The organism is Marinobacter sp. RI1 (genome assembly GCF_041155085.1).
Taxonomy (GTDB): domain Bacteria; phylum Pseudomonadota; class Gammaproteobacteria; order Pseudomonadales; family Oleiphilaceae; genus Marinobacter; species Marinobacter nauticus.
Genome location: NZ_AP031605.1, coordinates 401,289 through 456,967, shown reverse-complemented (window position 1 = coordinate 456,967; position 55,679 = coordinate 401,289). Strand labels below are relative to the sequence as shown.

General features: G+C 57.9%; 55 protein-coding genes and 1 tRNA gene (2 of these 56 cut by a window edge). 35 read left to right on the top strand and 21 right to left on the bottom strand.

What is annotated here, in order from left to right; genetic code table 11:
• Window positions 1-416 carry the 3' portion of a 7-cyano-7-deazaguanine synthase QueC gene (gene queC, locus ACAM27_RS02060; protein ID WP_022991829.1) on the top strand. It extends 250 nt beyond the left edge of the window, so only the last 416 of its 666 coding nucleotides appear in the window; its start codon lies beyond the left edge, outside the window; it ends in the stop codon at window positions 414-416.
• Window positions 416-1,072: a 7-carboxy-7-deazaguanine synthase gene (gene queE / locus ACAM27_RS02055; protein WP_011783687.1), complete on the top strand. Its 657-nt coding sequence runs from the start codon at window positions 416-418 to the stop codon at window positions 1,070-1,072. The genes queC and queE overlap by 1 nt, the downstream gene beginning before the upstream one ends.
• Window position 1,073: 1 nt before the next feature.
• Here the strand turns inward: queE and ACAM27_RS02050 are convergent, their stop codons facing one another.
• The 4 genes from ACAM27_RS02050 to ACAM27_RS02035 form a co-directional block, all read right to left on the bottom strand.
• A complete protein-coding gene (locus ACAM27_RS02050) occupies window positions 1,074-2,117 on the bottom strand; it encodes an AraC family transcriptional regulator (protein ID WP_022991831.1) in 1,044 nt (347 codons plus the stop codon).
• Between the two features lie 124 nt (window positions 2,118-2,241).
• Complete coding sequence (locus tag ACAM27_RS02045) at window positions 2,242-3,132, bottom strand: alpha/beta fold hydrolase (protein ID WP_011783689.1); 891 nt, start codon at window positions 3,130-3,132, stop codon at window positions 2,242-2,244.
• Window positions 3,133-3,228: 96 nt separating this feature from the next.
• A complete protein-coding gene (locus tag ACAM27_RS02040) occupies window positions 3,229-4,989 on the bottom strand; it encodes an ExeM/NucH family extracellular endonuclease (protein WP_369612459.1) in 1,761 nt (586 codons plus the stop codon).
• Between the two features lie 9 nt (window positions 4,990-4,998).
• Window positions 4,999-5,901 carry a YafY family protein gene (locus ACAM27_RS02035; protein ID WP_121208072.1) on the bottom strand — a complete coding sequence of 301 codons (903 nt, stop codon included), beginning with the start codon at window positions 5,899-5,901 and terminating at the stop codon, window positions 4,999-5,001.
• A gap of 245 nt (window positions 5,902-6,146) precedes the next feature.
• On the opposite strand from ACAM27_RS02035, the gene ACAM27_RS02030 reads away from it, so the two are divergent.
• From ACAM27_RS02030 to ACAM27_RS01995, 8 genes are all read left to right on the top strand, one after another.
• Window positions 6,147-7,430 (top strand): MFS transporter, encoded by a 1,284-nt coding sequence (locus tag ACAM27_RS02030; RefSeq protein WP_023008081.1) that lies wholly within the window; start codon window positions 6,147-6,149, stop codon window positions 7,428-7,430.
• Window positions 7,431-7,592: 162 nt separating this feature from the next.
• On the top strand, window positions 7,593-8,018 hold the full coding sequence (locus ACAM27_RS02025) for a MarR family transcriptional regulator (protein ID WP_011783693.1): 426 nt from the start codon (window positions 7,593-7,595) through the stop codon (window positions 8,016-8,018).
• 3 nt (window positions 8,019-8,021) lie between these two features.
• On the top strand, window positions 8,022-9,413 hold the full coding sequence (locus tag ACAM27_RS02020) for a DHA2 family efflux MFS transporter permease subunit (protein ID WP_369612458.1): 1,392 nt from the start codon (window positions 8,022-8,024) through the stop codon (window positions 9,411-9,413).
• Between the two features lie 230 nt (window positions 9,414-9,643).
• Window positions 9,644-10,213, top strand: coding sequence for a TMEM165/GDT1 family protein (locus tag ACAM27_RS02015; RefSeq protein WP_011783695.1), 570 nt, complete (start codon window positions 9,644-9,646; stop codon window positions 10,211-10,213).
• Window positions 10,214-10,265: 52 nt separating this feature from the next.
• Window positions 10,266-11,315, top strand: a complete 1,050-nt coding sequence (locus ACAM27_RS02010) for a L,D-transpeptidase family protein (protein ID WP_369612457.1) — start codon at window positions 10,266-10,268, stop codon at window positions 11,313-11,315.
• Between the two features lie 24 nt (window positions 11,316-11,339).
• Window positions 11,340-12,092: an SDR family oxidoreductase gene (locus ACAM27_RS02005; RefSeq protein WP_041654424.1), complete on the top strand. Its 753-nt coding sequence runs from the start codon at window positions 11,340-11,342 to the stop codon at window positions 12,090-12,092.
• Between the two features lie 21 nt (window positions 12,093-12,113).
• The gene (locus ACAM27_RS02000) at window positions 12,114-13,580 is read left to right on the top strand and encodes a nodulation protein NfeD (protein ID WP_369612456.1); all 1,467 of its coding nucleotides are present in this window, start codon (window positions 12,114-12,116) and stop codon (window positions 13,578-13,580) included.
• A 27-nt stretch (window positions 13,581-13,607) separates the two neighbouring features.
• Window positions 13,608-14,399 (top strand): slipin family protein, encoded by a 792-nt coding sequence (locus ACAM27_RS01995; RefSeq protein WP_014420098.1) that lies wholly within the window; start codon window positions 13,608-13,610, stop codon window positions 14,397-14,399.
• Between the two features lie 66 nt (window positions 14,400-14,465).
• Here ACAM27_RS01995 and ACAM27_RS01990 read toward each other — a convergent pair whose 3' ends face one another.
• The 3 genes from ACAM27_RS01990 to ACAM27_RS01980 form a co-directional block, all read right to left on the bottom strand.
• Window positions 14,466-14,747 (bottom strand): Lpp/OprI family alanine-zipper lipoprotein, encoded by a 282-nt coding sequence (locus tag ACAM27_RS01990; protein WP_011783700.1) that lies wholly within the window; start codon window positions 14,745-14,747, stop codon window positions 14,466-14,468.
• Window positions 14,748-14,959: 212 nt separating this feature from the next.
• Entirely contained in the window at window positions 14,960-15,517 is a 558-nt protein-coding gene (locus ACAM27_RS01985; RefSeq protein ID WP_022991840.1) for a murein L,D-transpeptidase family protein, read from the bottom strand.
• 119 nt (window positions 15,518-15,636) lie between these two features.
• Window positions 15,637-17,349, bottom strand: a complete 1,713-nt coding sequence (locus ACAM27_RS01980; protein ID WP_011783702.1) for a potassium/proton antiporter — start codon at window positions 17,347-17,349, stop codon at window positions 15,637-15,639.
• A gap of 72 nt (window positions 17,350-17,421) precedes the next feature.
• On the opposite strand from ACAM27_RS01980, the gene ACAM27_RS01975 reads away from it, so the two are divergent.
• Window positions 17,422-17,495: transfer RNA gene (locus ACAM27_RS01975), tRNA-Gly, on the top strand.
• 30 nt (window positions 17,496-17,525) lie between these two features.
• Here ACAM27_RS01975 and ACAM27_RS01970 read toward each other — a convergent pair.
• Together ACAM27_RS01970 and ACAM27_RS01965 are read right to left on the bottom strand one after the other, a co-directional pair.
• Window positions 17,526-18,854, bottom strand: a complete 1,329-nt coding sequence (locus ACAM27_RS01970) for an ATP-binding protein (protein ID WP_369612455.1) — start codon at window positions 18,852-18,854, stop codon at window positions 17,526-17,528.
• Window positions 18,841-19,506, bottom strand: coding sequence for a response regulator transcription factor (locus ACAM27_RS01965; protein ID WP_011783704.1), 666 nt, complete (start codon window positions 19,504-19,506; stop codon window positions 18,841-18,843). The genes ACAM27_RS01970 and ACAM27_RS01965 overlap by 14 nt, the downstream gene beginning before the upstream one ends.
• 199 nt (window positions 19,507-19,705) lie before the next feature.
• On the opposite strand from ACAM27_RS01965, the gene ACAM27_RS01960 reads away from it, so the two are divergent.
• The 7 genes from ACAM27_RS01960 (at window position 19,706) to ACAM27_RS01930 (ending at window position 27,259) form a co-directional block, all read left to right on the top strand.
• Window positions 19,706-20,239, top strand: coding sequence for a cupredoxin domain-containing protein (locus tag ACAM27_RS01960; protein WP_011783705.1), 534 nt, complete (start codon window positions 19,706-19,708; stop codon window positions 20,237-20,239).
• Window positions 20,240-20,325: 86 nt separating this feature from the next.
• On the top strand, window positions 20,326-22,035 hold the full coding sequence (locus ACAM27_RS01955) for a copper resistance system multicopper oxidase (RefSeq protein WP_369612454.1): 1,710 nt from the start codon (window positions 20,326-20,328) through the stop codon (window positions 22,033-22,035).
• A complete protein-coding gene (locus tag ACAM27_RS01950; protein ID WP_369612453.1) occupies window positions 22,032-22,781 on the top strand; it encodes a copper resistance protein B in 750 nt (249 codons plus the stop codon). Before ACAM27_RS01955 ends, ACAM27_RS01950 begins: the two co-directional genes overlap by 4 nt.
• A 149-nt stretch (window positions 22,782-22,930) precedes the next feature.
• Window positions 22,931-23,284, top strand: coding sequence for a hypothetical protein (locus tag ACAM27_RS01945; RefSeq protein WP_222198208.1), 354 nt, complete (start codon window positions 22,931-22,933; stop codon window positions 23,282-23,284).
• Window positions 23,285-23,295: 11 nt separating this feature from the next.
• Complete coding sequence (locus ACAM27_RS01940; protein WP_222198209.1) at window positions 23,296-24,651, top strand: APC family permease; 1,356 nt, start codon at window positions 23,296-23,298, stop codon at window positions 24,649-24,651.
• 27 nt (window positions 24,652-24,678) lie between these two features.
• Complete coding sequence (locus ACAM27_RS01935; protein WP_011783710.1) at window positions 24,679-24,906, top strand: hypothetical protein; 228 nt, start codon at window positions 24,679-24,681, stop codon at window positions 24,904-24,906.
• Window positions 24,899-27,259 (top strand): heavy metal translocating P-type ATPase, encoded by a 2,361-nt coding sequence (locus ACAM27_RS01930; RefSeq protein ID WP_222198210.1) that lies wholly within the window; start codon window positions 24,899-24,901, stop codon window positions 27,257-27,259. Before ACAM27_RS01935 ends, ACAM27_RS01930 begins: the two co-directional genes overlap by 8 nt.
• A 50-nt stretch (window positions 27,260-27,309) precedes the next feature.
• On the opposite strand, the gene ACAM27_RS01925 is transcribed toward ACAM27_RS01930, so the two are convergent.
• Together ACAM27_RS01925 and ACAM27_RS01920 are read right to left on the bottom strand one after the other, a co-directional pair.
• Window positions 27,310-27,642 carry a hypothetical protein gene (locus ACAM27_RS01925; protein ID WP_222198211.1) on the bottom strand — a complete coding sequence of 111 codons (333 nt, stop codon included), beginning with the start codon at window positions 27,640-27,642 and terminating at the stop codon, window positions 27,310-27,312.
• A gap of 147 nt (window positions 27,643-27,789) precedes the next feature.
• Window positions 27,790-28,074, bottom strand: a complete 285-nt coding sequence (locus tag ACAM27_RS01920; RefSeq protein WP_222198212.1) for a hypothetical protein — start codon at window positions 28,072-28,074, stop codon at window positions 27,790-27,792.
• A gap of 209 nt (window positions 28,075-28,283) precedes the next feature.
• Here ACAM27_RS01920 and ACAM27_RS01915 point away from each other — a divergent pair, with 209 nt between their 5' ends.
• The 3 genes from ACAM27_RS01915 to ACAM27_RS01905 are packed head-to-tail and all read left to right on the top strand — an operon-like array spanning window position 28,284 to window position 34,098.
• Complete coding sequence (locus ACAM27_RS01915) at window positions 28,284-29,603, top strand: TolC family protein (protein WP_222447460.1); 1,320 nt, start codon at window positions 28,284-28,286, stop codon at window positions 29,601-29,603.
• Between the two features lie 5 nt (window positions 29,604-29,608).
• Window positions 29,609-30,976 (top strand): efflux RND transporter periplasmic adaptor subunit, encoded by a 1,368-nt coding sequence (locus tag ACAM27_RS01910; protein WP_369612452.1) that lies wholly within the window; start codon window positions 29,609-29,611, stop codon window positions 30,974-30,976.
• Window positions 30,976-34,098 (top strand): efflux RND transporter permease subunit, encoded by a 3,123-nt coding sequence (locus ACAM27_RS01905; RefSeq protein ID WP_369612451.1) that lies wholly within the window; start codon window positions 30,976-30,978, stop codon window positions 34,096-34,098. Before ACAM27_RS01910 ends, ACAM27_RS01905 begins: the two co-directional genes overlap by 1 nt.
• A gap of 24 nt (window positions 34,099-34,122) precedes the next feature.
• Here the strand turns inward: ACAM27_RS01905 and ACAM27_RS01900 are convergent, their stop codons facing one another.
• Window positions 34,123-35,031: a LysR family transcriptional regulator gene (locus ACAM27_RS01900; RefSeq protein ID WP_369612450.1), complete on the bottom strand. Its 909-nt coding sequence runs from the start codon at window positions 35,029-35,031 to the stop codon at window positions 34,123-34,125.
• Between the two features lie 165 nt (window positions 35,032-35,196).
• On the opposite strand from ACAM27_RS01900, the gene ACAM27_RS01895 reads away from it, so the two are divergent.
• Together ACAM27_RS01895 and ACAM27_RS01890 are read left to right on the top strand one after the other, a co-directional pair.
• On the top strand, window positions 35,197-35,640 hold the full coding sequence (locus ACAM27_RS01895; protein WP_222180458.1) for a DoxX family protein: 444 nt from the start codon (window positions 35,197-35,199) through the stop codon (window positions 35,638-35,640).
• Between the two features lie 17 nt (window positions 35,641-35,657).
• Window positions 35,658-36,458: a class III extradiol ring-cleavage dioxygenase gene (locus ACAM27_RS01890; protein ID WP_369612449.1), complete on the top strand. Its 801-nt coding sequence runs from the start codon at window positions 35,658-35,660 to the stop codon at window positions 36,456-36,458.
• A gap of 1 nt (window position 36,459) precedes the next feature.
• Here ACAM27_RS01890 and ACAM27_RS01885 read toward each other — a convergent pair whose 3' ends face one another.
• Window positions 36,460-37,770, bottom strand: a complete 1,311-nt coding sequence (locus ACAM27_RS01885) for an NAD(P)/FAD-dependent oxidoreductase (RefSeq protein WP_114434381.1) — start codon at window positions 37,768-37,770, stop codon at window positions 36,460-36,462.
• Between the two features lie 248 nt (window positions 37,771-38,018).
• Here ACAM27_RS01885 and ACAM27_RS01880 point away from each other — a divergent pair, with 248 nt between their 5' ends.
• From ACAM27_RS01880 to ACAM27_RS01870, 3 genes are all read left to right on the top strand, one after another.
• A complete protein-coding gene (locus ACAM27_RS01880; RefSeq protein ID WP_121208084.1) occupies window positions 38,019-38,645 on the top strand; it encodes a YbhB/YbcL family Raf kinase inhibitor-like protein in 627 nt (208 codons plus the stop codon).
• 133 nt (window positions 38,646-38,778) lie between these two features.
• Window positions 38,779-39,630 (top strand): UDP-2,3-diacylglucosamine diphosphatase, encoded by an 852-nt coding sequence (locus ACAM27_RS01875; protein WP_369612448.1) that lies wholly within the window; start codon window positions 38,779-38,781, stop codon window positions 39,628-39,630.
• Window positions 39,631-39,708: 78 nt separating this feature from the next.
• Window positions 39,709-40,158 carry a DUF302 domain-containing protein gene (locus ACAM27_RS01870; RefSeq protein WP_023007844.1) on the top strand — a complete coding sequence of 150 codons (450 nt, stop codon included), beginning with the start codon at window positions 39,709-39,711 and terminating at the stop codon, window positions 40,156-40,158.
• A gap of 3 nt (window positions 40,159-40,161) precedes the next feature.
• Here ACAM27_RS01870 and ACAM27_RS01865 read toward each other — a convergent pair whose 3' ends face one another.
• On the bottom strand, window positions 40,162-40,767 hold the full coding sequence (locus ACAM27_RS01865; RefSeq protein ID WP_031209637.1) for a TetR/AcrR family transcriptional regulator: 606 nt from the start codon (window positions 40,765-40,767) through the stop codon (window positions 40,162-40,164).
• Between the two features lie 118 nt (window positions 40,768-40,885).
• On the opposite strand from ACAM27_RS01865, the gene ACAM27_RS01860 reads away from it, so the two are divergent.
• The gene (locus tag ACAM27_RS01860; RefSeq protein WP_014420122.1) at window positions 40,886-41,440 is read left to right on the top strand and encodes a carboxymuconolactone decarboxylase family protein; all 555 of its coding nucleotides are present in this window, start codon (window positions 40,886-40,888) and stop codon (window positions 41,438-41,440) included.
• 12 nt (window positions 41,441-41,452) lie between these two features.
• On the opposite strand, the gene ACAM27_RS01855 is transcribed toward ACAM27_RS01860, so the two are convergent.
• From ACAM27_RS01855 to ACAM27_RS01845, 3 genes are read right to left on the bottom strand one after another with little or no spacing between them, the layout of a single operon-like run.
• The gene (locus tag ACAM27_RS01855; RefSeq protein ID WP_369612447.1) at window positions 41,453-42,154 is read right to left on the bottom strand and encodes an HAD-IA family hydrolase; all 702 of its coding nucleotides are present in this window, start codon (window positions 42,152-42,154) and stop codon (window positions 41,453-41,455) included.
• A gap of 12 nt (window positions 42,155-42,166) precedes the next feature.
• A complete protein-coding gene (locus ACAM27_RS01850; RefSeq protein ID WP_014420124.1) occupies window positions 42,167-42,427 on the bottom strand; it encodes a zf-HC2 domain-containing protein in 261 nt (86 codons plus the stop codon).
• Complete coding sequence (locus ACAM27_RS01845) at window positions 42,421-43,038, bottom strand: RNA polymerase sigma factor (RefSeq protein ID WP_041654439.1); 618 nt, start codon at window positions 43,036-43,038, stop codon at window positions 42,421-42,423. Before ACAM27_RS01845 ends, ACAM27_RS01850 begins: the two co-directional genes overlap by 7 nt.
• Window positions 43,039-43,287: 249 nt before the next feature.
• Here ACAM27_RS01845 and ACAM27_RS01840 point away from each other — a divergent pair, with 249 nt between their 5' ends.
• The 8 genes from ACAM27_RS01840 (at window position 43,288) to ACAM27_RS01805 (ending at window position 53,712) form a co-directional block, all read left to right on the top strand.
• Entirely contained in the window at window positions 43,288-45,498 is a 2,211-nt protein-coding gene (locus ACAM27_RS01840) for an FAD-dependent oxidoreductase (protein ID WP_222447468.1), read from the top strand.
• Window positions 45,464-46,435 carry a radical SAM protein gene (locus ACAM27_RS01835; RefSeq protein ID WP_222447469.1) on the top strand — a complete coding sequence of 324 codons (972 nt, stop codon included), beginning with the start codon at window positions 45,464-45,466 and terminating at the stop codon, window positions 46,433-46,435. Before ACAM27_RS01840 ends, ACAM27_RS01835 begins: the two co-directional genes overlap by 35 nt.
• A 31-nt stretch (window positions 46,436-46,466) precedes the next feature.
• Window positions 46,467-47,870, top strand: coding sequence for a sodium:solute symporter (locus ACAM27_RS01830; RefSeq protein ID WP_023007839.1), 1,404 nt, complete (start codon window positions 46,467-46,469; stop codon window positions 47,868-47,870).
• A gap of 21 nt (window positions 47,871-47,891) precedes the next feature.
• Window positions 47,892-48,848 carry a metallophosphoesterase family protein gene (locus tag ACAM27_RS01825; protein WP_023011980.1) on the top strand — a complete coding sequence of 319 codons (957 nt, stop codon included), beginning with the start codon at window positions 47,892-47,894 and terminating at the stop codon, window positions 48,846-48,848.
• A 149-nt stretch (window positions 48,849-48,997) separates the two neighbouring features.
• Window positions 48,998-49,513 (top strand): diaminobutyrate acetyltransferase, encoded by a 516-nt coding sequence (gene ectA, locus ACAM27_RS01820; RefSeq protein WP_011783727.1) that lies wholly within the window; start codon window positions 48,998-49,000, stop codon window positions 49,511-49,513.
• A gap of 181 nt (window positions 49,514-49,694) precedes the next feature.
• Entirely contained in the window at window positions 49,695-50,963 is a 1,269-nt protein-coding gene (ectB, locus tag ACAM27_RS01815; RefSeq protein WP_014420132.1) for a diaminobutyrate--2-oxoglutarate transaminase, read from the top strand.
• A 50-nt stretch (window positions 50,964-51,013) separates the two neighbouring features.
• Window positions 51,014-52,471 (top strand): aspartate kinase, encoded by a 1,458-nt coding sequence (locus ACAM27_RS01810; protein ID WP_011783729.1) that lies wholly within the window; start codon window positions 51,014-51,016, stop codon window positions 52,469-52,471.
• A gap of 248 nt (window positions 52,472-52,719) precedes the next feature.
• Window positions 52,720-53,712, top strand: coding sequence for an RNA polymerase sigma factor RpoD/SigA (locus tag ACAM27_RS01805; protein WP_011783730.1), 993 nt, complete (start codon window positions 52,720-52,722; stop codon window positions 53,710-53,712).
• A gap of 1 nt (window position 53,713) precedes the next feature.
• Here the strand turns inward: ACAM27_RS01805 and ACAM27_RS01800 are convergent, their stop codons facing one another.
• The 4 genes in view from ACAM27_RS01800 to ACAM27_RS01785 are tightly spaced (at most 57 nt apart) and all read right to left on the bottom strand, a layout consistent with a single transcriptional unit that may run on beyond the window.
• A complete protein-coding gene (locus tag ACAM27_RS01800) occupies window positions 53,714-54,169 on the bottom strand; it encodes a DUF3429 domain-containing protein (protein ID WP_369612446.1) in 456 nt (151 codons plus the stop codon).
• Window positions 54,166-54,471 (bottom strand): DUF6482 family protein, encoded by a 306-nt coding sequence (locus ACAM27_RS01795; protein ID WP_011783732.1) that lies wholly within the window; start codon window positions 54,469-54,471, stop codon window positions 54,166-54,168. The genes ACAM27_RS01800 and ACAM27_RS01795 overlap by 4 nt, the downstream gene beginning before the upstream one ends.
• A gap of 57 nt (window positions 54,472-54,528) precedes the next feature.
• The gene (locus ACAM27_RS01790) at window positions 54,529-55,113 is read right to left on the bottom strand and encodes a DNA-3-methyladenine glycosylase I (RefSeq protein WP_011783733.1); all 585 of its coding nucleotides are present in this window, start codon (window positions 55,111-55,113) and stop codon (window positions 54,529-54,531) included.
• 10 nt (window positions 55,114-55,123) lie between these two features.
• Window positions 55,124-55,679, bottom strand: partial view of a 4'-phosphopantetheinyl transferase superfamily protein gene (locus ACAM27_RS01785; RefSeq protein WP_369612445.1) — the 3' portion only. It continues 209 nt past the right edge of the window; only the last 556 of its 765 coding nucleotides appear in the window; its start codon lies beyond the right edge, outside the window; the stop codon is at window positions 55,124-55,126.

The window sequence follows — 55,679 nt, the reverse complement described above, 5'->3', positions numbered from 1 at the left end:
GCCATTATGAAGAAGACACCATGAAAGCCACGGTGGTGCCCAACCGCAACATGATCCTGTTATCGCTGGCGACCGGGTATGCGGTGACCACCGGAGCGGGCGCGGTCTGGTATGGAGCCCATGGCGGGGACCACGCCATTTACCCGGATTGCCGGCCGGAGTTTGTTGAAAAAATGGATGCTGTGTGCCGGGTGGCCAACTACGAGCCCGTGGGCATTGAGGCACCCTTTATGGCCATGGACAAGGGCCAGATCCTGGCTGAAGGGCTCAAGCTGGGCCTCGATTACAGCCAGACCTGGACCTGCTACAACGGCCGCGACAAGGCGTGCGGACGTTGTGGTTCCTGCGTCGAGCGGCTGGAGGCCTTTGCCGCCAACGGCGTCACCGATCCACTGACCTACGAGCGTCTTGCCTGATGTACCGCGTCAAGGAAGCCTTTTACACTCTCCAGGGTGAGGGCGCCCAGGCTGGACGCGCGGCGGTGTTCTGCCGGTTCAGCAAATGCAATCTCTGGACGGGGCGTGAGAAAGACCGGGCGAATGCGGTGTGCAATTTCTGCGACACAGATTTTGTCGGTACCGATGGCCAGAATGGCGGCCGCTTCGACACCCCGGAGGCCCTGGCCGCCCATATCCGGTCACTGTGGCCGGATGCTCCTGGCCGGCCCTATGTGGTCTGTACCGGCGGTGAGCCTCTGCTGCAACTGGATGAGCCTTTGATCAGGGCCTTTCACCGGGCCGGGTTTGAGGTTGGGGTGGAAACCAATGGCACATTGCCTGCGCCCGAAGGTATCGACTGGCTGTGTGTCAGCCCGAAAGCCGATGCCGAAGTGGTCATTGCCGAGTGTGATGAGCTGAAGCTGGTCTACCCGCAGCCGCTGGCGCCACCGGAGCGATTTCTGCACATCCGGGCGAGGCATTACTTCCTGTCACCCATGGCCTCACCGTCTGTGCCGGAGGGTGGGCCGGATGCCATCAAGCAAAGCAATACCCGCAAAGCCACGGACTACTGCCTGGCGCATCCGCAATGGCGGTTAACCTTGCAGATGCACAAGATTCTGGGTATCGACTGAGTCAGGCGGTTTCAGCGGTCTGCAGTTCCCGGTTGCGAAAGTGGCTGGGGCTCAGCCCCGTCCAGCGTTTGAACGCCCGGGTAAAATTGGCGGCGTCGGCATAGCCCAGGCTGTCGGCAATCTGGCTCAGATTCATGGTGGTGCTGGCCAGCAGATCCCGTGCGCGCTCCAGGCGGACCTGGTCCACAAGGGCCTGGAAGCTGGCTTCTTCTTCCTGCAGCCGGCGTTTGAGGGTGCGCTCTGAAACATACAGGGTAGAGGCCACCCGGGCCAGTTTTGGCGGAAACGGGTGGCTGGTTTCGATCACCCGTCGAACACGGCAGGCAAACCCGGCATCTTCTTTTAGTTGTTTCAGTGCCGTTTCGCATTGTTCCCGTGAACTGACCGCCAACTGATCGTTACTGAACTGCACAGGCAGATTGAGCTGGCTGGCAGGAATCACCAGGGCATCTTCACTGGCGCCGTAGTCCACCGGCACCCCGATGGAGCGTCGGAACCGGTGAAAGTGATTGGGTTCCGGGCCCCGGCGCAAAACCTGTGTCCCGGGCACCGGGCTGCCAGTGAGTTGTGCCCCCATGGAAACGCAGCCGAACAGCACGGCATCCAGAACGAATCCCTGCAACGGGCCCAGCTCGATATCGCATTTGACCGCGTACCAGACATTGCTGCCTGCGACTCGCTTCTCTACCTTCAGATGCGGTGCCCGCAAGGTGAGATAACGGGTCATCAGCTCCAAAGCCTCGGCCAGCGTGCGGCTGCTCATGACAGCGGTACCCAGTGCACCGTGCAGGGGCAGCTTGAGTTCCCTTGCCAGCAGGATACCAAGTCCAGGTTCACCACTTTCAATGATGGCCCGGGTCACAAACTCGCTGGCCTGGGCCTGGCTGACCCGAAGTTCGGTGGAATTGAGCCGGGTGGGATCCAGCCCGACTCTCAGAATCAGATCCCGCTCATCAACACCAATGGTATGAAGCAGCTCAGCCAGGGTATGCAGGTAGATGGCCGGCATGCCCAGATCCTGAGAATTGGAAACAGAGGCGCGCATGATGTTCCTCGTCAGCGTGTGTTGTTGTTATGTAAGGGAGCTCGTTGGAACCGATTATGGCGCTTTGCACGGTTGAGCCCCATGACTTCGCTGACGGGTCAATGGGCCAGAGAGGCCAATTGCTTTATCTCGCCTGTCGTTGAACAAACTCCTGCAACACCCTGGCGGATTGGCCCGGGCGTTCCAGCATGGGCAGGTGGCCGACACCCGGGAACACGTGAACTTCCGCATTGGGTGTGGCGGTACGAAACCAGTCAACGCAACGGGTTGGTGTGATCACGTCGCGATCACCCCATTGCACTTGCAGTGGTGGAGTGTCCGGGCCAAGAAATCGCGCGGGGGCCAGGGCATCGGCCAGCATATCGTTGAAAATATGCCGCAGCGACGCTTGCCGTTTGAGCAGGTCAGGCCCCAGGAGGCCGGTCATGGCCAGTCCGGGCACCGTGGGCTTGCCATTCCCGACGCTGTTGAACATGCGGTAAACGCCGGCCCAGTCGCCAGGAATAAGAATGGCATCGCGATCAGACTTGAAGGGCGCGTTGATATCCACATCCGGGTGTTCCGGAATGCCGGCGCTATTGAGCAGTGTGACCGAGCGGGGTGGCTGGTTCAGCTTATGGGCGAGGATCGCGGCAATGGCACCGCCCATGGAGCTGCCAGCCAGATGCAGGTTGTCGCCCGGGTATTCAGACAGCCAGTCCCTCAGACGCTCTGCCTGGCGTTCGTAGCGATAGCTGGCCGCCGGCTGATACTGGCTTTCGCCCAGCCCCGGCAGGTCCGGAATCAGCAGATGCCAGTCCGAAGGCAGCTTCTGCATCCAGAGCGCCCAGTTCTCCTTCATGGAGGCAAAGCCATGGATAAGCACCAGGGTCGGACGCCCCGGCCCGGGCCGGCCGCGTTCCAGAAAAATCATGCGATGACCGTCCACACCGGCTTCCCGGCGTTTGGCTCTGAGCAGCCAGCGTTGTCCGGTTCGGGCCATGGGCCAGAGATCGGGTACAGGGATCGATGCCACGGGCACACCTCATTACTGTGAATGCCTTGTCAGTTTAACGCGGCACGGGCCGTGCGCTATTGCCCGGCTGCCGGACTCCGGAGGCGGTGCAGCAAGTCAGCGGGTGGGGGTGAGGTTCAGATCGGTCAGCACGGGATTGTGGTCAGACGATCGCCACGGGCCCGACTGATCCGGGGTCTGATGGTAGCTCAGCGCCCGGGGCTCATCAGCGTTGATGTTCCAGGTTTGCGCCCGCTCAACCCAAGGCATCAGTGCCGGGCTGGCAAGCGCGTAATCAAGGGTACCTTTCTGGCCCTGGTACCGGTAGGTATAGTGCTCGCACTGCATTGGCAGGCAAGGGTGATACTGGTGTACCAGGCTGGTGAAACCGGCTTCCTGGAACTGTTCGACCGGCGCCTCGCGGGCATAGCTGTTGAGATCGCCAGTGATCAGTACGGGTGTGGTTTCGGGATCGCCGGCCAGTGCCTGGAGCCAGATCACGATAGCGTTGGCGCTGAGGGTCCGCTGCCGGTTGTAGCAGCCCTGCCCGTCGCCCTGATCCTGTTCTCGGGCCGCTGCATGCCGGCAGGATTTTGATTTCAGATGTGGTACCACCACCCAGAACGTCAGCTCGCTTCCCCGGGCACGGAATGCCTGGGCGAGTGGCGGGCGGGACGCGCCTGGAAGTTCGCCTGGTCCGGGCCTGTAAGCCGGGCCAGTGGGGCGGACCCGGGATTCCCGATACAGCAAGGCAGTGCGGATGGCATCGTTGCCGTCCCTGCCCGGCGTCTGTACGACTGCCCAATCAGCGCCGAGCGTCCGGGCCAGGCCAGCCGCCGCACTGTCTGGGCCGTAGCCGTCATTTTCCAGTTCGGTCACGGCAAGGATGTCGGGGTGCGCGTCCTGGATGGTTCGGGCGAGTTTACGGTTCTGGGTCTGAAACTGCTCGAGCGATGATGCGCCCCGTGGCGTGGGAAAGCCCTTGCCCTGCCCGTCGCCATTGAAGTAGTTCTGCAGGTTCAGGGTCATGATCCGGATACTGTCCGTTGATTTGGTCGGCGCTTGTGGCCTGGGGTTCCGGGCCTGGAAACGTGGTACAGCGCCCGGTTGAACCCGCCACTGGCCAAAGCGGTAATCCAGTACGCCCTCCAGTTCTGACACGATATCGCCGGCCCGAACGGTATCGCGTTCTGATAGCCAGGGCACCGGCGTCGGGTTTTGCTTGCCCAGGCCGTCGTCCAGGGTTATTCGTTGCGCCAGGTTTTGCTGTTCCAGTGTGCGGGCAGCCGGACCTGGCGCTAACTGTTCTGTGGCAATCACCTGATCGCTGGCCGCCAATGCCAGCTCGCCGTACCTGGCCAGGTTGTAATTATCGATGACCGTCAGGGGCTCGTCGAAACGCACCCGCATGTTTTCCAGGCTTTCGGGCGGTTGCGACCAGGGTAGCGATACGTTGATCGGCGTTGGCAGGGGTGCCTGGCCGCAGACTGAAAGGCTGTGCACCGGTGCCAGTTCGGTCAGGCCGTGAAACTCTTTGACGGTGCCGGTAACCCGCACCCGCTGGCCTACGGTGCCACCGGCTTTGCGGGTATAGACAAACAGTGCTTCGGAGGTGGCTGGATTGTCATCGGTCTGGTGATCGGCCTGCTGCAGATAGAAGCCGGAAAAGCCGCCAGGTTTTCGGGCATCCAGTACAAGGATGCCTTCGACGGTCACGGTTTGGCCGATCAGTGGGGATTGGTTGCCGGTGCCCTGTACCTGATGGATGGGCGTGGCGGAAGCTCCACAGCGGTTATCGGCATGCGCCTGGAGTGGCGTCGCCGATAAGACAAGCCCCAGGCAAAAAAGGGCAGTAAAGGTCTGGAGCGGTCTGGTCACGGGGCCAGTCTAGCAGAGACCGGCCACCGCCTTGAGTGCCCGTTCGCGTTTGCTGCCAAAACCGAGCTGGTCCGGGTTGGCCAGTTCGAGCTGCTGAACCAATGGGTCTGGATGGCTGTTTTCGTAGGTGATGCCCAGTCGGGACAGCACATAGGGCGCCAGGGCGGCTCGGGTTTCGATGTGCAGCAGGCCATTGGTCATGCCGTAGTCGCGGGCGATGATCTTCTGCTGGGCTTCGGTCAGACGCTGGTCCGGGGTGATCTCCAGTGTCACCTGCCGCTGCCAGTCGTCATCCTGCTGGGCGTTGTGCCGGGCTTTCTGGCGCAGGGCCTCAATACGGCCGTGGAAGCGGCTCAGGGCGAAATCCCGGAATTCCCGGTTGGCGCTGCACCAGGCCCGAATGTGCCAGCTGTTGCCGGCACAGACCAGAGCGTGGGGTTCCAGCACACTCTCGGCGGCTTCCGGGCGGCTCAGTGATACGTAGCTCGCCTTCAGCTGGCGATGATAACGGGTGGCGGTAACCACGGCCCGCATAACTTCCGGGTCTATATGCCGGGCCGCCTCCGGGATGACGGCGTTGCCGGGCAGGCCCAGTTCAAGATCGGAGAAGGTATCACTCAGATTCTGCTGGCGGGCCAGAAGATCCTGATACTCGGATACGGCGCCCCGGGTGACCACCGGCTTGAAATTGGCAGAGGGGACATAGCCTTTCAGGTGCCGGTCGTAGACCAGATTGCCGGGAGCCAGTTCACGAAGATAAGTATTGATGTCCTTGGAAGCCTGCTGTCGACCGATACCAAAGCTGTGACAGATATGGTTGGTGGTCAGTCGACCCTCCCACAGGGCGATAATCTCGATCAGGCGATAGCGAAGCAGTAAATCCCAACGAATGGGCCAGTCCGTTTTCTTCATAACCAGGCGCTCACGGTCCAGTAGATTGCATGGCAAATATGTTACCTGCTCCCGCCAATCGGGTCTGTTACGACCCATTAATGTAAAACATTGTCAAATGGCCTGCCAGTGCGGGCTCGGGGTCTCGGCAACTCCCTAGTGGCGCGGCTATAAAGAGGTTGGTTAAATGCTCGCCAGCAGACAATCTATAATGTTGCTATCTTTTCTTTTTGTTACCCACTGTAATCGCGACAGGCAGAATTCCGATGACCCGAATGGTTGCGTCTTTATCAGCGCTGATACTCAGTATTGTCCTTCTGGTCAGTGGCAACGCCTTTCTGATGACTCTGTTGGGCATTCGCCTGAGTATTGAAGAGATTTCGCCAGATGTGATCGGCTGGGTGCTGGTGTGTTACTCCATCGGTTTTGTGCTTGGCACCTTGTATGTGCACAAGATTATTGGCCGGGTGGGTCACATCCGTGCCTTTGCGGTGTTCGCAGCCATGGCGGCGGTCACCGCACTGATGTATCCGATGGCTATTTCCATGGTGTTCTGGGCCGTGCTGCGGGTGCTGTCCGGGTTCAGTATTGCCGGGGTGCTGGTGGTCATTGAGAGCTGGTTTTCCAGTCGGGCCACCAACGCCAATCGCGGCGCACTCTTCGCGGTCTATCAGATTGTCTTCTATCTTTCGGCCGCCGGCGGCCAGTTGATCGTCAATGTCGGTGACCCGGCCAACTTCCTGCCGTTCTCGCTGGCGGCCATGTTGTTGACGCTGGCATTGATTCCGTTGTCTTTGACCCGGATGGAGGCGCCGGTTATTGAACAGGCCAGTCGCATGTCGGTGTTCAAGCTGGCGCGGGAGTCGTTTTCGGGCGTTGCCGGGGCGCTGATCTGTGGGGTGATGATCGGTGGCTTCTATGCCCTTGGGCCGGTTTACGCCACGCTGGTTGGCCTGGATGTGGCGCGCACCTCTACCTTTATGGCCAGCGCGATTGTGGCGGCCATGCTTCTGGCCTGGCCGCTGGGACGGCTGTGCGACCGCTTTGATCGGCGCAGGGTCATGTTCTGGGTGGCGATGGCCGCCTCGGCTTCCGCGGGCGGTGTCGCGGTGTTCGGTGCGAGCAACCTGGCGTTGTTGACCTTGTTGGTAGGGTTGTTTACCGGCCTTTCGGCCACCATCTATCCAATCGCAGTGGCGATCACCAACGACCGTATGGACAGCAACCGGATAGTCTCCGCCAGTGCGACCTTGCTGCTGAGCTATGGTATTGGCAGTGTCATCGGCCCTATTGCCATGGCCAAGCTGATCAGCCTGTTGGGTCCGGCCGGTCTGTTCTATGGCAATGCCGGTTTCCTGCTGGTATTGGCGGTGATTACCAGCTACCGCATCAGCCACACCGAAGATGTTCCGGTGGACGAGCAGGAGCATTTCGTTCCGGCCATGCCGGAAACCTCACCGGTGCTGACCGAGATGGATCCCCGGAACACCGAGTTTCACGAATCACCGGAAGTGGAAGAAATGCAGGAGGAGCTGCGTCAGGCCGGTTGACGCAGCTTTCGGTTTTCCCCAATTATATTTTTGTCTTCACATCTGTTTTTATTTCAATGGTTAGCTTACTATTGGTGAATTTCCAATAAGGTAAGTCTTTTGTCGGTTTTCGGGGTGGCGTTTGCTTGTCCCATGCCGGATCACCATCAGGAGTAATGAACCATGAGAGATCAGTTTCCGTTTGCTGTTGCCCGGGTAACCCGCCGCTGGCGCAAAATGCTCGATGAACGCCTGAAAGATCTGGGTGTTACCCAGGCGCGTTGGAGCACCATGGTGTATCTGCAGCAAGGTGGTGAAGGCCTGACCCAGCGCGAACTGGCCAGCCTGATGGCCATTGAAAACCCGACCCTGGTACGTTTGCTGGACAGTCTCGAGCAACAGGGGCTGATTGAGCGCCGCCCATGCCCCAACGATCGTCGCGCCCGTCGCCTTCACCTGACCAAGGCCGGTGTCGAGTTCATGGATGAGTTGTCCGAGCGCGCGGCCACGCTCCGAGAGGAGATGCTTGACGGCATTTCCGACAAAGACATTGAGGCATCGCTCAAGGTTTTCCACAAGATCATGGAAAACGCCGAGAAGCAGAAGTGAGTCTTGGCTGATCAATCCGTAGAGGGCCTGCGGGCCCGATATGGTGACCGCTGGCGCTGGCTGGCGGTGCTTACCGTGGTGCTCGGCACCATGGCCACGGTGCTCAGTGCCACGGTGGTCAACGTTGCCCTGCACGATATCATGGTGGAGTTCGGTATCCGCCAGGGCCAGGTTCACTGGCTGGCGACCGGTTTCATTGCCGCCATGACCACCACCATGCTGGCTTCGGCGTGGTTGCTGGACCGCTTCGGTGTCCGCAAGACCCTCAGTGCCGCCATGGCCATGTTCACGCTGATTTCCCTCGCCGGTGGCTTGGCGCCCACGCCAGAATTGTTGATTGCCGCCCGGATTGGGCAAGGGGCCATGGCCGGGTTGATGCAGCCCATGGGCATGTATCTGGTGTTCCGGATTTTTCCGGCGGACCAGCGCGGCCGCGCCATGGGCATCTATGGCATGGGTGTGATTCTCGCGCCGGCTCTGGGCCCGGTCCTCGGTGGTTTTCTGGTGGATCAGTTCCACTGGCGCTGGGTGATGTTTGCCCCGGCTCCGGTCACCCTGCTGGGTGTGTGGATGGCCTTGCGCTTTCTGCCGTCACCACGGTCCCGTCCGGCTCCCTACATGTTCGATCTGTCCGGTATGGTTCTGCTGGGGGCCGCGGTTGCGGTCGCCCTGGAAACGCTTAACCGTCTGCAGGACTGGCCCGGAGACTCTGTGCGTATTGCCTGGCAGGGCGCGTTGGCTGCGATTCTGATTATTGGATTTATCGTACGTGAACGTCGTGCCGCCCATCCGCTTGTCCGATTGGCGTTACTGCGAGAGCCGGTGTTTCTGTACGCAACCCTGGGCGCGATGGCACTGGGTCTGGCGCTGTTCGGCTCTACCTATCTGATCCCGTTATTTGTGCAGACTTCGCTGGGCTTCTCGGCCACAGAAGCGGGCTTGCTGATGTTACCCGCAGGCGTCGTACTGGGCATGGTGTTCCCCGTCGCCGGCCGGCTTGCCGACAAACGCAGTGCCCGTGGGCTGGTGTTGTTTGGCATTGCCATGTTTGCCTGTTCGGCGGTGTTGTTTGCCGCTACCGGGGCGCTGGTCGGGTTTGTCTGGCTGGCATTGTGGGCAGTTGTGGGCCGAATCGGTATAGGCTTTATGTTGCCGGCGCTGTCGACGGGAGCTCTGAACCCGCTCGCGCCGGAACAGCTGGGTGCAGGTTCCAGTACGATCAATTTCGCCCGTCAGCTGGGTGGTGCGCTCGGAGTGAATATCGTTGCCCTCACCATCGAGTTCGGCGAACACGAAGGCGGGCTGCCAACCGTTTCAGCCTTTGCCTCGGCCTGGTGGCTGGTTGCGGTATGCGTGGCGCTGGCGGCGGTGCCGATCTGGAAAATGCGGGCCTGAGGCCGGGAGTTGCCTTGTTTGCCGCTATTCATTACTATGGCCGCACCTTCGGGGGAGTAGCCTCTGCACCGGTGATCCGGGGCAGACGGTGGTCAACATACTTGCAGCTCAATCTGCATGGCCATCGTGTTCCTGAACAGGAACTGGCAAGACCTGAGGCAGATCACCTCCAATGGGCGGAAGGTGGGCTGTCTCATGTCTGAATTGTCTCCGCCCTGAGGTTCTGCTGAATGGATGCTTTTCTCGCTTCGACGCTTGCCGTTGCCATCGCTGAAATTGGCGATAAAACCCAGCTGTTGTCTCTCTTTCTGGTTGCCAGATACGCCAAACGTACCCCTATCATCCTCGGGATTCTGATTGCTACCGTGCTTAACCATGCCCTGTCCGCCTGGCTGGGCGCCTGGGTTGCGCAATGGATTCCGGAGGCCTGGCTGCCCTGGATCCTGGCCGTCAGCTTTGTTGCCATTGCCCTGTGGCTGTTGATTCCAGACAAGGATGATTCGGAGGACTCGAAATTCCTGGGTATGGGTGCCTTCATGGCCACGACCATCATGTTCTTCCTGGCGGAAATTGGTGATAAAACCCAGATTGCCACTGTGGTCCTGGCCGCACGGTATACCGACACGTTCTGGGTTATCATGGGTACAACGGTGGGTATGCTGTTGGCCAATGTGCCGGTTATCATGGCGGGTCGCTGGCTGATGGAACGCCTGCCGCTGGCCATGGCGCGAATCAGTGCGAGTATTCTGTTTGTGGCCCTGGCCGTGGTGACGGTCTGGGCCACGGTAATGAACTCCTGAGCCGGACGCCGGTCATTGAGTGTGAGAAATGTTGTTACGGGAACCCAATCTTATGCGGTGGAAAAGCTGGTTGCTTGTTGTCATTGGTGTCAGTCTGCTGTGGCCGTTTTCCTCAGTGCAGGCCGCCCGGGACACAAACGGGCCGGAGGCATCAGAACGGGTGCCGGACCGCTCCCCGCGGGTTCCTACCTTTCAGCCCGACGGTGACCTGGCGGGAGAGCTGCAGGTGTTCAATACCGTATATGAGGACACCTTTGCCGGCATTGGTAACAAGTTGGCCCTGGGGTACCTGGAGTTGGTGAAGGCCAATCCCGGTATTGATCCCTGGCTGCCGGGCGAAGGCACCATGATCACTCTGCCCCGCATGTATGTGTTGCCCGATGTTGAGCGCGAGGGCATCGTGATTAATCTGGCTGAATACCGGCTGTATTACTTCACACCGGATGGCGGGGTGCAGGTGTACCCGGTTGGTGTGGGCACTGAGGAAAACCCGTCGCCGCTGACCAATGCCAAAGTAACCATGCCACTGGAGTCCCCGGCCTGGTACCCGCCAGCGAGCATTCGTGCCGAATATGAGGCGTCGGGAGACTATCTGCCGAAAATGATCCCACCAGGCCCGGGCAATCCCCTGGGTACCCATGCCCTCATGCTGAGTGAGAAAGGCTACCTCATTCACGGCACCAACAAACAGTTCGGTGTCGGTATGCCGGTCAGTCACGGCTGTTTCCGCATGTACAACGAAGATATTTCACGGTTTGTCTATCAGGTGGAGAAAGGCACGCCGGTTCAGGTGATTCGTGAGCCGGTCAAGATCGGTATGGCCGGTGGTGAGGTGTGGCTGGAAGTGCATCGGCCCCATGAGGACTATTCGGCCCGCGACCGGGAGCGCCTGTGGGCTCAGGTATTTGAAAAAGTAGAGAGCTTCCGCCAGCAGCATCCGGATGTGGATCTTCGCCGCCGTTCCATTGAGCTGGCGGTGGATCAGGCCGATGGTCTGCCCACAATGATCGGCGAGAAGCTGACCCGGATGGCATCCGAGGATTCGGTTGAATCGGCAGAATCCGAGAAACAGGGCAAGCCGGAACAGACCCTGTATTTCTAGTCCCCCTGGTAAAGGAAAACCGCAATGAGCAGGAGCATTCTGATCACCGGCGCCAGTTCTGGCCTTGGCGAGGGCATGGCCCGAGAGTTTGCCGCCCGCGGAGATAACCTGGCGCTCTGCGCCCGAAGAACTGAGCGGCTCGAGGTGCTGAAAGCGGAGCTTGAACAGCAGTATCCGGGTATCCGGATTCAGGTGATGGCACTCGACGTGAATGATCATGTTCAGGTGCAGGAGGTGTTCCGGGCTTTTCAGGCGCACTTTGGAGCACTGGACCGGATTATTGTGAATGCCGGTATCGGTAAGGGCCAGCCACTCGGAACCGGGCGCTTTGATGCTAACCGGCAGACCGCAGAAACCAACTTTGTCGCCGCCCTCGCCCAGATTGAAGCGGCGATGGAAATTTTCAGGGAACAGAACCGGGGCCACCTGGTGGCCGTATCATCGGTAACGGCAGTGCGCGGTATGCCGGGCAACGTTACCACCTATGCCGCCACCAAGGCCGGGTTGGCAGCACTCTGTGAAGGACTGCGCATCGAGTTGAAAAAACGCCGGTCCCCGATCCGTGTGACTACCCTGTATCCGGGCTATATTCGCACTGAAATCAATGAGAAGGTGAAAAACACACCGTTCATCGTCGACGCACAAACCGGCTGTCGTGCTATGGTGAAAGCCATAGAGGCCGGAAAAGCCGAGCATTTTGTGCCCGCCTGGCCCTGGGCCCCGATCGGTTTTGTGCTAAGGCGGTTACCGGAGTCGGTTCTGGCAAAGCTGTTCTGATCACTCCCGTGGGAGGTTGAGATGCGTGCAAGCCACTTCAGGACATCGACACTCACCCCCAGAGTAAAGCTCTGGGCGCTGGTGTTTGTAGCCGGAGCCTTGCTGGCCCTGTTCAGTCTTTCCCTGAAAGTCTTTGCGCAACAGGAATCGCCCCGTCAGGCCCTGGTGCTTTCGGTTGAAGGTGCGATTGGCCCGGCCACCATGGATTATGTGACCCGCGGTATTCGCCGGGCGGAGCGGGAAAGCGCCGGCCTGGTGGTGATTGAAATGGACACCCCGGGCGGTTTGATGGATTCCATGCGGGAAATCATCAAGACCATTCTCGCTTCCGATGTGCCGGTGGCGACCTACGTTTCACCCCAGGGTGCCCGGGCGGCCAGTGCCGGTACCTATATCCTCTACGGCAGCCACATTGCCGCCATGGCTCCGGCCACCAACCTTGGCTCAGCCACACCCGTGCAAATGGGTGGCCTGCCCGGCTCCACAGAACCTGAGTCCCCTTCTGAATCTGCCCCTGAAGAATCTTCGGAGGACACCGACCAGAGCGAATCGGCCGACAAACGTCGTGGCAACACTGCTATGGAGCGCAAGGTGCTGGAAGATGCCGTGAGCTACATCCGCGGCCTGGCAGAGCGCCACGGTCGTAATGCCGACTGGGCGGAAGAGGCGGTTCGGGAGGCGGTCAATCTCGGGGCTACCGAAGCCCTTGAGCGTAACGTGGTGGACGTGGTGGTACCAAACCTCCGGGCGTTGTTAAGCGAGATTGATGGTCGCACTGTGCGCTTGGCCGCCGGTGATCGGGTGCTGGAAACCTCGCAACTGGAATTGGTGCGGGCCGAGCCGGACTGGCGCACCAAACTGCTGTCGGTGATTACTGACCCGAATGTGGCCTATTTCCTGATGATCATCGGTTTTTACGGCATTCTTTTCGAACTGGCCAATCCTGGCGCGGTGGTGCCGGGTGTCATTGGCGCCATCAGCCTGATTCTGGCCTTGTTCGCCTTCCAGGTCTTGTCGGTGAACTACGCGGGCCTGGCGCTGATCCTGTTGGGGCTGGCCTTCATTGTCGGCGAGGCGTTTGTGCCCAGTTTCGGCATCCTCGGCATCGGTGGCATCGTGGCGTTTGTCACTGGCTCCGTCATCCTGATGGACGGTAGCCATCAGGACATTTCGCTGCCCACGATTGGTGGCACGGCGGTGGTGGCTGGGGGCTTTATTCTCTGGACCGTTACCCGGTTCATCGGTCTTCGGCGGCGCCACCCGGTCTCGGGTAGTGAGCAGCTGGTCCACGAGCACGGTATGGCACTGGATGATTTTGTCCCCACGTATGATGCCTACGCGGGCCATGTACGGGTCAGCGGCGAACGCTGGAACGCCCGGAGTCAGGTGGCCATTGCCGCCCGATCGCAAGTGCGGGTAAATGGTATGGACGGCCTGACTCTGCTGGTGGAGCCCGGCAACGACGAACCGGCAGAGCGCACAGATTAAACATCAACGGCAAATCAAGGAGGCCGTATGAATCTCGGTGACATTATTCCCTATATTGCACCGACGGTGGTGCTGCTGCTGATCCTGGGGTCAGCAATCAAGATCCTGCCGGAATACGAGCGTGGCGTGGTCTTCTTTCTGGGTCGGTTCCAGGGCGTGAAAGGCCCGGGACTGATCATCGTCATTCCCGGTATCCAGCAGATAGTGCGAGTTGACCTTCGGGTGATCACCCTGGATGTCCCCAGCCAGGACGTGATCTCCAAAGACAACGTTACCGTGCGGGTAAATGCGGTGCTGTACTTCCGGGTGGTGGATCCGGAAAAAGCCATCATCCGGGTTGAAGATTATGGTGCCGCTACCAGCCAGTTGGCCCAGACGACACTGCGATCTGTACTGGGCAAGCACGACCTGGACGAGATGTTATCCGAACGGGACAAGCTGAACGCCGACATTCAGGAGATCATTGATGCCCAGACCGAAGAATGGGGTATCAAGGTGGCGAATGTGGAAATCAAGCATGTGGATCTGAACGAATCCATGATCCGCGCCATCGCCCGTCAGGCGGAAGCCGAGCGGGAGCGCCGGGCCAAGGTTATCCACGCTGAAGGCGAGCTTCAGGCGTCGAAGAAACTGGTGGAAGCGGCTGAGGTGATGTCTGTGAACTCCGGTGCCATGCAATTGCGTTATCTGCAAACGCTGGCGGACATGAGCAACAACAACTCCTCGACCATTGTGTTCCCGTTGCCGATGGATCTGGTCAAGACCTTCATTCAGAACCAGGGGCCGGACAAGGCTGGGCAGGAAGAGCCGAAACCCTAATACCAAAGGGTTCTGCAGACATAAAAAAAGGCCGGATTAACCGGCCTTTTTTGCTAGCTGACAGCCTTACTTCTGGCTGGCACGCTCGAGCATACGCTTGGCGCGCTCGTTTGCTTCGTCAGCAGCTTTCTGGGCAGCACGGGCTGCAGCCAGAGCTTCTTCAGCAGTCTGCTGGGCAGTGCGTGCACTGCTGGCGGCGCTGTTAGCAGTGTTCAGGGCGTTGTTGGCAGTCTGCTCAGCGGAGCTGGCAGTTGCATTTGCTTCGTCGATAGCAGCTTGTTCAGTAGTGGCACAACCTGCAGTCAGAGCAGTAGCCAGTGCAAACCCGGCGATCGTCAGTTTACGCATTGTAAATCCCCTTATTGGTCGTTTTATTTCCTGTGATCCGGAAGCCGGTCAGACAGCTCCCTTCTGCTAGGCCCGATAGGCAGTGACTACCGGAGTCGTTAAACAGTGTAAAACACTCAGAGACAAAATGTTAACTAAGGATACGTAAATTTTCTTAGCTTATGACAACAACTTAATCCGGCTTTCATGGCGTTGTCACCAAGCAGAAAGAATCACGGAACGATGCGGATGGGGGTTCCGTTCTGGACCAGTTGCCAGATTTCATCCATGGCTTCGTTACTCACTGCAATGCAGCCATTGGTCCAGTCCAGCCCGGTGTAGGCAAAGGCCATGTCGCCGGCATTGTTGGGCAGGCCATGAATCATGATGCTGCCGCCGGGATCAAGACCCCAGGCTTCTGCCAGTTCCCGGTCGCGGGGGCTGGGGTAGGAAATGTGGATGGATTTGTAGAAGTCGCTGCTGGCATTGCGCCAGTCCAGTACATAGTCACCCTCGGGTGTGCGTTCATCCCCCTCATACAGCTTGTGGCCGACGGGATTGTCACCGAGGGAGATGCGGTACTGGCGTACGGTTTCATCACCGCTGAGCAGGTAAAGGCGACGTTCTCCTTTGTTGACCAGTACCTGGGTAATTTCCAGCAGGCCTTCCATTAACGCCGGTTCCGGTGGGCTCGGCATCATGCGGGTGTCGGCCCGGGCCAGAAGCTCAGAGGCTGACGCCAGCAGAGGAGAGGCAATCAGGGCGATGGTCAGTAGAACTCGAACAATCATGAAACTCGCACAAATTGGTAAATGGTTAAACTTTGTTCATGCTGTTTATACCATAGCCTGGTAACGGGGTGATAAGGGGTTCTGTTACAGAGTTTGGCTTTTCTTGACCAGGATCCCATTCAGGAATCCATTTTCATGCCTACTTTGGTCACTCGGTCAGCGTCGGTGGCCCTGGCGACCAGGGTAACGGGCCCGAGCACAACCTTGTCACCAACCACCGGGTGGCCCTTGGTGCGCCTGGCAAAACACTCAGCCAGGGAGAGTTCGGGCGGCAGCTCGTCAAATTCGATGCCGTACACCTGTTCAACATCCCCCAGCAGGGCATCGCCATTGAGCACAAAATCCCCGAAGAATGCCCGTTCTGCCAGATGCTTTGGCGCCTGCCGGCCGCTGAGGGCCTTGCCAAGATCCGGCAGCAAGGCCGGCGTGGCAAACATGGCCACCACATCGCCTGAGGCAACTTCCAGTTCCCGGGTCGGTTGCAGGCATTTGCGATCCCGGAAGATACCGGCAACGGCGGTATTGTCGGGTAGCCTGAGCTGGCCGAGGGCCCGGGGGCTTTCCCAATTCTTGCCGCGCAGCGGAAACAGCATCAGTTCGTGATCACCTGCGGCAGGCACATCCAGAGGTAGCCTGCGGTACGGATCTTCCCCTGCAGGCACCTCCAGTTTCAGTTTGCGCGCCAATGGTGCCATGGTGGTGCCCTGTACCAGCAGTGATACCAGCACAATAAAGAAGGCGGCATGGAACACCAGTTGGGCATCCGGGAGGTCTGCAATAATCGGAAACAGGGCGAGCACGATCGGCACTGCGCCACGCAGGCCCACCCAACTGATGAATCCCAGCTCCCGCCGATTGAACGCGAAAGGCCAAAGCGTGAGTAGCACGGTGGCCGGCCGGATCACGAAAATCAGCGCCAGTGCCAGAATCAGACCGCCACCGGCCAGCGGCACCAGATCCGATGGATTAACCAGCAGGCCCAGCATCAGGAACAGGCAAAGCTGTGCCAGCCAGGCCAGGCCATCATGCACCTGAAGAATCATCGGCATCATCCGAACATGCCGGTTACCAATCACCACCCCGGTGAGGTAAATCGCCAGAAAGCCGCTGCCGCCGATGGCGTTGGTTGCGGAGAACACGGCGATGCCGGCAGCGGCTACCAGCAGCGGGTAAAGCGACGGGGTCAGTCGTATCCGGTTGACCAGCTGGACCACGGCAAAGCCACCAAGGAGGCCGGCCACCGTGCCGATGCCGAACTGCTGTACCAGCATCATCAGGCCTTTGGCCAATGCCCCCTCTTCGTAACTGCCAATCAGGGTAACCAGCAGCAGAGTCAGGAAAATGGCCATGGGGTCGTTACTGCCGGATTCGATTTCCAGCGTGGCGCTGACCCGCTCGTTCAGATGCAGGCCCCGGCCCTGGAGCAGCGAGAAGACGGCGGCGGCATCGGTGGAGGAAATAATGGCGCCGACCAGCAACGCCATCAGCCAGTGCAGGTCGAACACCCACCAGGCAACCAGTGCGGCGCCACCGGCGGTCAGGCCAACGCCAAGGGTGGCCAGTACCAGTGCCGGCCGCAGCCCCACCCGGAACGTTTCCACCCGGGTACGCATGCCGCCATCCAGCAGAATCACACCCAGCGCCAGATTGGCGATCAGGAAGGCCAGCTCGAAGTTGTCGAATTCGATACCACCCGGGCCGTCTTCCCCCATCATCATGCCCACGACCAGGAAGATCAGCAGCACGGGCATGCCAACGCGGCTGGAAAGCGGGCTGAGAACGATGCTGATCACCAGCATCAAGGCGCCAATCAGGGTAAGTGTGGGATCCATCAGACTCCAGACCAAAGGGGCTTGCCCGAACGCAGGGCCCGGGCTTATATTGCTGTGGCAATCATTATGCAGGCGGGCGTAGCTCAATGGTAGAGCAGAGGCTTCCCAAGCCTACGACGTGGGTTCGATTCCCATCGCCCGCTCCAGACCAATACCCGCACACAGGCGAGTGTCCCTTAAAACTCGATGGTTACGCGCAAGCCGCTGCCGGGCCCCGTCGAAAAGTTTATGTTGCCCTCATAGCGAGCGACGATCTCCCGGACAATCGCGAGGCCCAGACCGTGGCCAGGGGTCTGCTCGTCAAGTCGCAGCCCTCGTTGACCCAGACTGGACAAGTCGTCGCCATTGACTCCAGGACCATCATCAGAAACAACGATCTGTCTGCTGTTGTTGTCTTGTTTCAGCGAGAGTTCTACGCACCGCGACGACCATTTGCCGGCATTATCGAGCAGGTTGCCTAGCACTTCATTCAAGTCATGCTCCTCTATCGGCCAGCGGGTGTCTTCCGGCAGTGAGCTTGATAGTTCGAAGGATTTTTCCGGATACAGCCGCCCCAGCATCCACAAAAGATCCCGCGCCTGTTTGACGGGATAAGCGCTTTTCCCGACCTGGGGCCCGGCAAAGCGACTGCGGCGCATTTCCGCTTCCAATTGTCTGTCGATGTCACTGAGACGGGCGGCCATTTGGATTCTTAGATCACTTGGCAATGGGCGATCCATATCCTCCAGTATCTGCCGGACGGCTGCGATGGGCGTTTTGACACTGTGTGACAGATTTGCGAGTGCCTCCCGGGAACGCACCAGTCGCTTGTCGAGGGAGTCAAGCAACTGGTTTAGCTGCATCACGAGCGGTTGAAATTCTTCGGGTGATGGTGCATTGATCCGGGAAATCTCTCCATCCTGCAATCGTTTTAACGCCGCTTTCAGTGTCACCACCGGCCGCAGCGAGAGCGTGATGCCAAACCAGATGACGGCAACCAGAAGTGCGATCAACAGCACCGACACCACGGCTGTCCAGGCGTGCAGCTCAGCCTGACTGCGTTTCAGGGCCTCCAGATCCTCGGATACAACCACGACGATCGGTGACCCGTTCACCTGAAAAGAGTGACGGTATGCCAGGATATCGGACGGACTGTCCGGCGCCTGACGGCCTTCAAGACGAAGCGTGCCATTCTGCTTATGGTTGATCAGTGGTGCCAGCAAGGGTTCCCAGGCCTTTGGCGATATGATGGTTCGATCGGGCGTGCGTATGGCGAAGGCATGATGGAAGACGTCCTGGAAGTAATCACCGGTCTGCAGGGTTTCGACTTGACCTCTGACCTCGCGAATCTGGTGCTCCAGAAAGGCAGCTTCGTCTTTGAGGCGGCTTTCAAGGAATTCCCGGGACATTCGATCCAGCAGCAGGCCGTGGACAAACCAGGCTACGCCCATCAGAGCGATGCCGGCGGGCAGCAATAACACCAGCAGCATGCCTTTGACGGATGCTGGCCTTTTAACGTTGGGCATTGAACATGTATCCCTGGCCACGGCGTGTGGTGATCGTTTCGTTGCCGACCAGCTTTCTCAAGCGCCGAATATACGCCTCAATCACGTTTTCGCTGGGGCTCTCATCCAGGTTGTATAGCTGCTCCATTAGCTGTTCCTTGGAAAAGATGTGGCCCGGACGGCTCATCAGGCATCGTAGCAGGCGGAACTCAGTACCCGTCAGGGCGTGTTCTGCTCCTTCTTCTGTCCGCAGGCTCTGGCGATTTTCGTCCAGTTCGAAGCCACCGGCTTTAACCTGGGAGTGCACTCGCCCTTCGCTGCGGCGTATGAGTGCATTGATGCGGGCGATCAGTTCTTCTGTCTGGAACGGTTTGGCCAGATAGTCATCCGCCCCTGCTTTCAGTCCATTGACCTTGTCCTGCCAGTCGCCTCTGGCGGTGAGGACCAATACCGGGCACTCGACGAGCTTCGATCGCCATCGTTTCAAAACCTCCAGCCCGTTGCCATCCGGCAGGCCGAGATCGAGAACAGCGGCACGATAATCCTCCTGTTCCCCCAGAATCTGGGCCTCACGGGCACTGGACGTGTGGTCGATGCTAAACCCCGCTTTTTCCAGCTGTCTGACCAGCCCCTCGGCCAGCAAACGGTCGTCTTCAACGAGCAATAAACGCATGTATCCGTCCTTAACGGTGCTTGTTCCAGCCGCCAGTGTCGTCGATCAACCTGAATTGTGCCTGAACGCAAGAAAGTGCCCGTTTTTCAGAAAGAATTCAGGTTGGTGAGAGAAAGTGTCGACTGATTCTGGACATTGCTCAAGATTCGGTACGAATCAGCCGTGTTCTCAAAACCATTATTCCACAGGAGACAAACGGATGAATGCATCAAACCTGATTGTGGCCGGCCTGGCTTTTTCGATGTCGGTATCGGCGTTTGCGGCTGGCACCCATGGCGGTGGTCACGGCCATGGTGCTTCCATTGGCGAACCGGGAAAAGCCTCAGAAGCCAGCCGGACCATAACGGTTGAAATGCACGACAACTACTACGAACCCGAAGAAATCCGTGTGAAGCCGGGCGAAACCGTTCGATTTGTGGTGCAGAACAAGGGCAATCTTGTGCACGAGTTCAACATCGGGACTCCGGGTATGCATGAGGCCCACCAGAAAGAAATGAGGATGATGGTCGAGCATGGCGTGATCCAGGGTAACAAGTTGAATCATGACATGATGAACATGGACATGGGCAACGGCCACTCGATGAAACATGACGATCCCAACAGCGTCCTGCTGGAGCCGGGCCAGAGCCGGGAAGTGGTCTGGACGTTTGCCAATCAGGGCAATATCGAATTCGCATGTAACGTACCAGGGCACTACCAGTCTGGCATGTACGGTGACGTGAATTTCGAATAAGCCGGTAGCTGGCTTTAACCATGACGTTATGGGCTGACGCTACACCCTCCTGTCAGCCCCGATAAAGTGCGTTTGGAGTAAAACACATGAACATTCGCTTGGGTGCAGTAGTGCTGTGCCTGCTGATGCCCGCACTGGCGTTGGCTGGCGAGTACGACCTGACGGTTGATCGCGTAGAGATAGATACCGGTGATTTTGTAAAGCAGGGCATCGGCTACAACGGCAAGTCTCCCGGGCCGGTACTGAGATTCAAGGAAGGTGAGACTGTCCGGATCAATGTGACGAATAACCTTGATGAAATGACCTCCATCCACTGGCACGGGCTTATCCTGCCCTATCAACAGGATGGCGTGCCAGGTATCAGTTTCCCGGGTATCAAACCGGGTGAGACCTTTACCTACGAGTTTCCCATTCAGCAGGCTGGGACCTACTGGTTTCACAGCCACTCCGGCTTTCAGGAGCCGGATGGTGCCTACGGTGCGATCGTGATCGAACCTGAAGGCCGGGAACCCTTCCGGTACGACCGGGAATACGTGGTCCAACTAACGGACAAGCATCCGCATTCCGGCGATCGAATCATGCGCAACCTGAAAATGATGCCGGACTACTACAACCGTAAACAGCAGACCGTTGGTGAGTTTTTCTCCGATAGCTCCGAACAGGGGTTCTGGAACACCGTCCGGGATCGCCTGGCCTGGGGTGATATGCGCATGATGAAAGCGGATGTAGAGGATCTCCAGGGGTTTACGGGCCTGATTAACGGCAAAGGCCCGGAGCAGAACTGGACGGGGTTGTTTGAGCCGGGTGAACGCATTCGGCTGCGGTTCATTAATTCCTCCGCCATGACCTATTTCGATGTCCGGATTCCGGGCCTGGATATGACGGTGGTGCAGGCGGATGGCAATAACGTGCAACCGGTGACGGTGGACGAATTCCGCATCGGCGTCGCGGAAACCTATGACGTGATCGTGCGCCCGAGAGATGAACAGGCCTACACCATCTTCGCCGAATCCATGGGGCGTTCCGGATACGCCCGGGCAACACTGGCTCCTGAAGAGGGAATGGAAGCGGCCGTGCCGCTACTGCGAGAACCTGCCCGCCTGACCATGGCGGATATGGGGAATATGCATGGTATGGATCATGGAAACATGGATATGGGCAGCTCGGACGATATGGCCGGCATGGACCACTCGTCGATGTCGGGGATGGATCACTCCGGCATGTCTGGCATGGATCATGGCTCCATGATGATGGATAACCAGGCTCAACATGATCCGTTTTACGCCAGGGGCAGTGGCCTTGTGCCGACCGCGGCCAATGGCGGTAAGTTCCTCTCCTATGCCGATCTGAGGGCGCAGAATCCGTTATACGAGGAGCGTGAACCGACCCGGGAAATCGAGCTTCGCCTGACCGGCAATATGGAACGTTACAGCTGGAGCATTAATGGCGTTAAGTATGAAGACGCCGATCCGATTCGTCTCAAATACGGTGAGCGCGTCCGGTTCAAGTTCGTCAATGAAACCATGATGACGCACCCCATGCATCTGCACGGCATGTGGTCGATTCTTGACGTTGGTGCCGGTCAGTGGAACCCGATCAAACACACCATTAACGTGAATCCGGGTACCACGGTGTATATGGAAACGGAGGTCGATGAACCGGGCCAGTGGGCATTCCACTGCCATCTGTCCTATCACGCAGCTGCCGGTATGTTCCGAAAAGTCATCGTCGAGCGGGGGCCAGATTCGCAGCAGGCGAAAACAGAGGCGATGGCTGAAGATGGAGGTGAGGCATGAGTCTGGTGCGATTCTCTGGTGCCGTCAGTTTGTTGGTCTTCCTTGTATTGCCGGCGATGGCTGCGGCACAGGCAATGATTGCGGATACCTCTGGCCGCAAGCAACCGCTGACAACCTGGGGTATTCAGTTTGAAGAACTTGAATACCGATACAGTGATGACGATGAGGAGCTGGGCGTCTGGAACGCCGATGCCTTCTACGGTACAGATGATTTCAAAGTGCGGCTGCTCTCGGCGGGCGAATACGAGATTGAGGAGCAGGCCTATGAAACGCTGGAACATCAGCTGGTAGGTCAGATCCCCGTTTCCAGGTTCTTTGATGCCAAAGCGGGTGTTCGTTTCGATACGCCGGAGGGCCCGGACCGCACCTACGCTGTTTTCGGTGTTACTGGACTGGCGCCGCAGTGGTTCGAGATCGATGCCAGCCTGTATGTAAGCAAAGAGGGTGATACCTCGGCCGCGCTGGATGCAGAGTACGAACTGCTGTTCACCAACCACTGGATTCTGACAGCAACACTGGATGCAACCGTGGCATTCAGCGAGGACGAGGAGATCGGTATCGGCAAAGGACTGGTTTCTACGGAAACAGGCCTGCGGCTGAGCTATGACCTTATTGACCGCGCCGTCTCACCCTATTTCGGTGTGCTGCATGAGCGAAAATACGGTGATACCGCTGATCTGGCTGAGACCGCTGCTGGAAGCACGGAAGACTGGTTTGCCGTGATCGGCGCCCGGATCGCTTTCTGATGTTGATGGGCCATGGGACAACTCATGGCCTTTTTAGTGCGGTATTTGATGCAACTTAAATCTTGCTAAAGCCCGCTGTTTTTTCAGTAAGAGTTCAGTTTTACGTGTTCTGCTGGGAGTTGAAACGACCTGAAGGGGAGATGTCACTGATGACCAAAGCACACAAAGCAACCAATCAGGAGCAGTTTTTGTTGCGCCGGAAAGTGGCTATCGAGGGGCTTGAAGAAACCCGGTGGGAGGATCTCATTCACGATCTTAACCACCACCCTTGTGCTGATTTCGCGGAACGTAAGAAAAATGGCCTGTTACAGGTGGCCTACGACGGAAGCCACTGGACCGTCGATGAACTACTGGAACTGATCCAGGACTACGGTGGCCGATTGAAATCCGGATGGTGGGCCCGGCGCAAGCTGGCCTGGTACCGGTTTACCGACGATAACGTGCGGGCAAATGCCAAGCATGAGCCGTTCTGCTGTTCCAAGATTCCACCCATGAAAAAATAACAGGAGGTTCAATGAGCAGGGAGGAAGACCGGACCACTCGCTATCAGGAAGGCAGTCTCACTCTACCTGGGACGGTCATGCTGGGTACCGGCGTCATGATTGGTGCCGGTATTTTTGCACTGACCGGGCAGATGGCGCAGATGACCGGCGTGCTTTTCCCGCTGGCCTTTCTTGCTGCGGCATTGATTGTGAGCTTCAGCGCCTATTCCTACATCAAGATTTCCAATGCCTACCCCTCCGCCGGCGGTATTGGCATGTACTTGCACAAGGCCTACGGCAATCGGCTGCCGACAGCCTTCAACGCCCTCCTGATGTATTTCTCGATGGTGATTGCCCAGAGCTTCCTGGCTCGCACCTTTGGCTCCTACACCATGCAATTGTTTGGTGGCGATGACAGTGGCCGCATGGTGTCCATTCTTGGCGTTGGCCTCATTCTGGTGGCTTTTCTGATCAACCTGATGGGCAATCGGATGATTCAGGGTGTCGCGTCCTTTATCGGCGTACTGAAAATCGGTGGCATCCTGATCTTCGGTCTGGTCGGGGTCTGGATTGCCGACTCAATCTCGGTGGATTTTTCAGAGCCCGGTGAAGCCGGAACCCCGGGTAACTTTCTCGGCGCAACTGCATTGGGGATCCTGGCATTCAAGGGGTTCACTACAATTACCAACAGCGGCTCGGAAGTGATCGATCCGAAGAGGAATGTGGGGCGTGCCATCGTTATTTCCATTGCTGCCTGCGTGATGATCTATACGCTGGTCGGGTTTGCCGTAGCCAGTAATCTGTCTCTTGCCGAGATTATCGAAACACAGGATTACTCGCTCGCTGCAGCCGCACGCCCGGCCCTGGGCGAGTACGGTGTCTGGTTTACCGTCGCCATTGCCATGATGGCCACGGCGGGCGGGATTCTGGCCAGCGTCTTTGCGGTGTCCCGCATGTTGGCCATGCTGACAGAAATGAAACTGGTCCCTCACCGGCATTTCGGTATGCCCGGCAGCATCCAGAAACACTCCTTGGTATATACCGTGGTTCTGGGTCTGGTTCTCACTGCATTCTTTGATCTGTCACGAATAGCTGCGTTGGGTATCGTGTTTTACCTGATCATGGACATTGCCATTCACTGGGGCGTGTTGCGCTATCTGCGGCAGGACATCAAGGCCAACCGCTGGGTGCCGGCCACCGCCATTTTGTTGGATCTTTTGGCTCTGGGCGGTTTTGTCTGGGTGAAGCTGAGTACGGACCCGTTCGTCATTGGCGTGGCAGTGGTCACAATGCTTGTGATTGCAGTGTCCGAACAGGTCTTCCTGAAAAAATCACCGGAATCTGCGCAAGCGAAACAGGAACAGACTCACGCGCATCACCACCATTAACCAGAATCAGGAAGAGAGGCCATTACCATGATGGAAGACAACATGTTTGGGAACACGATGTGGGCGGGCCACTGGCTCTGGATGCTGGTGATCGCCATTGTGGTCGTCATTCCGGCCTGGCGTATTTGTCAGCGCACGGGGTATCCGGGCTGGATGGGTGTGCTGATACTGATCCCTATCGTCAATCTGGTTCTGCTGTATTTCATTGCATTTGCAGACTGGCCCGCCGATAAAGGAGGAGATCGGAATGGCTGAGCATCATCACGCCCATCACCACGATCATCACACTGCTAAAGAAGCTGGCGAGCATACCGCCAAGGACCCGGTCTGCGGTATGGCAGTGGATCCGCATACTGCAGAGCATCGTAGCCGGCTCGGGGGCAACACCTGGTATTTCTGCTCGTCACGTTGCCAGACCAGGTTTGAGGAGAATCCGGAGCAGTATCTCGGTGACGAAAAGAAGCAGCAAGATCCGGTAGCGCCGGGCACCATGTACACCTGCCCCATGCATCCGGAGATTCGCCAGCAAGGGCCGGGGGACTGTCCCATCTGTGGAATGGCCCTGGAGCCCGAGCAGGTGAGCCTGGATGACGGGCCTTCGGAAGAACTCAGGGACATGACTCGCCGCTTCTGGATTGGCCTGGTACTGACGTTACCGGTCTTTCTCCTGGAAATGGGCGGGCACCTGACCGGGCTTGATCATATTGTTGCACCTCAGATGTCCAACTGGATTCAGTTAGTACTGGCGACGCCAGTGGTGCTCTGGTGCGGTTGGCCCTTCTTCGTCCGGGGCTGGAAATCCGTGGTTAGCCGTAACCTGAACATGTTTACTCTTATCGCCATTGGCACCGGCGTGGCACTGATCTACAGCCTGGTGGCGACATTGGCGCCACAGATATTCCCGGGTGCCTTTCGGCAGGAAGACGGCTCGGTGGCGGTGTATTTCGAGGCGGCGGCCGTCATTGTTGTGCTGGTATTGCTGGGCCAGGTTTTGGAATTGCGGGCCCGGGAGAAAACCTCCGGCGCCATCAAGGCTTTGTTGGATCTGGCGCCTGCCACAGCCAGGAAGTTGGATGACGATGGCAGCGAATCCGATGTGTCGCTGGATCAGGTCAAGGTGGGTGACCGTCTGCGGGTGCGCCCCGGCGACAAGGTGCCGTTGGACGGCGAAGTGCTCGAAGGCAGTTCCAACGTGGATGAGTCCATGGTGACCGGTGAGCCGTTGGCCGTCAGCAAGAAATCCGGCGACCAGGTGATCGGCGGCAGTATTAACCAGCAGGGCAGTTTCATCATGCGCGCCGACAAGGTTGGCCGCGATACCATGCTCTCGCAGATCGTTCAGATGGTGGCCAGCGCGCAACGCAGCCGGGCGCCGATTCAGGGGCTCGCAGACAAGGTTGCCGCTTACTTCGTGCCGGCAGTCATCGTGATTGCGATCATCGCCTTTATCGCATGGTCTGTTTTTGGCCCCACGCCGCCCATGGCCTTCGGCCTGATTGCTGCCGTAAGCGTTTTGATCATTGCCTGCCCCTGCGCACTGGGCCTGGCAACACCCATGTCAATTATGGTTGGCGTTGGGCGTGGTGCCCAGAGTGGGGTCCTGATACGGGATGCCGAAGCGCTGGAGCGCATGGAAAAGGTGGACACCGTGGTGGTGGATAAAACCGGCACGCTGACAGAGGGCAAGCCGCAAGTCACCCGACTTGTCGCGGCAAACGGATTCAGTGACAACGATCTGATGCGCTATGCCGGCGGTCTGGAAAAGGGCAGCGAGCATCCATTGGCCCACGCCATTCTCGATAAAGCCAAGAGCCTGGATCTGGAGCTGCCGGATGCAGAGGACTTTGATTCGCCTAACGGAAAAGGGGTCACCGGTGGAATCGATGGCAAGCGGGTGCTGCTCGGCAATCGCCTCCTGATGGAGTCCGAGAATGTCGAAACCGCAAAATATGACGGCGAAGCCGACCAGCTCCGGAAAGACGGCGCTACTGTGATTTTTGCGGCCGTCGACGGCAACGTCGCAGGCTTGCTCGCGATAGCCGATCCGGTCAAGGAAACCACCGAAGCCGCCATCTCCGCCCTGCAGAAGGACGGCATACGGGTAGTCATGCTGACCGGCGATAACCGCACGTCAGCAGCGGCTGTTGCCCGCAAGCTGCACATCGACGAAGTGGAAGCGGAAGTGCTGCCGGAAGACAAGGGCAAGATTGTTCAACGCCTGAAGGACGAAGGCCGTGTTGTCGTGATGGCAGGCGACGGCGTGAACGACGCGCCTGCACTGGCGACGGCGGATGTGGGTGTCGCCATGGGCACTGGCACCGATGTCGCCATTGAAAGTGCTGGCATTACCCTGCTTCGCGGCGACTTGATGGGTATTGTGGAAGCTCGCCGTTTGTCGCTGGCGACCATGCGCAACATCCGGCAGAACCTGTTCTTCGCCTTCGTCTACAACTCTGCAGGCGTGCCCATTGCAGCAGGTGTTCTGTATCCATTTTTCGGCATATTGCTTTCGCCGATTTTTGCAGCGGCGGCCATGTCCCTGTCCTCGGTCAGCGTGATCGTGAATGCGCTGCGGCTACGGGTGACCAAGCTCGGGCCTCAACAGTAAATAGGTGATCGGCCTCAGAGATAGGGCTCTGAGGCCGTTGATAATACCGCTTACTGATCCCGACTGTGGTGATCCGAGTGGCGCGCGTTGGCCCGTTCCCTGATCATCTGTATGTGAGCCTCATGCATCATACTCAACTCGCGCTTGGACATAGACGACATCATCGTCATCATCTTTTTCATATCCGGACTGATCATGCCTTTCATGTTTTCTCCCATCATACCCGGATTATTGCCACCAGGTGATGTGGCATGGGTAACGCTGCTTCCAGTTATTTCAGGATAACTGCGAGCTTCATTTATCCTGTCTGCCAAGCCAGTATTAGCCGTCGCTATAGTAGAAAAAAACAGGGTTATTGAAGCTGCAAAGACTGATTTATTCATAATAAGATCCTGTATTATAAAATTATCTGATGATTCAGTTATGTTTCAGTTTTCTATGATTTACTTGCTCGTGAGCTCGGTGTTGGCTGGCTCAAGAAATCGAGCCAGCAAGAGTTTGCGTCTCCACTAGTAAGTTTTTCCGCAGGGTCACCCTGCGGTGTTTTTTCGCTTTTCTTCCAGCGCCTTGTGGTATGCACGCCCTTCTTTGCTCATCATTTTTTTGCGAGCTTCAAAACCCGACTCTGACATGGAGTAGCGTGTCATTTCTCTGTGCAGACGTTGCATGTCTTGATTCTTAAGTATGTCTTCAAACGATGAACTATTTATGGTTTTACCATGCACGCTCTTTATGTCTTTTTCGTTTGACATATTGCCTGCAAAGACGGATGTGGAAATAGTGAATGCTGCGATTAAAGCGATCATACGTTTCATAAATACACCTCCCGGTTAGTTGGTGAGTTTATGAAAACATTGATTCCTGAATTTATCCTGAAATAATAATTCTGTTTAAATAAATATTTTTTAATTGATTTGCCCGGTATTGATTAAAGTCAAGTTCTGAGTTTTTTTCAGTTATTCAGTTTGGTTTCAGATAAATAAAATAAGATCGCGGGAGGAAAACAATTAATGGAGATGTCCCGTTGTCCTTTCTTCCCCACCTCGTAAAGCCCGTTGTTCTAGGTGCTTTGATTCTTACCGGTCTGCCCGGTTTCGCCGAGCCCAGGCTTGAGTTATCTGACGCCATTGATGTTGCTACTGAGGAGGATCCCTGGCTTCGCCAGAGTGTCCAGATTCAGGATGCCCTTCTGGAGGAGTCGATTGCCGATGGCGCCCTGCCGGATCCGAGAATGACCCTCGGCGCCGCGAATCTGCCCACAGATACTTTTGATACGGGCCAGGAGGCCATGACTCAGGCCACCGTCGGTCTTACCCAGCGAATTCCACGTGGCAACAGCCGTCAGCTGGCAAGCGCGAAGAAGGCGGAAATGGCCGCAGTTCAGCCGTTCCGGCGCGCGAATCGTCGGGCACAGGTTGAACAGACGGTAACGCAGCTCTGGCTGGAGGTCTGGCGCTCCGAGCAGAGTATCCGGTTGATTGAAAGCAACAGAGGTTTGTTTGAGCAATTGGAAGATGTTGCCGAGGCGGGCTACACCTCTGCCTCCATGGGGGCCAGGCAGCAGGATGTTATCCGGGCTTCGCTGGAGTTGACGAGGCTTGAGGACCGGCTGACAGCACTGCAGGTGCAACAGGCATCGAATCGGGAAGCGTTGGCCGAGTGGATTGGCCTGGATCAGGCACAGTTGGCCGTCACCGACCATGTCCCCCGCGAACTGCTGGCAGAACTCCCTTCTGCCTGGGCTGAAACCGCTACTGATTCATTGACCCGACATCCTGCCGTGCGCGCCACCGATCAGTTGATTGAAGTCCAGAGTGTTGACGTTGACCTGGCCCGCCAGTCCTACAAACCTGAATGGTCGATATCGGCCCAATACGGATATCGTGACCGGGCTCCGAACGGCGAGGACCGGGCCGACCTGTTTTCCGTGGGAATTGGCTTTGATCTGCCCCTTTTCACCGGCAACCGGCAGGACCGAAAACTCAATGCGTCTGTGGCTCGACTGGAGGTGGCGAAAACCGAGCGTATCCTGCAGCTCCGCGGGCTTCGCGCCAAAGCTCGGGCTGCGGTTGCCAGAATTCAACGCCTGGATGAGCGCATAGGGCTCTATGAACAGGCCCTTCTGCCACAAATGGAAGCGCAGGCAAGTGCCGCACTGACGGCCTACAACAACGACGACGGCGACTTCGCCGAGGCAGTGCGCGCGAGAATTGCCGAGCTCAATGCCCAGGTTGAACTGATTCAGATGAAAGCCGAGCGGGCCGGGAATATGGCGAACTTCCGCTACCTGACGGCTGAGTCTTCCGAGAACCCTACCTTTTCAATGACCCGTTATCAGGACTGATCATCATGGCTAACTTGGTTCGCCCTCTGGGCTTTGTGTTGCTCGGCGGTCTCGCCGGTGCGGTGGCCACCTACTGGTTTGCAACGGACACCCACGCGCTATCTTCTGCAGAACAGACCAGCTCCGATTCAAAAAAACCGCTGTACTGGGTCGCTCCCATGGACCCCAATTTCAAAAGTGACAAACCGGGAAAATCACCCATGGGTATGGATCTGATTCCGGTGTATGACGACGGCGGATCGGCAGACGATAAGGCGGGCACGGTCCGTATCTCACCGACGGTTGTCAATAATCTGGGGGTTCGCACGGAGCCGGTGATTCAGGGGCGGCTGCCCAATAACATCACCACTGTGGGCTATGTGGCCTACGATGAAGACCAGATGGTTCACGTTCATCCCCGGGTTGATGGCTGGATTGAAACGCTGTTTGTCAAAGCCGAGGGAGAGCCTGTTGAACAGGGCAAGCCGCTGTACACCTTGTATTCGCCCACCCTGGTGAATGCCCAGGAGGAGCTGCTGTTGGCGATGAACCGTGGCAACCAGAAACTGGTGGAGGCTGCTACAGAGCGGCTGGCGGCGCTGAATGTGCCGGCCAGTCTGATCAGCCGGTTACGCCAGAGCCGGGACATTCAGAGGACGATGACGGTTTACGCGCCCCGCTCGGGTGTGATTGAGAACCTGAATGTGCGCGAGGGTATGTTCATCAAACCGGGAGACCGGGTTCTGTCGATCGCTGCGCTCGATGAAGTCTGGCTGATCGGTGAAGTGTTTGAAAGCCAGCTTTCGGCTGTGGAGGCAGGCAACCGGGTGCAGATGACCCTGGATTACATGCCCGGCCGTGAGTGGCGTGGCAGTGTGGATTACGTCTATCCGGAAGTGAACCCCAAAACCCGGACGGCCCGGGTCCGGATGCGGTTTGATAACGAGGATGGTGCCCTGATGCCGGGCATGTTTGCCCGGCTGGAGGTCCAGGGCGAGCGGGGAAAACGGCAGTTTCTGGTGCCCCGGGAGTCGGTTATCCGCACCGGCCAGAGTGATCGCCTCGTTCTGGCCCTGGAGGAGGGAGCTTTCAAGTCGGTAAACGTCAGCGTTGGGCGCGTGGGGGAAAAGTATGCGGAAATACTCGATGGTCTGATGCCTGGTGATACTGTCGTCACATCGGCCCAGTTCCTGATCGATTCAGAATCCAGCAAAAGCTCTGATTTCCGGCGTATGTCTGCACCTCAGACCCGGGATGACGGCGGCATGAATCACGAAGGCATGGATCACGGCGCTATGAACCACGGCGCGATGAACCACAGCTCGATGAATCAGGATGCCGTGGAGCAAGACACCATGGATCACAGCACCATGAACCATGGCGGAGGCGAGTGATGATTGCAGCCATTATTCGCTGGTCGGTTGGTAACCGCTTCCTGGTGTTGCTGGCCACGTTGCTGATCACGGGGCTCGGCCTGTATTCCCTGAAACAAACGCCGGTGGATGCCTTACCGGATCTGTCGGATGTCCAGGTTATTATCAAAACCAGCTTTCCGGGGCAGGCCCCGCAGGTGGTGGAAGATCAGGTGACCTACCCGATGACCACCGCCATGCTCTCGGTACCAGGTGCGAAAACGGTCAGGGGATACTCGTTCTTCGGGGATTCCTACGTCTACGTGATCTTCGATGAAGACACCGACATATACTGGGCGCGCTCGCGGGTGCTGGAGTATCTCTCCCAGGTGGCGCCCAGCCTGCCGGACTCGGCTCGTCCCCAGCTTGGGCCCGATGCCACTGGCGTGGGCTGGGTGTATCTCTATGCCCTGGTGGATCGCACCGGAAATCACGACCTGAGCGAACTGCGCAGTCTGCAGGACTGGTTCCTGAAATACGAGCTGCAAACGGTGCCCGGTGTGTCCGAGGTGGCCGCCCTGGGCGGCATGGTGAAACAGTATCAGGTCAAGGTCAGCCCGGAAAAACTCCGCGCTCTGGGGATCCCGCTGGCCCATATCCAGAACGCCATAAAACGGGGTAATCAGGAAGTGGGTGCGTCCGTGATCGAGATGGCTGAAGCGGAATACATGGTGCGCACCTCAGGTTACATCCAGTCCCGTGATGATCTGCTCTCGATCCCTCTGGGGCTGGACGACAATGGCACGCCCCTTTTGCTTAAAGACGTGGCGACTGTTGAGGTTGGCCCCCAGATGCGCCGCGGCGTTGCTGAGCTGAACGGTGAGGGCGAGACCGTTGGCGGAGTGGTGGTTATGCGCTTCGGTGAGAACGCCCAGGCGACCATCAATGGCGTCAAGGACAAACTAAAGGACCTCAAATCCAGCCTGCCCGAGGGGGTTGAGGTGGTAACGGTCTATGATCGCTCCGGTCTGATCGAACGGGCCGTCAATAACCTGGGTTTCAAGCTGCTGGAAGAGTTCCTGGTGGTGGGTCTGGTGTGCATTGTCTTCCTGTTCCACGTGCGGTCTTCGCTGGTCGCGATTCTCAGCCTGCCGGTGGGCATCCTGGCGGCCTTTATTGTCATGCACTGGCAGGGCATCAATGCCAACATCATGTCACTGGGCGGTATTGCCATTGCGATCGGGGCGATGATCGATGGTGCCATTGTTATGATCGAGAACATGCACAAACACATGGAGCGGACGCCGTTAACGCCGGAAAACCGGTGGGAAGTGGTAACCCGATCCGCTTCCGAGGTCGGGCCTGCCCTGTTTTTCTCCCTGCTGATCATTACCGTCAGTTTTGTGCCCGTTTTCGCACTGGAAGCACAGGAAGGCCGGATGTTTGCGCCCCTGGCCTTTACCAAGACCTATGCCATGGCAGCCAGCGCGGCTCTGGCGGTGACCCTGGTGCCGGTGCTCATGGGGTATTTCATCCGGGGCAAAGTGCTGCCGGAGCACAAGAATCCGGTGAACCGTTTGCTGGTCAGTGCCTATATGCCGGTTCTGAAGCTGGTACTTCGCTTCCCGAAAACAACTGTGCTGGCGGCAGTTCTGGCTTTGGTTGTTGGTGTCTGGCCTGCCACCCGAATCGGCAGTGAATTCATTCCGCCGCTGGATGAAGGCGATCTGATGTACATGCCCACCACCTATCCGGGCATCTCGATCGGTAAGGCGCGGGAGCTGCTGCAGCAGACGGACAAGCTGATTGCCACGGTACCCGAGGTTGAAACTGTCTTCGGTAAAGTGGGCCGGGCCGATACCGCAACCGATCCGGCGCCGTTGACGATGATCGAGACCTTTATCCAGCTCAAGCCAAGGGATGAATGGCGGGAAGGCATGACCACGGAAAAACTTAAGCAGGAGCTTAACAACCTGATTCGGTTCCCCGGCCTGACCAATGCCTGGGTGATGCCGATCATCACCCGCATCGATATGCTGGCAACGGGAATCAAGACGCCGGTCGGCATCAAGGTGGCGGGGCCGGACCTGGCTACCATTCAGGGTATTGGCAAACGCCTTGAGGAAATCATGGTGGACATACCTGGCACAGCGTCGGTTTACTCCGAGCGGGTCGCCGGGGGCCGCTACATCAAGGTCGATATCGATCGCGAGCGCGCCGCGCGCTATGGACTGAACATTGCCGACGTACAACAGGTGGTGGCATCGGCAATTGGCGGTATCAATGTTTCCCGGACTATCGAAGGGTTGGAGCGCTACCCCGTGAATCTCCGTTACCCCGAGGATTACCGGGATTCCCCGGAAAAGCTGGAGCAATTACCGATTGTGACCGCCTCTGGCCAGCGGATTGCGCTGGCGGATGTGGCTGATATCCGTGTGGAGGACGGTCCGCCAGCGATCAAGAGTGAGAACGCCCGGCTGAACGGCTGGACCTTTGTGGATATCGAGGGGGTTGATGTCGGCAGCTATGTGGAACAGGCCATGACCACCGTGAACGAAGCGCTTGACCTGCCCGCGGGCTACTCGGTGACCTGGTCCGGACAGTACGAGTACATGCTGCGAGCCAAGGAAAAACTCACCTATGTGGTGCCCCTAACCCTGGCGATCATTGTGATATTGCTGTTCCTGAACTTCCGGCGTTTCGCGGAGGTCGGGATCATCATGGGCACGCTGCCCTTTGCCATGATCGGTGCCATCTGGCTGATGTATCTGCTGGGTTACAACTTCTCGGTGGCTGTGGGGGTCGGGTTCATTGCACTGGCGGGTGTCGCCGTGGAAATCGGCGTGATCATGCTGGTGTACCTGAACCAGTCCTATGCCGCCATGCTGGAAACCTGCGAGGAGAAGGGCCTGACTCCGAGGCGCGAAACCCTTCGCCATTCGGTGCTCCACGGTGCCGGTTTGCGGGTACGGCCGATCATGATGACAGCGGCAGCCATTATCGGGGGGCTGGTGCCCATCATGGTGGGTACCGGCACTGGCTCGGAAGTGATGGGGCGCATTGCGGCACCGATGGTTGGCGGCATGATATCTGCCGTTATTCTGGCGTTGCTGGTGATTCCTGTGCTGTTTTATCTATGGAAGCAGAGAGCTTTGAAGGATTGATGTTGACCGTATGCCTGAGCACGACTACTCAAACCTGTCCCAATAGGGCGGATCACCAAAAAAGCCGTCGATGAAGTCGATGAAGCTGCGGACCTTGCTTGCCAGTAACTGGCGGTGAGCGTAGACGGCGTATAGCCCCAACGGCTCCGGTTCATTCTCCGGCAGGACGATCGTTAACTTGCCTTCCCGGATGGCGGGTCCCGCGATAAAGGTCGGTTGCAGGGCAATCCCGGCACCGGCAATGGCTGCCTCGACAAGCACGTCGCCGTTGTTGCTGACCATTCCCTGCAGGTTGTCACTGCGGTTGTCCTGCAGCCACTTCTGCGGGGAATGGCTGGAATCCGGGTCCATGTAGCTGTAGCGCAGGTACTGATGGTCCCGGAGGTCTTCCGGTTTGCCGGGGGTGCCGTATCGTGCCAGATAAGCTGGAGAGGCACACAGCACCAGCCGCACCGGCGCCACCCGCTTGGCGATCAGGGAAGAGCTTTGCAGGCGGCCGATGCGCAGCGCGATGTCGAAGCCTTCCTCGACTATGTCGACTTTCCGGTCATTGAGTTGCAGATCAATACCCACGGCGGGGTGCATTCGCTGGAACTCGGTCAGCAGGGCCGGCATGTGGCGAATGGCGAAAGAAACCGGGGCACTGATGCGCAGCAGGCCCTGGGCCTCGGTTTGCAGGTCGCCGAGCTGATTTTCCAGATCATCAATATCGCTGAGCACCTGCTGGGCCCGCGGGTAATATTGCCTGCCTGCTTCGGTCAGGTGGAGCCTGCGCGTGGTGCGGTTCAGCAACCGGACGCCCAGGTGTGTCTCCAGTTGAGACACGTATTTGCTGACCAGTTGTGGCGAGGTGTCCAGGCGGTCAGCGGCTCGGGTGAAGCTGCCTTCGTTGACCACTGTCACGAAGGTGCGCATGGCTTCAATACGATCCATGGCGGTGTCCTGATCGGAGTTGTGCTGATGATTATCAATAAAATGACGATAATATAGCAACAAGAGTCATCTTAGTCTTTGAAATTGGTGATAGTAAAGTGAGCCCATGGCCTGAGGCCAGGGCTTCGGGATAAACCAATCAGAGAAAGACTTAAGGTGACGAATATGAACGCTCAATTCACAAAGGCATTACTCCAATCCAATGGTGGCTTTGCCGCACTGGCACTGAGGGTTCCGGTGGGTCTGATCCTGGCCGCGCATGGTGCCCAGAAACTGTTCGGCTGGTTTGGCGGATACGGGCTGGAAGGTACCGGACAATGGCTGGCCAGTATTGGCCTGGAGCCAGGCTACCTGATGGCCTTGTTGGCAGGTGGTGCCGAATTCTTTGGCGGTCTGGCACTGGTGCTCGGGCTACTGACACGTCCGGCGGCGGTGGTTGCGGCTTTCACCATGTTGGTGGCCATTTTCGCGGTGCATATCGGTAATGGCTTGTTTATGGCCAATAATGGTTACGAGTATGCACTCACGCTGTTTGCCGCCACCGTCGCTCTGGCGATTCAGGGCGCAGGCCGGTTCTCTGTCGATAACCTGTTGCAGAAAGAAAGCTGAACCGGGGAGAGAACGCCATGAGCAAAGCGACCGATGTACTGTTTGTTTCCCACGGTGGCGGCCCCATGCCGCTGCTGGGAGATCCCGGGCACCAGGACATGGTGGACCGGTTAACAGAGCTAGCGGCTGGCCTGCGCAAACCCTCTGCGATACTTGTGATCAGTGCCCACTGGGAGGAGGCGATCCCGACCATTACCTCAGGTACTACGCCGTCGCTGATTTACGATTATTACGGTTTTCCTTCGGAAGCCTACAAGATCGAATACCCCTGCCCAGGTGAGCCGGTGCTGGCGCAGCAGGTCGCCCAGGCGCTGGATCAGGCTGGCATCCAGGCCCGCCTGGATGACCAGCGGGGCCTGGATCACGGCGCGTTTGTGCCGCTTAAACTGATGTATCCGGAGGCAAATATTCCCTGCATTCAGCTCTCACTGGTCAACACTCTGGACGCCAGTACGCACCTTGCGATTGGCCGGGCATTGCAGGCACTGGATTACGATCACCTGCTGGTGCTTGGCTCCGGCTTCTCGTTCCACAACATGCGGGCCTTCTTTGCTGCACAGACACCGGAAATCCAGGCCCGTAATCTGGCCTTTGAGGACTGGCTGGAACAGACCTGCGGCGACAGCTCCCTGTCGGAGCCGGAGCGGGCGAAGCGCCTGGCAGATTGGGAGCAAGCGCCCCATGCCCGGTTCTGTCACCCCCGGGAAGAGCACCTCCTGCCCTTGCACGTGTGCTATGGCCTCGCCAACAAAGCCTGCGACCGGCACATTGCCGCAACCATCCTCGGGAAACAGTCGGGGATGTTTTACTGGGGCTGAATCAGTGCAGCTTCAACCGTGGCTGCATGGCCCGACTGATCTTGTCCATCAGCCAGATCACGCCGGTTCGCAGGAAACCGTGCAAGGCTACCTGGTGCATTCGGTACAGCGACACGTAGAACAGCCTGGCCACTTTCCCTTCGATATACATACTGCGGCCGGACAGGTTACCCATCAGGTTGCCGACGGTGGTGTATTTGCTGAAGTTGATCAGTGAGCCATGGTCGTTGTACACGAAGGGAACGGCTTCTTTGCCTTCCAGCCGGTTGCAGAGGGTTTTGAACAGGGCATCGGCTTGCTGGTGTGCGGCCTGGGCACGTGGTGGCACCGGCCGGTCGGATTCCGGCTGCGGGCAGGCGGCGCAGTCACCAAACGCGAAGATATCCGCATCTTTGGTGGTTTTCAGGGTCTGTTCCACCAGCAGCTGATTGCCGCGATTGGTCTCCAGGCCGTCCAGTTCCGCCAGGAACGGCGGTGCTTTGATGCCAGCGGCCCAGATGGTCATTTCCGAGGGCAGTTCAGTGCCGTCCTTCATGATCAGACTGTTCTCGCGCACCTCGCTTACAGGTTGTCCGGTCAATACCTTGACCTTCTGGCGTTCCAGTTCCCGGGTGGCTGCGGCGGAAAGGCGCCCGGGCAGCGCAGGCAATATGCGGTCGGCCGCCTCGATCACGCTGATGGAAACATCGGAAGATTTGAGGTGGTTCATGCCGTAGATGGGCAATTCGCGGGATGCCAGCCTCAGTTCAGCGGCCAGTTCCACGCCCGTGGCTCCGGCACCAATGATGCTGATGTTCAGGGCATGGGGCTGGCCCTGAAGGGCTTCGTGGTTTTTGCGCAGGAAGGCGTTGAGCATCAGGTTATGAAAGCGGCGGGCCTGCTTCAGACTGTCCAGGAACAGGCAGTGGTCCTGTGCGCCGGGGGTGCCGAAGTCGTTCGCGGTGCTGCCAACGGCAATCACCAGGGTGTCGTAATGAAGGCGCCGTTCCGGCACTACTTCTTGGCCTTCTTCATCCCGGAACGGGGCAATCACGATCGCTTTATTGGCCCGGTCCAGACCGCTCATGCGGCCGAGCTGAAACTCGTAATGGTGCTTGCGGGCATGGGCGCGATAATTGATTTCGTTGGCGCTGGCATCCAGCGAGCCGGAGGCCACTTCATGCAGCAGGGGTTTCCACACATGGGTAAGACCGGCGTCGACCAGGGAAATACGGGCTTTGCCTTTTTTGCCAAGCTTGTTACCCAGACTGGTGACCAGTTCCAGGCCGCCGGCTCCGCCGCCGACCACGACTATGTGATGAAGGTTTTCCATAACGTTTCAGACCTTTAAGTGATGAGAGCCAAACGCTCTCGGATGAAAGCGCTTGGCTGTCGTCACTGGCCTGAATGTCTATGATTAGGGAGCTAATACAGGGGCGTATACTACCGCCGATGTTGGAGCGAGACAATTGAGCCCAAGTACCTATTGGCTCCATCGTTAGTATTGTCGGGCTGGACACAGAGCCGTTGGCACTGCTACAAACTTTTCATCCACTTGAAGAACAGACAGGAGAAAGCGACGTGAAACTGCAGGTTCGAGGTGTTGAGGAAGGCCAGCCGGTACCGGAAAAGTTTGCCTTCGGTGTGTTCAGTGAGCAGGACCACATGAGTTTTGGTCCCAACCGGAATCCAGAGCTGGTCTGGGACGGTGCACCGGAGGGCACCAAAAGCTTTGTGGTGATGATGTTTGACCCGGATGTGCCCAGCGTCGCCGACGACGTCAATCAGGAAGGCAAGACCGTACCGGCCGACCTGCCACGCGTCGATTTCTTCCATTGGTTGCTGGTGGATATTCCCGCTGGCACAAAGCGGATCCCGGAAGGTGAAGACAGCGATGGTGTCAGTCCCAAGGGCAAGGATTATGGACCTGGCCCGATTGGTGTCCGTGGTGTGAACAATTACACCCAGTTTCTGGCCGGCAATCCGGACATGGCCGGTACCTATGCCGGTTATGACGGCCCCTGCCCGCCCTGGAACGATGAAATCATCCATCACTACCACTTTGAAGTGCATGCTCTGGATGTAGACACCCTGGGCCTGGAGGGTGAATTTGACGGTAACGACGTGCGTCAGGCCATGGCCGGTCATGTGCTGGCCAGTGCCCGGGTAACCGGCACCTACACGCTTAATCCGGCCCTTCGCCAGTAGTTGCAGCCAGCGGAGCCGGCCACATCGGCTCCGCTTTCATCAAATTGTCTTGGTGCTGTCACCCCGGTGTCACCGGGTGTTGCCAAGGTGATATCAGGATCCTGAAAGCAGGCCTGTTCTCACCGGAGGCACCATGCGACAGTATCGAAGCGTATTCATATCCGACGTCCATCTGGGTACCGCCGATTGCCAGGCGGACTATCTGCTGGATTTCCTGAATAACATTCAGTGCCAGACCCTTTACCTGGTGGGCGACATCGTCGACCTGATTGCCATGCAGCGACGGGCTCATTTCCCCGACAGCCACCGGCAGGTTATCCACAAGCTGCTGGAGCTGGCCGCAACGGGAACCCGGGTGGTGTACATCCCGGGCAATCACGATGAATTTTTCCGGCGTTTCTGTGGCCAGACGTTTTCCGGCATCGAATTGCAGTACAAGGCCGTGCATACCACCGCCGACGACCGTCAGTTTCTGGTCTGCCATGGCGACCAGTTTGACCAGGTGGTGCGCTGCAGCCCTTTGATGCTGCTGGTCGGAGACCGCGCCCATGGGTTGTTGCTGCGTCTGAACCGCTGGTTCAACGCCCTGCGGCGATTACAGGGCAAGCCCTACTGGTCGTTGGCGGCCTGGATCAAAAGCCGGATTGGCAAGGCGAGAACCTTTATCCGCCGTTTCGAGTTGGCGGCGCTGACCGCGGCGGAAAAAGGCCACTATCACGGTTTTATCTGCGGCCATATCCACTCGGCGGGCTTCCTGCGCAGCGAAGAGGGGCTCTATTGTAATGATGGCGACTGGGTGGAACACTGCACCGCGCTGGTGGAGCGGGAAAACGGTCGGCTGGAACTGCTGCACTGGTCCGAATCGCCAGTGACCCTGAGTCACGAACCGGAGACGCCGAACCCGGAGCTGGCCGGCGACGCCCGGCCCGTGATTGATGCGTTACCGGCGGCGTTTCTGGAGCAAATCAACGGTCCCGCCCAGTAGCCTGTCGGCCACAGTTGGAGAACACGAGCCCGGTGAACTAACCTGCTGGTAGTATCTTAGCCAGAGCAGGAGCACGATATGTTCTTCCGAATAATTGCTTTTCTTTGCCTGATTGCCACCAGTGTATTGGCCAAGGCTGCCGATGGTTTGATCTGGCTGGAAAGTCCCCATTCCCCAAAGCAGACCATGGACAAGCTTGAAGCCATTGTTAAGGAGAAGGGTCTGAAGGTGTTTGCACGCATTGATCACGCGCAAGGGGCAGAGGGTGTTGGCGAGTCCCTTAGGCCAACCGAACTCCTGATTTTCGGTAATCCCAAAGGCGGTACTCCCCTGATGCAGTGCGCCCAGACCGCCGGGATCGATCTGCCGCTGAAGGCATTGGTCTGGGAAGATGAAGATGGCAAGGTGTGGCTGGGTTACAACGATCCGCAATACTTGGCGGAGAGACACGGTGTGCCCGATTGTGTGGTAGTGAATAACCTGCTGGATGCCCTGGCGGGCATGATCGAGCAGGTCATTGAGCGCTAGTGTCTAATTTCTGACCCGATACGCGTCCAGAATGGCAGCCATATCTTGGCCCAAGTGTTCCAATTCTATGGCTGACAGGTCTCGCTCGGCCATGGAACGCAGCCCCATGATCTGCCCTTGAATCAGTCGCGCCAGTCGGCGGCAGTTGGTTGCAGGTGCCAGCTCGCCCTGCTTCCTCGCGGTTTTCAGTAGCTCCGTGAATGCATCTTCAATGGCAGCCAGCACGGTTTTTGCCTCCTGATGGAGCGCGGTGTTGGTGTTGCTGGATTCAAGCAATGTTTTCACAATCAGACAGGCCCTCGCGGGCGCGCAGCCTGGATCAGAGCAGTTTCTGGCAATCTTGACCAGAAAAGCCTGCAGGCCATCCAGCACGTTGTCGTAGCCTGCCATATGCCCGGCCAAGTCTTCGCCACTCTGCTCTGCATACCGTGCCAGAACTTCTGAGAACAGCCCGTCCTTGCTGCCGAACGTGGCGTAGATGCTGCCAGGACGCATATCGAGCGCTTGCTCAATCTGCTTCATGGAGCTGCCATGATAGCCCTTATGCCAAAACAGCCCGACAGCTTGAGTGAGCGCGGTTTCCCGATCATAGCTTGGAGGTCTGGGCATTGTTTTCACCACTGGATCGATCGTTGAATAGTTTCTGAATTATAACTTGAGCAATTGCTCAGAAATAGTTACGGTTCTATTTTTGAGCGATCATTCATTTATAGTTGGAGACGTGGAAATGACCGATTTCACCATACACACCCCTGATACTGCTCCGGAGTCCGCAAAACCTCTGCTGGAAGTTTCCCGCAAAAGCTTTGGCCGTATTCCAGGCCTGCATGCGGTTATGGCGGAAGCACCAGGTGTGCTTGAGGCATACCAGAAGCTGCACGAGTTGGTGTTGGCCAGCAGTTTTGATAATGAGGAAAAAACCGTGGTGTGGCAGACCATCAATGTGGAGAATGCCTGTCACTACTGCGTACCCGCCCATACGGGTATTGCTAAGGCGATGAAGGTTTCCGATGAAATTATTGACGCCTTGCGGGATGAAACACCGTTGCCAAACCACAGGCTGGAGGCGCTGCGGACCTTTACCCTGGCCGTCATGCGCGAGCGTGGGTACGTGACCGAGGATGACCTGAGTGCGTTCTTCGCTGCAGGTTACGAACAGCGCCATGTCCTTGAAGTCATCATGGTTCTGTCTCAAAAAGTCATCAGCAACTATGTCAATCACATCGCGGAAACCCCGGTTGATGAGCCCTTCAGAAAGTATGCCTGGAGCAAAAAAGCCTGACCGGCGTGGATGTTACTTGGCGGCCAGCAGGTGACCTGATAGCTGATCCACGAGCGTGACAAGGCTGTTGGATTGAATGCAGGGGGCTGGCATGGCGGGATGGAACAAGGCGTCCTGGCGCTGAATCCAGCCAGTCAGCAGCCCCGCATTCCGGGCCCCGGACGTATCCCAGGCATGGGCTGCAATCATGGCGGATTGTTCCGGGGCGCCGTCCACTTGGCTTATTGCACTTTCATAGGCAGATCTTGCAGGTTTCCATCGTCTGAAGGTGTCGATTGAAACCACGTGATCCACCAGGTTAATCAGGCCATTTCTGGCAATCAGTGATCGGGTATTCTGTTCTGAGCCGTTGGTAAAGAACAGCACATCCACGCCGCGTTCTTTTGCCAGTCCCAACGCGTCCTCAACGTCCGGATGAGCGTCCAGCTGCCCAAAAACCGGCAAGATGCGATCGATGATGGTGTCGGCGTGTTTCGTTTCGTTGACGCCACCGACCGTGTGCAGCAAAACCTCCAAGGTGCCCCGGGCCATATCGACGAACGGGACGTAACAATCCGTTGCCGAGCTGGCAAAGGCATCTCGGAGCAGTTGAGCAAAAAACAGATCTTTGGTGTGCGTCGGCAGTACCTCAGCGCTTAGGGCCCGTGTCAGCGCGTTCAGCGAGAAAATCGTTTCAATGACGTCAAAGACAAGCACTGGTTTGCGTTTGCACATACTGGCTCCTCGTCAGTCGGCATCTGTTTTTTTGCTTCTGCGGACGCTAAGGGCTTCGGCTACCCGCTCATCAATCTTGCGGAGAAACGCCTCCTCGGTTCGTGCCGAGGCGTGGGCACCCAGCAACTCATTGCTGGCGCGCAGGTTACCGATAAAGGTTCGGCAGTGTTTGCACATCATCAAATGTGTTTTCACCGACAGATTACGCCGGGTATCCAGTTCGCCGTCGATGTAGTCACTGGCGATCCTGGCCAGCTCGCTGCATTTCAGCATTCGCCGGTCTCCTGGAAGGTTTCTACCATCAGAAAGATCTTCTGCCTGGCACGATGTAACAACACCCGAAGATTGGACGCGCTGACCCCGAGAATGTTACAGAGATCGTCTGATTTGTGTTGGTGCGCCTCGTAGAGAATCAGGGCGGATCGTTGGGTTTCCGGCAACGCAGAGAGATGTTTGTCCAGGCACTGGTTAAGAGCGCCATTTTCCATCAGCGTATCGGCAGATTCATGAAACTTCAGCCTGGGGGGTAATTGCCAGTGGCCTCTGGCGTTGAAGCGTTCCGCCAGATCAGGCTCCAGGCTGTCTGAGTCGTCGAGAGGGACTTCCCGTTTACTTGCCCGCAGCCGATTCTTGCAACGGTTGGCGACAATGCGGTGCAACCAGGTTTTTAGCCCCGAACGGCCCTCAAATTTCTGAATGGCATCGATTACGGCGACCCAGCAGTCCTGCACGACGTCTTCGGCGGCCGCCTCATCAAGGTAAAACCTGGCGACCGCGAGCATACCGGGCGTGAAGCTGCGCACAGCTTCCTGAAAGGCGAGGTTGTCTCCGTCACGCAGCCTGCATACTAGCGCCTGCTCGTGTGGAGGGGCTGTGTGAGTCATGGTTATTCTCTTTCGTGAGCGGTTGTTCAAGAATAGCGGCAAGGCGCCCGATGTGTCGAGAAGTTTCCCTGACTGTATGCACTAACAACGTGTGACTGAATTGTTAAACAATCGTGTGAATTTGATGACATCTGGCAGGGCACGATGACGTAAAACCCAATAGGCATGTTTAAAAGGTGGGCGAGGTGTAACAGGTGTAGAGTTGATGTGTCTCAAAGGTAAACGACAAGTGTTTAAAGGGTTTCTTTCATGACATTGAAAAAGTGGATTCTTGTTTTCGCCATTGCGATTGTTGTGATCGGCTTTATCGCAGCTGGCGGAAATGAACTTCTGACACTGGAAAACCTGAAGAGGCATCAGCAGAGTCTTGGCGACTGGATTGATTCGAATCTACTGATTGCGCTTTCCGCTTTTGTGGTGGTTTATGTACTGGTTACCGCATTGTCTTTGCCGGGGGCAACGGTCATGACTCTGGCAGGAGGGGCTTTCTTCGGAAACCTGTACGGATTTGCTGCGGTGTCTTTAGCCTCGACCGTTGGAGCCTCTTTGGCGTTCCTGGCTGCTCGTTTCCTGGTGCGGGATTCGTTGCGCAAACGTTACGGAGACACAGTGGCGAAAATGGACCGTGGCATCGAAAAAGATGGTGCCTTCTACTTGGCCACCCTGCGGCTTGTACCGGTGTTCCCTTTTTTCCTGATCAACCTGGCCATGGGCCTGACCGCCATGAAGCTGCGCACCTATGCCGTGGTGAGCTGGGTTGCCATGTTGCCTGGCACTTTTGTGTACGTAAACGCAGGCACTCAATTGGGTCAGATTGAGTCCACCGGTGACATTGTCTCGGCTGACCTGCTGCTGTCCTTTGCATTGTTGGGTCTCTTTCCCTTGATTGCCAAGTTTGTGGTGGGCTTTATCCGCCGCCGCAAGGTGTACGCCGGCTGGCAGAAGCCCGAGCGTTTCGACTACAACCTGCTGGTTATTGGCGGTGGTTCCGGCGGTCTGGTTTCCGCCTATATTGCGGCGGCGGTGAAAGCGAAGGTTGCCCTGATAGAAAAACACAAGATGGGCGGCGATTGCCTCAACACCGGATGTGTCCCCTCCAAAGCCCTGATTCGCAGCGCCAGGGCGGCGGATACGCTGCGCCATGCCAATCGGTACGGGCTGGAATCGGTGCCGGTCAAAGGCTCATTCAACAACATCATGAACCGCGTCAGGGAGGTGATTGCGAAAGTTGAGCCCCACGATTCTCCCGAGCGTTACCGAAAACTGGGTGTGGACTGCATTGCTGGTGAAGCCAGCTTTGTGTCGCCCTGGGAACTGGAAGTAAGGCACAACGATGGCCGCACCGAGCGCCTCACCGCCCGCAGCATCGTCGTTGCCACCGGTGGCAAGCCGGCGGTACCTCCAATTCCTGGTCTGGAAGACATGGAGCCGCTGACCTCGGACAACCTGTGGCAGCTGGAGGAGCTACCCGAGCGGCTGCTGGTGCTCGGTGGTGGCCCGATTGGCTCGGAACTGGCTCATGCGTTTGCGCGGTTGGGTAGTCAGGTGACGCAGGTGGAAATGGGTGAGCGCCTGCTGGCGAAAGAGGATGCCGATGTCTCTGAACTGGTGCTGAAGCAGTTTCGGGCAGACGGCGTGGACGTTCGGTTGAAACATTCTGCCGCCGAGTTTCGTATAGAGGAAGGAGAGAAGGTTGCCTACTGTAAGCATGAAGGTGAGCGGGTACGTATTCCTTTCGATCAGGTTCTCGTGGCGGTTGGCCGCGCAGCCAACACCGCCGGCCTGAATCTGGAGCGTATTGGTGTGGAAACCCTGCCAAACGGAACGGTACCGGTGGAAGAGGACATGAGCCTGAGGTACCCGAATGTATTTGCCTGTGGCGATGTGGCCGGCCCGTACCAGTTCACTCACGCTGCGGCCCACCAGGCCTGGTACGCCGCCGTTAACGGTCTGTTCGGGCAGTTCAGGCGCTTCAAGGTGGATTACCGGGTAATGCCCTGGGTCACCTTTACCTCGCCGGAAGTGGCCAGGGTTGGGTTGAGTGAGACTGAGGCTAAGGAAAAGCGTGTGGCCTACGAGGTTACTCGTTACGGCCTGGATGATCTGGACCGGGCCATTGCTGAAAGCGAGGACCATGGCTTTATCAAGGTGCTGACACCGCCGGGCAAAGACAAGATTCTTGGCGCTGTGGTGGTGGGCACGCACGCCGGGGAAATCCTGGCCGAGTTCACCCTGGCGATGAAACACGGTCTGGGCCTGAACAAGATCCTGGGCACCATTCACCCCTACCCGACCTGGAATGAGTCGGCCAAGTACGCGGCCGGTGAATGGAAGCGCTCTCATGCCCCTGAAGGCATTCTGAAGCTGCTGGAGAAGCTCCATGGCTGGCGCCGTGGGAAAAAGACGACTACACCAAGGAGCCACTATGCCCCTGACCAAAACCCGACCGGCCCGCGCTAAACGCATTCCGGCCGTGGAAGTTCTGGAACCCCGGGCCCGTGATAGCTGGACCCACACCAGTAACGGTGATTCCCGGGGATACATCGATGCCGACAGGCTAAAAGAGCTGTGGATCCACACCGGTACCGCCTGCAACCTGGCCTGCCCGTTTTGCCTGGAGGGTTCCCATCCCGGTGATGGCCGCATCCCGGGCATGAAGCTCATTGACGTGAAACCGTTTATCCACGAAGCCATTGACATGGGCGTGGAGCAGTTTTCCTTCACCGGTGGTGAGCCCTTCGTGATCCGGGATTTCGTCAATATCCTGGACTACGCGAGCCAGTACCGCCCCTGCTTTGTGCTCACCAACGCCACTGAGCCGCTGCACAAGCGCCAGCACCAGGTGCTGCCCTTATTGGATAATCCCTATCCGATCCACTTCCGTGTAAGCCTGGATTTTCCCGACCGCGCCCGGCATGACAAGGACCGCGGCGAGGGCAGCTTTGATGAGGCCTTGCAGGGCATCCGTTGGTTGATCGAACAGGGTTTCAAGGTATCCATTGCCCGCCAGACCGATCCGAAGGAAATTCCGGCTGATGTCGAAGCCGCGTTCCGTGGGATCTTCCGGGAATGGGGCATTCCGGAGAACCTCGCGTTCACCGCGTTTCCGGACCTGGGCACGCCTGGTTCGGAAGATGGCAGTCCGGAGATCACCGAGACCTGCATGGAGAAGTATCCGACGAAGGAATCCCGGTCGCACTTTATGTGCACCTATACGCGGATGCTGGTGAAGAAGGGCGAGCAGGTGCGGGTGTATGCCTGCACGCTGGTGGACGATGATCCGCAGTATGACCTTGGCGGTACGCTGGCGGAGAGTATGGACGAGCGGATCATGTTGCGGCATCACCGGTGTTTCTCGTGCTACCGCTTTGGGGCGAGTTGTTCGGCGCCTGTGTAGATTCGTTAAACCGTAAACCAGGAACACGACAATGAATTTTACCGAAGCATCCCTGTTCTGGGGATTCCTGCTGGTCTACGGCGTGGTTATGTATGCGCTGTCGCCCAAGAGCAAGAACGCAAACTCTTTTTATAAGGGCGCCGATGATCAGGGCAACCCGGTGGGTCAGTGGTCGCTGACGGCGAGTATTTTTATCAGCTGGATCTTTGCCAAGTCGGTGACTAATGCGGCGAATCTGGGGGCGGCTTATGGTGTGGTGGGCGGTCTGGCTTATGCCAGTTACTGGCTGTCCATCCCGGTGGCAGGCTATGTGATTTACCTGATCCGGACCCAGACCGGGGCCCGGAGTCTGCAGGATTTTCTGACCTCGCGTTTCGGGCGGCTGGCCAGTCTGGCGTTTGCCGCGGCGGTTCTTATCCGGCTCTATAACGAGGTCTGGAGTAACACCGCAGTGGTGGGCGGTTACTTCGGATTGCCCGGCGAGTGGGAGTATTACGCGGCGGCGATGCTGTTTACGGTGTTTACCCTGGCTTACAGTCTGAAGGGCGGTCTCCGGTCCTCGATCTTCACCGATGTGATTCAGGCCTTCGTGTTTGTGTTCTTTGTGGGGGCGGTATTGTTCCTGATCATCCCTGCCAACGACACCAGCGCCCTGTTGACTAATGGTGAGTTCCGGCTCAATGCTGGTTTCGACTTGCTGTTGGTGGCTCTGTTGCAACTTTTCAGTTATCCATTCCACGATCCGGTGCTGACTGACCGGGGCTTTGTGAACAAGGAAAAGACCATGCTCAAGAGCTTTGTGGTCGCCGGATTGTTGGGCTTTGTGGCGGTGTTTATTTTCAGTCTGGTGGGCGTTCACGCCCGGCTTAACGGCATTGAGGCCATGGGTAACGCGCCCGCAGCAGTGGGCCAGTCCCTGGGGCTGGCGGCGTTGTTCTTCATGAGCGTGGTGATGATGACCTCGGCCGGTTCCACTCTCGATTCCACCTTTACCTCGCTGGCCAAGTCCCTTGCGGTGGATCTGCCTCGCCTGGCGCGGCGTGCGTCGGACAAGCTGCCGAGCATGAGGGTGGGGGCCGTGGTGATGGTGATTTTTGCCTTCCTGGGTAACCTGCCCATGTTCGCCGGCACTGACATCCTCAAGGCGACCACCATCTCGGGCACTATGGTCATGGGGCTGGCGCCGGTTTTTCTTTTCTATGGCTTTACCCAGTGGTCGCCCTGGAGCTTCCATCTCAGCTTCTGGACCGGGCTCGGTCTTGGTGTTCTGTTGGCGGTGGGCCTCATCCCATCAAGCTGGGCGATTGGTGACGGTGCCTATGCGATGTTGCTGGGCGTGAATGCTTACGGTTTCCTGATCTGTACGGTGTGTTTCTTCCTGCCCTTGCTGTTAAAGCGTCTGGCTGGAAAGTCGGTGGCCGCCGAAGGTGCCTGACCAGAACGGAGGGGCCAGATCATGGCTGATACAGAAGGGCGCAGCTGCCCGCTGGCATACCGCTACACGCCAGAGTCTCTTTGCAGAGAGCCGGCGCAGGTTTCTGAGGATGTGCTGTACATCGTCGGTGGTCTTTACGGCAATGCCTTCGCCCTTGATGAAATCGAGGCCATGGTGCGCGCAGAGGAGCGCCACGGCCACCGGGTGAAGCTGGTCTTCAATGGCGATTTCAACTGGTTTAACGCTGACGACACTTTGTTCCGGGAGATCAACAGCCGGATCCTGGACCACACAGCGATTCTCGGCAACGTGGATTATGAGCTCTCGATTCCCAACGCCGGCGCCGGCTGTGGCTGCGCGTACCCGGAGTATGTGGATCAGGGAGTGGTGGAGCGGTCCAATCAGATGATGGGGCGGCTGCAGGTGGTGGCGGACCGACACCCCGATATTCAAAAGAAACTCTCATTATTGCCACGATACCGTTGCATGATATTTGGAGGCCTAAAGGTTTTGGTCGTGCATGGTGATCCGGAGTCTCTGGCCGGGTGGGGGCTGGCTCACGAATCTATTGCCTCGGGCGGCGAGGAAAAGCTGGCGTACTGGTTTCGTGCCACCGGTGCCGACCTGATCGCTTGCGCCCATACCTGTCTGCCGGTGATCTGGTCCGGTAAAGTGGATGAAAAACAACGGATCGTGGCCAATAACGGTGCGGCCGGCATGGGTAATCTGCGTGCCGACTCCCGGGGGCTCGTTACCCGCATTGGCTTTACAAGCCCTTTTATGGAGCCGTTGGCGGCAATTGCGCGGCCCGGTCTGCATGTTTCCCTGATGCCGGTCGCTTACGATATCGATGCCTGGCTGGCTCAGTTTGACAGGCTTTGGCCCGAAGGGTCTCCTGCCGCTGTGTCCTATCGAAGACGCCTGACTGACGGCACCCATCTTGTGCCGGAGGGCATTATTTTTCCCTCTTTCCGGTAACCAATTTGTCACTGGCAAATGCTTCAATCCGGTCTATTCTGAAACTATCAGGCTCGGGCCGTGTTGAGTGGCTGGCCGGGGTCGACTTGAAATATATTTTGTGGTCTATATAATTCAACACTAACTTTTGGCAGCGAATTGATCACGTTATGACATCAGAAGGATCGAATACCACCGCCATCACCCTGCGTAAACCGACAAAGGATGATGGCTACAGGCTTCACCAGCTGGTTGCGGAATGCCCACCGCTGGACCCCAACTCGATTTACTGCAACCTGTTGCAGTGCAGCCACTTTGCCGAGACCGGCGTGGCCGCGGAGAAGGAAGGCGATCTGGTCGGCTTTATCTCCGGATACATCCCTCCCCAACAGCCTGAGACCGTGTTTGTCTGGCAGGTGGCGGTTCACGAGAAAGGTCGTGGACAGGGCCTCGCCAAGCGGATGCTGAAGGAAATCGTTGGCCGGGACGCGTGCAGCAATGTCACGCACCTGGAAACCACGATTACCGAAGACAACGAGGCCTCCTGGGCGCTGTTCCGCTCTTTCGCCCGTGATCTGGGAGCCGAGCTCACCTACCACGAGCATTTCGAGAAAGAGACCCATTTTGGCGGCAAGCACGATTCCGAATTCCTGCTGCGCATCGGGCCTTTCACGAACCCTGTCTGAGAGCCTGTGTTAACGCCTTCAGGCGTGAACCACTGACGAGATTGTAGTAGCCGGCAGGCCGCCCGGGGTGGGCCTGCCATGCGGCTTAAAGCAACGCTCGGCGGGTCTGTTGCGACCGACACGTTTTACCGACAGGCTCCCGCGCATTTACCTCGAACCTGACATGCTAAGAGGCAAGACAATGGAAATTTTCAAGTCTACTGAATCTGAAGTTCGCGTTTATTCCCGTGCTTTTCCGGTGATTTTCAACCGCGCCAAGAACGCGCATCTGTACACCGAAGATGGCAAGGAATACCTGGACTTTCTGGCCGGTGCCGGTTCCCTGAACTACGGCCACAATAACGACATCCTGAAGAAAGCGCTGCTTGAGTACATTGAAGCGGACGGCGTGAGCCAGGGCCTGGACCTGTTCACCACCGCCAAGCACGACTTCATGGAATCGTACAAAAAGCACATCCTCGATCCCCGTGGTCTGGACTACAAGATGCAGTTCACCGGTCCCACCGGTACCAACTGTGTGGAAGCGGCCATGAAGCTGGCCCGTAAGGTGAAAGGCCGTACCAACATCATTTCCTTCACCAACGGTTTTCACGGTGTCACTACCGGTGCGGTAGCAGCCACTGGTAACGAGCATCACCGTGGTGGCGTAGGTATTCCCCTGGGGCATGTCGACTTCATGTTCTACGACGGCTACCTGGGCGAAGACGTTGATACCCTGGCTATCATGGACAAGGTGCTGTCAGACAGCTCTTCCGGCGTTGAGCTGCCGGCTGCCGTCATTGTTGAAGCCGTGCAGGGCGAAGGTGGCCTGAACGCCGCCCGTGCCGAGTGGCTCAAAGGTCTGTCCGAGCTGTGCCAGAAGCACGATATTCTGCTGATTGTGGATGATATCCAGGCGGGCAACGGCCGTACCGGCGAGTTCTTCAGCTTTGAGTTCGCCGGCATCAAGCCGGACATTGTGACCGTGTCCAAGTCCCTGAGCGGCTATGGTCTGCCGATGGCACTGGTACTGTTCAAGCCGGAACTGGACGTGTGGGAATCCGGTGAGCACAACGGTACCTTCCGTGGTAACAACATGGCGTTTGTCACTGCCCGTGCCGCCATTGAAACCTACTGGAAGGACGACACCTTTGCCAACGAAGTGAAGGCCAAGACCAAGGTGCTGGGTGATGCCCTGCAGGCCATCTGCGACAAGTACCCGGGTGAGTTCAAGATGAAAGGCCGGGGCCTGATGCGCGGCATCGAGGCCAAGCATGCAGATCTGACCGGGCCGATCACCAAGCGTGCTTTCGAGCACGGTCTGATCATCGAGACCAGTGGCCCGAACGATGAGGTGATCAAGTGCCTGATGCCGCTGACCACCAGCGAAGATGATCTGCGCCTGGGTGTGAAAATCCTGGCCGAGAGTGTCGATGAGATCATGCAGGAAGGTGTTAGCGAGGCGTCGTAAGACGCCCGCCATCCCACACTTACATTCCGCAGGATAGCAAAGGCAACGACATGACAACGGCACAACATACCGTCGAGAAAATCGGCGGTACTTCTATGAGTAACTATGAGGCCGTGCGCGACAATATCATTATTGGTAAGCGCAAGAAGAGCGACCTCTACCAGCGGATTTTTGTGGTCTCTGCCTACGGTGGCGTGACCAATGAACTGCTGGAGCACAAGAAAACCGGCGAGCCGGGGGTCTATGCCCTGTTTGCCGATGCCGAATCCGACTGGGCCTGGGGCGACGACCTTACCAAGCTGATTCAACTGCTGACGGACATCAACGGTGAGCTGTTTGCCGATCCGATGCTCAAGCAGCAGGCGGACCAGTTCATTACTGATCGCATTGAAGGTGTTCGGGGCTGCCTGATCGACCTGCAGCGCCTGTGTTCCTATGGCCAGTTCCAGCTTGAAGAGCATCTGCTTACCGTGCGGGAGATGCTGGCGGGGATTGGCGAGGCCCACAGTGCTTTCAATACCGCCCTGAAGCTGCAGCAGGAAGGTATTAACGCCCGCTTTGTCGATCTCACCGGCTGGCGCGACAGTGAATTGCTGCCGCTGGATGAAAAGCTCAAGCAGGCCTTCGATGCCATCGACCTGAGCCGGGAACTGCCAATCGTGACCGGTTATGCCCAGTGCAAGGAAGGTCTGATGCGTACCTTCGACCGGGGCTACAGTGAGATGACGTTCAGCCGCACGGCGGTGATCACCAACGCCCGGGAAGCGATCATCCATAAGGAATACCATCTGAGCTCTGCCGATCCGAACATTGTTGGCGAAGACAAGGTGGTTCCGTTAGGGCGTACCAACTACGACGTCGCCGACCAGTTGGCCAACCTGGGGATGGAAGCGATTCACCCCCGTGCGGGTAAAGGTCTGCGCCAGAACGAGATTCCGCTGCGGGTGATGAACACCTTCGAGCCGGAGCACACTGGTACGCTGATCACTGGCGACTACGTCAGTGAAAAACCCCAGGTGGAGATCGTGGCAGGTGCCAAAGGCGTATTTGCCATTGAGGTGTTCGACCAGGACATGCAGGGCGAGCCGGGTTCCGACCGCCGTATCCTGGATGTACTGAGCCGTTTTAAAGTGCGGTTCATGTCCAAGGACACCAATGCCAATACCATTACCCACTACGTGGATACCACGCTCAAGCACGTGAAGCGGGTGGTCAAGGCACTGGAGGAAGAGTTCCCCAATGCCGAAATCAGTACCCGCAAAGTGGCCCTGGTGTCTGCCATTGGCAGTGATATGAAGGTGCCGGGCATTCTTGCCCGTTCGGTAAAATCACTGGCTGATAATGACATCAGCGTGCTGGCGATCCACCAGTGCATGCGCCAGGTGGATATCCAGTTCGTGGTTGATGAAGACAAATACGACCAGGCGATTGTGGCCCTGCACGGGGCGCTGATTGAACCCCATAACCACGAATATGCCATCGTGGCGGCATCAACCACCGCCGGCTAGGAATTATCCACAGGCGGAACCGGTCGCTTCGTCTGTGGGTAATGGAGGAGTCTTGCCTCCAGATCGGGCGCCCGGTCGGCCGTCTCACAACCTGTGAGGTTTCATGGCCGGGCGTGACCGATCCCTCCCCCACTCATCCTCATTCCTGTATTCCTGTATTCCTGTATTTCGGTTTTCCCCTCGTTGCTGGGGAATCCATGCCTGCCTGATCTGCGTATTCTCAATAAATATCAAACGGGTACCGAGCCATGCAGATACAGAGCCGGCCGGGACCGCTTCCGACGCTGCCCAACGATGGTGAAAGGGATTCCCTGGTCGGGTTGTATTTCAGGGATGCGTCCCGGCATGACCTCCTCAGCGAAACCGATGAACGGCGTCTGGCCAGAAAGCTGATCCGGTCGCTACGGGTGATTCACACCGAGCTGGCATTACCCGAGGACACCCCACAAACCTTGCGGGATGTGGTGGGTAGCCTCGGGGATGCCTGTGCCTTTTCGGCCCGCTGTCGCCGGGCTTACCACCTTGCCCTGGCCTGCCGTCACCGCCTGATTCAGAGCAATCTGAGGCTGGCGGTACATATCGCCCGCCGCTACGGCCATCACGGCATTGCCATGTCGGACCTGATCCAGGACGCCAACGTGGGGCTTATCAAGGCCGTAGAGCGCTACGACCCCGGCAAGGGCTTCCGGTTTTCCACCTACGCTTACTGGTGGATCAGCGAGGAAGTGCGCCGCTGCCTGCAGCGGGGCGTGCGTGTGGTACATACGCCGGAAAACGTGGTGGAGGAGATCCGCCAGTTGCAGAAGGTATCCATGCGTTTGCATCAATCCCTCGGCCGGGAGCCCACCCAGTCCGAGCTGGCCCGGGAAATGGAGGCCACACCCTCCAGGATTGGCGAACTGAGAGCCCTGGCGGCCCGGGAAGTCTCAACGGATGTACCACTGGTCGAAGATGGATCGGTGACCCTGGCTGACAGTCTTGATGCGGGTGCCGATACCCGCCCGGACCAGCCGTTTCGGGCGCGGGACCGGATGATTCGGCTGGAGCGCATGATGGGGGCATTGTCGGACCGGGAGCGGGATATCCTGACCCGGCGTTACGGGCTTGGCTTGATTGAACCGGAGACCCTGCAAACGATTTCGGAACAGCTGGGTCTCAGCCGGGAGCGTGTGCGACAGATCGAGAAAGGCGCTTTGAGAAAGCTGCAGACCCTGTTTGGAACCGATCCTGACGGTGCCTGAATCAGGCACCGTGCAGCAGGAAGAACCAGCCGGCCACGGTTAGCTGGCAAGCCAGTACCACGGTGGTCAGCACCAATCGCATCTTCAGGTACCAGGCCGGCCAGTAGCTTCGCATCCAGCGGGCGTCTACCAGATACAGCAACAGGAACGCGACGATGTAGAGCGGGATTTTCCGCGGCGTCTGTAGCAACAGTCCGATACCGGCGGCAACGAAGAACAACTGGCTCAGCAGCATGGTCACCAGGGGCGATTGCGGGTAGGAGCGGTTTTCCAGCTGCATGGCAATGGTCCAGTAGATTCCGCCCATAAAAGCGAGAATACCGGCACTGTAAATATAGAACCACGCCAGAATGGCAACGCTGTTGGCTGGCATCAGGAACAGGCCAGCGGTGCCTAGAATGAATGGAATCAGGCCGGCAATGCCGACCAGAACCGCGAGGCGAGCAACTGAAATCACGACTTCTGCCTCTGTACCTGTATCCGCATGGGCTCAATGTCTGCCGGTGCCATCCCGATCATTTCATGGTACGCCGAGGGATGCACCACCTGGGTTTCGCGAATGGTGTAGCTGGAGAGGGTGTCCTGAATCTGCCAGGCGCTGCGGAACAGCCGGGTCTGCCCTTTATGGTCCGACAGTACCTTCATGCCTTCAGGGCCATGCAGGCGAGCCATGTACTGTTGGCCCTCCAGGGAGAGGATCTCCAGAAGGTCGATCACCGGTTGTTCCAGGTTTTTGAGTTCGTCGAGGGTAATGCGCACCGTGAAGCTCCCGAAATGATGTGTCAGGGGAACTTACGATCAACCGGCCCGGTAAGATCATTGTGCCAGTTGCCGGCACTCCGTGTGGGCATGGCAGGACACCAGATGATCATTGACCATGCCGGTGGCCTGCATGAAGGCGTAGACGATGGTGGGGCCCACAAAATTAAAGCCTGCTTTCTTCAGGGCCTTGGACATGGCTTCAGATTCCGGCGTGGTGACGGGGACCTCGGCCAGTGTCTGCCACCGGTTCTGGATGGGCCGGCCGTTGACGAATTGCCAGAGAAACTCCGAGAACGAGATGCCCTGATCCCGCAGAGCCAGGAACCCCCGGGCATTGCGGATGATGGAATGGACCTTCAGGCGATTCCGGATAATGCCCGGGTCTGCCAGCAGGCGGGCGATATCGTCCTCATCAAAGCGGACAATCTGCTCCGGGTCAAAGCCGGCGTAGGCCTGCCGGTAGCTTTCCTGCTTGCGAAGGATGGTAATCCAGCTCAAACCGGCTTGCTGTCCGTCCAGGCAGAGCTTTTCGAACAGCGCCTGATCGTCATATTCCGGGCGCCCCCAGACGGTGTCGTGGTAGTGCACGTACAGTGGGTCGGTGCCGCACCAGGGGCAGCGGCCGGTCGTCTGGGGCATGGTGGCCTCGCTAGGGTCGGGCTCTGATCAGCCGGTGAAACAGAGGCTCCCAGGAAACGTCGAGGCTGGAAGCCGGCCCCAGATTGTAGTCATCCGGCGGTGGTTCCAGCAAGGTAATCTCCGGCCAGGTGCTGGTCTTATCCGGGCTGCCATCGCAGGGGTAAACCAGGGTAACCAGAAAGCCCTCGGCATACAGGCAACTGGCTTGCCAGTGTCGGTCGGGCTGGTCCCCGTACAGCTCGAAATTCTTCCGTACTTCCAGGGTTTGCAGATTGCCGGCAATGCCCCGCCCGGTCGCTTTAAGCCAGGCTTCTTTCAGGGTCCAGACCTTAAGGAAGCTGAACGCATTGTTCGCCCTCAGCAGCCATTCCTGCTCAACGGGCGTGAACCAGCGTGTCGTCACTCTGGCCCAGTCTGGCCGGCGCTGGCTCGGTTCAAGATCAATCCCCAGAGCCGCCCGACCCGTGGCGCACGCTGCCAGCCCCTGGCTGTGGCTCAGCGACAGGTGCCAGCCTTGCGGGCTGGCCGAGGCAACGGGGCGTCCCGGTACCGGGTGACAGCATGTT

Excerpts from the sequence above, each read along its gene's own strand:
- queE (WP_011783687.1), top strand. The coding sequence starts at position 416 with ATGTACCGCGTCAAGGAAGCCTTTTACACTCTCCAGGGTGAGGGCGCC.
- ACAM27_RS02050 (WP_022991831.1), bottom strand. The coding sequence starts at position 2,117 with ATGCGCGCCTCTGTTTCCAATTCTCAGGATCTGGGCATGCCGGCCATC.
- ACAM27_RS02035 (WP_121208072.1), bottom strand. The coding sequence starts at position 5,901 with ATGAAGAAAACGGACTGGCCCATTCGTTGGGATTTACTGCTTCGCTAT.
- ACAM27_RS02030 (WP_023008081.1), top strand. The coding sequence starts at position 6,147 with ATGACCCGAATGGTTGCGTCTTTATCAGCGCTGATACTCAGTATTGTC.
- ACAM27_RS02025 (WP_011783693.1), top strand. The coding sequence starts at position 7,593 with ATGAGAGATCAGTTTCCGTTTGCTGTTGCCCGGGTAACCCGCCGCTGG.
- ACAM27_RS02015 (WP_011783695.1), top strand. The coding sequence starts at position 9,644 with ATGGATGCTTTTCTCGCTTCGACGCTTGCCGTTGCCATCGCTGAAATT.
- ACAM27_RS02010 (WP_369612457.1), top strand. The coding sequence starts at position 10,266 with ATGCGGTGGAAAAGCTGGTTGCTTGTTGTCATTGGTGTCAGTCTGCTG.
- ACAM27_RS02005 (WP_041654424.1), top strand. The coding sequence starts at position 11,340 with ATGAGCAGGAGCATTCTGATCACCGGCGCCAGTTCTGGCCTTGGCGAG.
- ACAM27_RS02000 (WP_369612456.1), top strand. The coding sequence starts at position 12,114 with ATGCGTGCAAGCCACTTCAGGACATCGACACTCACCCCCAGAGTAAAG.
- ACAM27_RS01995 (WP_014420098.1), top strand. The coding sequence starts at position 13,608 with ATGAATCTCGGTGACATTATTCCCTATATTGCACCGACGGTGGTGCTG.
- ACAM27_RS01990 (WP_011783700.1), bottom strand. The coding sequence starts at position 14,747 with ATGCGTAAACTGACGATCGCCGGGTTTGCACTGGCTACTGCTCTGACT.
- ACAM27_RS01985 (WP_022991840.1), bottom strand. The coding sequence starts at position 15,517 with ATGATTGTTCGAGTTCTACTGACCATCGCCCTGATTGCCTCTCCTCTG.
- ACAM27_RS01980 (WP_011783702.1), bottom strand. The coding sequence starts at position 17,349 with ATGGATCCCACACTTACCCTGATTGGCGCCTTGATGCTGGTGATCAGC.
- ACAM27_RS01970 (WP_369612455.1), bottom strand. The coding sequence starts at position 18,854 with ATGCCCAACGTTAAAAGGCCAGCATCCGTCAAAGGCATGCTGCTGGTG.
- ACAM27_RS01965 (WP_011783704.1), bottom strand. The coding sequence starts at position 19,506 with ATGCGTTTATTGCTCGTTGAAGACGACCGTTTGCTGGCCGAGGGGCTG.
- ACAM27_RS01960 (WP_011783705.1), top strand. The coding sequence starts at position 19,706 with ATGAATGCATCAAACCTGATTGTGGCCGGCCTGGCTTTTTCGATGTCG.
- ACAM27_RS01955 (WP_369612454.1), top strand. The coding sequence starts at position 20,326 with ATGAACATTCGCTTGGGTGCAGTAGTGCTGTGCCTGCTGATGCCCGCA.
- ACAM27_RS01950 (WP_369612453.1), top strand. The coding sequence starts at position 22,032 with ATGAGTCTGGTGCGATTCTCTGGTGCCGTCAGTTTGTTGGTCTTCCTT.
- ACAM27_RS01945 (WP_222198208.1), top strand. The coding sequence starts at position 22,931 with ATGACCAAAGCACACAAAGCAACCAATCAGGAGCAGTTTTTGTTGCGC.
- ACAM27_RS01940 (WP_222198209.1), top strand. The coding sequence starts at position 23,296 with ATGAGCAGGGAGGAAGACCGGACCACTCGCTATCAGGAAGGCAGTCTC.
- ACAM27_RS01935 (WP_011783710.1), top strand. The coding sequence starts at position 24,679 with ATGATGGAAGACAACATGTTTGGGAACACGATGTGGGCGGGCCACTGG.
- ACAM27_RS01930 (WP_222198210.1), top strand. The coding sequence starts at position 24,899 with ATGGCTGAGCATCATCACGCCCATCACCACGATCATCACACTGCTAAA.
- ACAM27_RS01925 (WP_222198211.1), bottom strand. The coding sequence starts at position 27,642 with ATGAATAAATCAGTCTTTGCAGCTTCAATAACCCTGTTTTTTTCTACT.
- ACAM27_RS01920 (WP_222198212.1), bottom strand. The coding sequence starts at position 28,074 with ATGAAACGTATGATCGCTTTAATCGCAGCATTCACTATTTCCACATCC.
- ACAM27_RS01910 (WP_369612452.1), top strand. The coding sequence starts at position 29,609 with ATGGCTAACTTGGTTCGCCCTCTGGGCTTTGTGTTGCTCGGCGGTCTC.
- ACAM27_RS01905 (WP_369612451.1), top strand. The coding sequence starts at position 30,976 with ATGATTGCAGCCATTATTCGCTGGTCGGTTGGTAACCGCTTCCTGGTG.
- ACAM27_RS01900 (WP_369612450.1), bottom strand. The coding sequence starts at position 35,031 with ATGGATCGTATTGAAGCCATGCGCACCTTCGTGACAGTGGTCAACGAA.
- ACAM27_RS01895 (WP_222180458.1), top strand. The coding sequence starts at position 35,197 with ATGAACGCTCAATTCACAAAGGCATTACTCCAATCCAATGGTGGCTTT.
- ACAM27_RS01890 (WP_369612449.1), top strand. The coding sequence starts at position 35,658 with ATGAGCAAAGCGACCGATGTACTGTTTGTTTCCCACGGTGGCGGCCCC.
- ACAM27_RS01885 (WP_114434381.1), bottom strand. The coding sequence starts at position 37,770 with ATGGAAAACCTTCATCACATAGTCGTGGTCGGCGGCGGAGCCGGCGGC.
- ACAM27_RS01875 (WP_369612448.1), top strand. The coding sequence starts at position 38,779 with ATGCGACAGTATCGAAGCGTATTCATATCCGACGTCCATCTGGGTACC.
- ACAM27_RS01870 (WP_023007844.1), top strand. The coding sequence starts at position 39,709 with ATGTTCTTCCGAATAATTGCTTTTCTTTGCCTGATTGCCACCAGTGTA.
- ACAM27_RS01865 (WP_031209637.1), bottom strand. The coding sequence starts at position 40,767 with ATGCCCAGACCTCCAAGCTATGATCGGGAAACCGCGCTCACTCAAGCT.
- ACAM27_RS01860 (WP_014420122.1), top strand. The coding sequence starts at position 40,886 with ATGACCGATTTCACCATACACACCCCTGATACTGCTCCGGAGTCCGCA.
- ACAM27_RS01855 (WP_369612447.1), bottom strand. The coding sequence starts at position 42,154 with ATGTGCAAACGCAAACCAGTGCTTGTCTTTGACGTCATTGAAACGATT.
- ACAM27_RS01850 (WP_014420124.1), bottom strand. The coding sequence starts at position 42,427 with ATGCTGAAATGCAGCGAGCTGGCCAGGATCGCCAGTGACTACATCGAC.
- ACAM27_RS01845 (WP_041654439.1), bottom strand. The coding sequence starts at position 43,038 with ATGACTCACACAGCCCCTCCACACGAGCAGGCGCTAGTATGCAGGCTG.
- ACAM27_RS01840 (WP_222447468.1), top strand. The coding sequence starts at position 43,288 with ATGACATTGAAAAAGTGGATTCTTGTTTTCGCCATTGCGATTGTTGTG.
- ACAM27_RS01835 (WP_222447469.1), top strand. The coding sequence starts at position 45,464 with ATGCCCCTGACCAAAACCCGACCGGCCCGCGCTAAACGCATTCCGGCC.
- ACAM27_RS01830 (WP_023007839.1), top strand. The coding sequence starts at position 46,467 with ATGAATTTTACCGAAGCATCCCTGTTCTGGGGATTCCTGCTGGTCTAC.
- ACAM27_RS01825 (WP_023011980.1), top strand. The coding sequence starts at position 47,892 with ATGGCTGATACAGAAGGGCGCAGCTGCCCGCTGGCATACCGCTACACG.
- ectA (WP_011783727.1), top strand. The coding sequence starts at position 48,998 with ATGACATCAGAAGGATCGAATACCACCGCCATCACCCTGCGTAAACCG.
- ectB (WP_014420132.1), top strand. The coding sequence starts at position 49,695 with ATGGAAATTTTCAAGTCTACTGAATCTGAAGTTCGCGTTTATTCCCGT.
- ACAM27_RS01810 (WP_011783729.1), top strand. The coding sequence starts at position 51,014 with ATGACAACGGCACAACATACCGTCGAGAAAATCGGCGGTACTTCTATG.
- ACAM27_RS01805 (WP_011783730.1), top strand. The coding sequence starts at position 52,720 with ATGCAGATACAGAGCCGGCCGGGACCGCTTCCGACGCTGCCCAACGAT.
- ACAM27_RS01790 (WP_011783733.1), bottom strand. The coding sequence starts at position 55,113 with ATGCCCCAGACGACCGGCCGCTGCCCCTGGTGCGGCACCGACCCACTG.